The sequence below is a fragment of the Micrococcus sp. 116 genome (assembly GCF_902506395.1).
GTDB lineage: Bacteria > Actinomycetota > Actinomycetes > Actinomycetales > Micrococcaceae > Micrococcus > Micrococcus luteus.
This window is the reverse complement of sequence record NZ_LR732370.1, coordinates 1,827,051-1,882,974: the sequence shown is the minus strand read 5'-3', so window position 1 is coordinate 1,882,974 and position 55,924 is coordinate 1,827,051. Positions and strand designations below refer to the sequence as shown.

The 55,924-nt window shown below is 73.3% G+C and carries 51 protein-coding genes (2 of these 51 only partly in view); 24 read left to right on the top strand and 27 right to left on the bottom strand.

Annotated features, from left to right (window positions below):
- Positions 1 to 1,402, top strand: the 3' portion of a protein-coding gene (locus CITRIK5_RS08715; protein ID WP_098094205.1) for an AMP-binding protein. 179 nt of this gene lie to the left of the window's left edge; 1,402 of the gene's 1,581 nt are visible here — the last part of the coding sequence; the start codon falls outside the window, past its left edge; the stop codon is at positions 1,400 to 1,402.
- Between the two features lies 1 nt (position 1,403).
- Here the strand turns inward: CITRIK5_RS08715 and CITRIK5_RS08710 are convergent, their stop codons facing one another.
- Positions 1,404 to 4,994, bottom strand: a complete 3,591-nt coding sequence (locus CITRIK5_RS08710; RefSeq protein ID WP_159833546.1) for a bifunctional RecB family nuclease/DEAD/DEAH box helicase — start codon at positions 4,992 to 4,994, stop codon at positions 1,404 to 1,406.
- A 212-nt stretch (positions 4,995 to 5,206) separates the two neighbouring features.
- Here CITRIK5_RS08710 and CITRIK5_RS08705 point away from each other — a divergent pair, with 212 nt between their 5' ends.
- From CITRIK5_RS08705 to CITRIK5_RS08695, 3 genes are all read left to right on the top strand, one after another.
- Positions 5,207 to 5,623, top strand: coding sequence for a PaaI family thioesterase (locus CITRIK5_RS08705; protein ID WP_020624995.1), 417 nt, complete (start codon positions 5,207 to 5,209; stop codon positions 5,621 to 5,623).
- Positions 5,624 to 5,694: 71 nt separating this feature from the next.
- Positions 5,695 to 7,044 (top strand): phenylacetate--CoA ligase family protein, encoded by a 1,350-nt coding sequence (locus CITRIK5_RS08700; RefSeq protein WP_095353730.1) that lies wholly within the window; start codon positions 5,695 to 5,697, stop codon positions 7,042 to 7,044.
- Positions 7,045 to 7,136: 92 nt separating this feature from the next.
- Entirely contained in the window at positions 7,137 to 7,757 is a 621-nt protein-coding gene (locus CITRIK5_RS08695; RefSeq protein ID WP_159833544.1) for a TetR/AcrR family transcriptional regulator, read from the top strand.
- Between the two features lie 13 nt (positions 7,758 to 7,770).
- Here the strand turns inward: CITRIK5_RS08695 and CITRIK5_RS08690 are convergent, their stop codons facing one another.
- The 3 genes from CITRIK5_RS08690 to paaZ all read right to left on the bottom strand — a co-directional run bounded on the left by CITRIK5_RS08690 (position 7,771) and on the right by paaZ (position 12,028).
- The gene (locus CITRIK5_RS08690) at positions 7,771 to 8,721 is read right to left on the bottom strand and encodes a hypothetical protein (RefSeq protein WP_095353732.1); all 951 of its coding nucleotides are present in this window, start codon (positions 8,719 to 8,721) and stop codon (positions 7,771 to 7,773) included.
- 115 nt (positions 8,722 to 8,836) lie between these two features.
- Positions 8,837 to 9,769 carry a 3-hydroxyacyl-CoA dehydrogenase gene (locus CITRIK5_RS08685; RefSeq protein WP_061866831.1) on the bottom strand — a complete coding sequence of 311 codons (933 nt, stop codon included), beginning with the start codon at positions 9,767 to 9,769 and terminating at the stop codon, positions 8,837 to 8,839.
- A 138-nt stretch (positions 9,770 to 9,907) separates the two neighbouring features.
- Positions 9,908 to 12,028: a phenylacetic acid degradation bifunctional protein PaaZ gene (paaZ, locus tag CITRIK5_RS08680; protein WP_095353733.1), complete on the bottom strand. Its 2,121-nt coding sequence runs from the start codon at positions 12,026 to 12,028 to the stop codon at positions 9,908 to 9,910.
- Between the two features lie 201 nt (positions 12,029 to 12,229).
- Between paaZ and CITRIK5_RS08675 the strand changes: the two genes are divergently transcribed.
- Entirely contained in the window at positions 12,230 to 13,222 is a 993-nt protein-coding gene (locus CITRIK5_RS08675) for a DUF559 domain-containing protein (protein ID WP_095353734.1), read from the top strand.
- A 183-nt stretch (positions 13,223 to 13,405) separates the two neighbouring features.
- Positions 13,406 to 13,843 (top strand): aspartate 1-decarboxylase, encoded by a 438-nt coding sequence (gene panD / locus CITRIK5_RS08670; RefSeq protein ID WP_119217749.1) that lies wholly within the window; start codon positions 13,406 to 13,408, stop codon positions 13,841 to 13,843.
- A gap of 21 nt (positions 13,844 to 13,864) precedes the next feature.
- Here panD and CITRIK5_RS08665 read toward each other — a convergent pair whose 3' ends face one another.
- From CITRIK5_RS08665 to paaA, 12 genes are all read right to left on the bottom strand, one after another.
- Positions 13,865 to 14,359, bottom strand: coding sequence for an SRPBCC family protein (locus CITRIK5_RS08665; RefSeq protein ID WP_119217750.1), 495 nt, complete (start codon positions 14,357 to 14,359; stop codon positions 13,865 to 13,867).
- Positions 14,359 to 14,742 carry an MmcQ/YjbR family DNA-binding protein gene (locus CITRIK5_RS08660; protein WP_119217751.1) on the bottom strand — a complete coding sequence of 128 codons (384 nt, stop codon included), beginning with the start codon at positions 14,740 to 14,742 and terminating at the stop codon, positions 14,359 to 14,361. The genes CITRIK5_RS08665 and CITRIK5_RS08660 overlap by 1 nt, the downstream gene beginning before the upstream one ends.
- Positions 14,743 to 14,862: 120 nt before the next feature.
- Entirely contained in the window at positions 14,863 to 15,750 is an 888-nt protein-coding gene (locus tag CITRIK5_RS08655) for a 3-hydroxyacyl-CoA dehydrogenase family protein (protein WP_123244484.1), read from the bottom strand.
- An 8-nt stretch (positions 15,751 to 15,758) separates the two neighbouring features.
- Positions 15,759 to 16,544, bottom strand: coding sequence for an enoyl-CoA hydratase/isomerase family protein (locus CITRIK5_RS08650; protein ID WP_060973844.1), 786 nt, complete (start codon positions 16,542 to 16,544; stop codon positions 15,759 to 15,761).
- A gap of 4 nt (positions 16,545 to 16,548) precedes the next feature.
- Positions 16,549 to 17,766, bottom strand: coding sequence for a thiolase family protein (locus tag CITRIK5_RS08645; RefSeq protein WP_060973845.1), 1,218 nt, complete (start codon positions 17,764 to 17,766; stop codon positions 16,549 to 16,551).
- Positions 17,767 to 17,944: 178 nt separating this feature from the next.
- Entirely contained in the window at positions 17,945 to 19,303 is a 1,359-nt protein-coding gene (locus tag CITRIK5_RS08640; protein ID WP_061866837.1) for an MFS transporter, read from the bottom strand.
- 231 nt (positions 19,304 to 19,534) lie between these two features.
- Positions 19,535 to 20,320, bottom strand: coding sequence for an enoyl-CoA hydratase/isomerase family protein (locus CITRIK5_RS08635; protein WP_159833542.1), 786 nt, complete (start codon positions 20,318 to 20,320; stop codon positions 19,535 to 19,537).
- 31 nt (positions 20,321 to 20,351) lie between these two features.
- Positions 20,352 to 21,521 carry a 1,2-phenylacetyl-CoA epoxidase subunit PaaE gene (gene paaE / locus CITRIK5_RS08630; protein ID WP_061866839.1) on the bottom strand — a complete coding sequence of 390 codons (1,170 nt, stop codon included), beginning with the start codon at positions 21,519 to 21,521 and terminating at the stop codon, positions 20,352 to 20,354.
- Positions 21,521 to 22,030, bottom strand: coding sequence for a 1,2-phenylacetyl-CoA epoxidase subunit PaaD (paaD, locus tag CITRIK5_RS08625; protein WP_061866840.1), 510 nt, complete (start codon positions 22,028 to 22,030; stop codon positions 21,521 to 21,523). The genes paaE and paaD overlap by 1 nt, the downstream gene beginning before the upstream one ends.
- The gene (gene paaC / locus CITRIK5_RS08620; RefSeq protein ID WP_095347245.1) at positions 22,027 to 22,860 is read right to left on the bottom strand and encodes a 1,2-phenylacetyl-CoA epoxidase subunit PaaC; all 834 of its coding nucleotides are present in this window, start codon (positions 22,858 to 22,860) and stop codon (positions 22,027 to 22,029) included. Before paaC ends, paaD begins: the two co-directional genes overlap by 4 nt.
- Positions 22,857 to 23,159, bottom strand: coding sequence for a 1,2-phenylacetyl-CoA epoxidase subunit PaaB (gene paaB, locus CITRIK5_RS08615; protein WP_020624884.1), 303 nt, complete (start codon positions 23,157 to 23,159; stop codon positions 22,857 to 22,859). The genes paaC and paaB overlap by 4 nt, the downstream gene beginning before the upstream one ends.
- 3 nt (positions 23,160 to 23,162) lie before the next feature.
- Complete coding sequence (gene paaA / locus CITRIK5_RS08610; protein WP_144859535.1) at positions 23,163 to 24,170, bottom strand: 1,2-phenylacetyl-CoA epoxidase subunit PaaA; 1,008 nt, start codon at positions 24,168 to 24,170, stop codon at positions 23,163 to 23,165.
- Between the two features lie 259 nt (positions 24,171 to 24,429).
- Between paaA and CITRIK5_RS08605 the strand changes: the two genes are divergently transcribed.
- Positions 24,430 to 24,867 (top strand): hypothetical protein, encoded by a 438-nt coding sequence (locus CITRIK5_RS08605; RefSeq protein WP_159833540.1) that lies wholly within the window; start codon positions 24,430 to 24,432, stop codon positions 24,865 to 24,867.
- Complete coding sequence (locus tag CITRIK5_RS08600; protein WP_159833538.1) at positions 24,864 to 26,396, top strand: hypothetical protein; 1,533 nt, start codon at positions 24,864 to 24,866, stop codon at positions 26,394 to 26,396. The genes CITRIK5_RS08605 and CITRIK5_RS08600 overlap by 4 nt, the downstream gene beginning before the upstream one ends.
- 35 nt (positions 26,397 to 26,431) lie before the next feature.
- On the opposite strand, the gene CITRIK5_RS08595 is transcribed toward CITRIK5_RS08600, so the two are convergent.
- Positions 26,432 to 28,345 (bottom strand): FAD-binding monooxygenase, encoded by a 1,914-nt coding sequence (locus CITRIK5_RS08595; protein WP_159833536.1) that lies wholly within the window; start codon positions 28,343 to 28,345, stop codon positions 26,432 to 26,434.
- Between the two features lie 198 nt (positions 28,346 to 28,543).
- On the opposite strand from CITRIK5_RS08595, the gene CITRIK5_RS08590 reads away from it, so the two are divergent.
- The 10 genes from CITRIK5_RS08590 (at position 28,544) to CITRIK5_RS08550 (ending at position 37,127) form a co-directional block, all read left to right on the top strand.
- Positions 28,544 to 29,272 (top strand): IclR family transcriptional regulator, encoded by a 729-nt coding sequence (locus tag CITRIK5_RS08590; RefSeq protein ID WP_049146523.1) that lies wholly within the window; start codon positions 28,544 to 28,546, stop codon positions 29,270 to 29,272.
- A 57-nt stretch (positions 29,273 to 29,329) separates the two neighbouring features.
- Positions 29,330 to 30,460, top strand: coding sequence for a histidinol-phosphate transaminase (locus CITRIK5_RS08585; RefSeq protein WP_201294451.1), 1,131 nt, complete (start codon positions 29,330 to 29,332; stop codon positions 30,458 to 30,460).
- Positions 30,461 to 30,482: 22 nt separating this feature from the next.
- Positions 30,483 to 31,271, top strand: a complete 789-nt coding sequence (locus CITRIK5_RS08580) for an IclR family transcriptional regulator (RefSeq protein WP_119217762.1) — start codon at positions 30,483 to 30,485, stop codon at positions 31,269 to 31,271.
- A gap of 123 nt (positions 31,272 to 31,394) precedes the next feature.
- On the top strand, positions 31,395 to 32,603 hold the full coding sequence (locus tag CITRIK5_RS08575) for a 4-hydroxybenzoate 3-monooxygenase (protein ID WP_036316631.1): 1,209 nt from the start codon (positions 31,395 to 31,397) through the stop codon (positions 32,601 to 32,603).
- 45 nt (positions 32,604 to 32,648) lie between these two features.
- Entirely contained in the window at positions 32,649 to 33,458 is an 810-nt protein-coding gene (gene pcaH / locus CITRIK5_RS08570; RefSeq protein WP_196489408.1) for a protocatechuate 3,4-dioxygenase subunit beta, read from the top strand.
- Entirely contained in the window at positions 33,458 to 34,105 is a 648-nt protein-coding gene (pcaG, locus tag CITRIK5_RS08565) for a protocatechuate 3,4-dioxygenase subunit alpha (protein ID WP_020625037.1), read from the top strand. Before pcaH ends, pcaG begins: the two co-directional genes overlap by 1 nt.
- Before the next feature lie 104 nt (positions 34,106 to 34,209).
- A complete protein-coding gene (locus CITRIK5_RS12225) occupies positions 34,210 to 34,464 on the top strand; it encodes a hypothetical protein (protein ID WP_236557168.1) in 255 nt (84 codons plus the stop codon).
- Between the two features lie 50 nt (positions 34,465 to 34,514).
- Positions 34,515 to 35,636: a lyase family protein gene (locus CITRIK5_RS08560; protein ID WP_236557167.1), complete on the top strand. Its 1,122-nt coding sequence runs from the start codon at positions 34,515 to 34,517 to the stop codon at positions 35,634 to 35,636.
- 66 nt (positions 35,637 to 35,702) lie between these two features.
- On the top strand, positions 35,703 to 36,521 hold the full coding sequence (locus tag CITRIK5_RS08555; protein WP_159833534.1) for an alpha/beta fold hydrolase: 819 nt from the start codon (positions 35,703 to 35,705) through the stop codon (positions 36,519 to 36,521).
- 180 nt (positions 36,522 to 36,701) lie between these two features.
- A complete protein-coding gene (locus CITRIK5_RS08550; RefSeq protein WP_044658774.1) occupies positions 36,702 to 37,127 on the top strand; it encodes a carboxymuconolactone decarboxylase family protein in 426 nt (141 codons plus the stop codon).
- 68 nt (positions 37,128 to 37,195) lie between these two features.
- Here the strand turns inward: CITRIK5_RS08550 and CITRIK5_RS08545 are convergent, their stop codons facing one another.
- On the bottom strand, positions 37,196 to 37,822 hold the full coding sequence (locus CITRIK5_RS08545; RefSeq protein ID WP_129867092.1) for a DUF4352 domain-containing protein: 627 nt from the start codon (positions 37,820 to 37,822) through the stop codon (positions 37,196 to 37,198).
- 449 nt (positions 37,823 to 38,271) lie between these two features.
- On the opposite strand from CITRIK5_RS08545, the gene CITRIK5_RS08540 reads away from it, so the two are divergent.
- Positions 38,272 to 39,624, top strand: coding sequence for an NAD(P)-binding domain-containing protein (locus tag CITRIK5_RS08540; RefSeq protein ID WP_020624472.1), 1,353 nt, complete (start codon positions 38,272 to 38,274; stop codon positions 39,622 to 39,624).
- A 159-nt stretch (positions 39,625 to 39,783) separates the two neighbouring features.
- Here CITRIK5_RS08540 and CITRIK5_RS08535 read toward each other — a convergent pair whose 3' ends face one another.
- Positions 39,784 to 40,656 (bottom strand): IclR family transcriptional regulator C-terminal domain-containing protein, encoded by an 873-nt coding sequence (locus tag CITRIK5_RS08535; RefSeq protein ID WP_135101543.1) that lies wholly within the window; start codon positions 40,654 to 40,656, stop codon positions 39,784 to 39,786.
- Between the two features lie 95 nt (positions 40,657 to 40,751).
- Between CITRIK5_RS08535 and CITRIK5_RS08530 the strand changes: the two genes are divergently transcribed.
- From CITRIK5_RS08530 to CITRIK5_RS08520, 3 genes are read left to right on the top strand one after another with little or no spacing between them, the layout of a single operon-like run.
- Complete coding sequence (locus CITRIK5_RS08530) at positions 40,752 to 42,029, top strand: thiolase family protein (protein ID WP_020624470.1); 1,278 nt, start codon at positions 40,752 to 40,754, stop codon at positions 42,027 to 42,029.
- Between the two features lie 47 nt (positions 42,030 to 42,076).
- The gene (locus CITRIK5_RS08525) at positions 42,077 to 42,841 is read left to right on the top strand and encodes a 3-oxoacid CoA-transferase subunit A (protein ID WP_020624469.1); all 765 of its coding nucleotides are present in this window, start codon (positions 42,077 to 42,079) and stop codon (positions 42,839 to 42,841) included.
- A gap of 8 nt (positions 42,842 to 42,849) precedes the next feature.
- Complete coding sequence (locus tag CITRIK5_RS08520) at positions 42,850 to 43,515, top strand: 3-oxoacid CoA-transferase subunit B (RefSeq protein ID WP_020624468.1); 666 nt, start codon at positions 42,850 to 42,852, stop codon at positions 43,513 to 43,515.
- 187 nt (positions 43,516 to 43,702) lie between these two features.
- Here CITRIK5_RS08520 and CITRIK5_RS08515 read toward each other — a convergent pair whose 3' ends face one another.
- Positions 43,703 to 45,766, bottom strand: a complete 2,064-nt coding sequence (locus CITRIK5_RS08515; protein ID WP_041102608.1) for a LysM peptidoglycan-binding domain-containing protein — start codon at positions 45,764 to 45,766, stop codon at positions 43,703 to 43,705.
- 321 nt (positions 45,767 to 46,087) lie between these two features.
- Here CITRIK5_RS08515 and CITRIK5_RS08510 point away from each other — a divergent pair, with 321 nt between their 5' ends.
- Together CITRIK5_RS08510 and CITRIK5_RS08505 are read left to right on the top strand one after the other, a co-directional pair.
- A complete protein-coding gene (locus CITRIK5_RS08510; RefSeq protein ID WP_002857882.1) occupies positions 46,088 to 46,417 on the top strand; it encodes a bifunctional 3-phenylpropionate/cinnamic acid dioxygenase ferredoxin subunit in 330 nt (109 codons plus the stop codon).
- Complete coding sequence (locus tag CITRIK5_RS08505; protein WP_129867094.1) at positions 46,414 to 47,703, top strand: NAD(P)/FAD-dependent oxidoreductase; 1,290 nt, start codon at positions 46,414 to 46,416, stop codon at positions 47,701 to 47,703. Before CITRIK5_RS08510 ends, CITRIK5_RS08505 begins: the two co-directional genes overlap by 4 nt.
- A 60-nt stretch (positions 47,704 to 47,763) precedes the next feature.
- Here the strand turns inward: CITRIK5_RS08505 and CITRIK5_RS08500 are convergent, their stop codons facing one another.
- From CITRIK5_RS08500 to CITRIK5_RS08470, 7 genes are all read right to left on the bottom strand, one after another.
- Positions 47,764 to 49,260 (bottom strand): YdiU family protein, encoded by a 1,497-nt coding sequence (locus CITRIK5_RS08500; protein WP_129867095.1) that lies wholly within the window; start codon positions 49,258 to 49,260, stop codon positions 47,764 to 47,766.
- A gap of 172 nt (positions 49,261 to 49,432) precedes the next feature.
- Positions 49,433 to 50,383: a hypothetical protein gene (locus tag CITRIK5_RS08495; protein ID WP_144825171.1), complete on the bottom strand. Its 951-nt coding sequence runs from the start codon at positions 50,381 to 50,383 to the stop codon at positions 49,433 to 49,435.
- 209 nt (positions 50,384 to 50,592) lie between these two features.
- Positions 50,593 to 51,453, bottom strand: a complete 861-nt coding sequence (locus tag CITRIK5_RS08490; protein ID WP_144825172.1) for an HpcH/HpaI aldolase/citrate lyase family protein — start codon at positions 51,451 to 51,453, stop codon at positions 50,593 to 50,595.
- A 128-nt stretch (positions 51,454 to 51,581) separates the two neighbouring features.
- Positions 51,582 to 52,367: a 2-keto-4-pentenoate hydratase gene (locus CITRIK5_RS08485; RefSeq protein WP_119217764.1), complete on the bottom strand. Its 786-nt coding sequence runs from the start codon at positions 52,365 to 52,367 to the stop codon at positions 51,582 to 51,584.
- Between the two features lie 394 nt (positions 52,368 to 52,761).
- On the bottom strand, positions 52,762 to 53,928 hold the full coding sequence (gene hpaD / locus CITRIK5_RS08480; RefSeq protein WP_113914330.1) for a 3,4-dihydroxyphenylacetate 2,3-dioxygenase: 1,167 nt from the start codon (positions 53,926 to 53,928) through the stop codon (positions 52,762 to 52,764).
- A gap of 262 nt (positions 53,929 to 54,190) precedes the next feature.
- The gene (hpaE, locus tag CITRIK5_RS08475) at positions 54,191 to 55,735 is read right to left on the bottom strand and encodes a 5-carboxymethyl-2-hydroxymuconate semialdehyde dehydrogenase (protein ID WP_044658784.1); all 1,545 of its coding nucleotides are present in this window, start codon (positions 55,733 to 55,735) and stop codon (positions 54,191 to 54,193) included.
- Positions 55,736 to 55,809: 74 nt separating this feature from the next.
- On the bottom strand, positions 55,810 to 55,924 hold the 3' end of the coding sequence (locus CITRIK5_RS08470; protein WP_041102616.1) for a GntR family transcriptional regulator. It continues 587 nt past the right edge of the window; 115 of the gene's 702 nt are visible here — the last part of the coding sequence; the start codon falls outside the window, past its right edge — the gene reads right to left on this strand; its stop codon occupies positions 55,810 to 55,812.

Below are 55,924 nucleotides of genomic sequence, written 5' to 3'. Positions count from 1 at the left end.
CTTCGGCGAGCTGGCCGACCGCTCCCGCCGCCTCGCCACCGGCCTCGCCGCCCGCGGCGTCACGCGCGGCGACCGGGTCCCCGTGATGATGTCCAAACGGGAGGAGCTCGTCATCACGCTGCTGGCCCTGTGGCGGCTCGGCGCCGTGCACGTGCCGCTGTTCACCGCGTTCGCCGCGGGCGCCGCGCGGATGCGCATCGAGGGCGCGGCGGCGCGGCTCGTCGTCGCCGAGCCCCGCCAGGCCGAGAAGCTCACGGACATCCCGGGCATCGAGATCATCCGCACCGGCCCGGAGTGGGACGCGCTCGCGGACTCCGCGCCGCTGGCCGAGGACGTCGCCGTCGGCGGGGACGGGCCGATCGCCCTGCTGTTCACCTCCGGCACCACCGGCCGCCCCAAGGGGGTGCCTGTGCCGCTGCGCGCGGCCGCCGCGTTCGCCGTCTACCTCACGTGCGCGGTGGACCTGCGCCCCGAGGACCTGTTCTGGAACGCGGCCGACCACGGCTGGGCGTACGGGCTGTACTACGGGATCGTCGGCACGCTGGTGCTCGGGGCGACCTCGGTGCAGTACCGCGGCGCCTTCTCCCCGGCGACCATGGTCGAGGTGATCCGCTCGCAGGGCATCACGAACCTCGCCGGCGCCCCCACGATGTTCCGCGCGCTGGCCAAGGCCGGGGAGGTCACCGAGGACGCCCCGCTGCGGCTGCGGCGCGTGTCCACGGCGGGGGAGCCGCTGCCGCCGTCCGTGCTCGAGTGGGGCCGGACGGCCCTCGGCACGGAGATCCGCGACCACTACGGCCAGACCGAGCTGGGCATGGTCATCTGCACCCTCGCGCACCCCGAGCTGGCCGCGCCGCCCCGCCCGGGTTCGATGGGTGTGCCCCTGCCGGGGATCGCCGCGGAGATCCGGGACGGGCAGATCGCGATCGACGCGGCCTCGCCCCTGTTCTGGTTCCCCGGCTACCTCGGGGAGCCGGAGAAGACCGCGGAGCGTTTCACCCCGGACGGGCGCTGGTACCTGACCGGGGACACCGCCCGGCAGGACGACGACGGCTGGTTCTTCTTCTCCTCCCGGGACGACGACGTGATCCTCGCCGCCGGCTACCGGATCGGCCCGTTCGACGTGGAGTCCGTGCTCATCGACCACCCGCGGGTGCAGGAGGTCGCCGTCGTCGGCCTGCCGGACCCGGAGGGGGTGCGGGGCGAGGAGGTCGTGGCGTTCGTGGTGCCCGCCGGGGCCGTCGCGGACCCGGACGCCCTGGCGGCCGAGCTGCAGGCGAAGGTCCGCGACGAGTACTCCAAGCACGCCTACCCGCGCCGGGTGCACTTCGTGGACCGGCTGCCCAAGACCCCCTCCGGCAAGCTGCAGCGGTTCCTGCTGCGCCAGGGCGCCGCCGGCTGAGTCAGCGGTGCACGAGCCGCAGGAACGCGCCGATCATCGGCAGGTCCTCGGGGCGGGTGGGCAGCGCGTCCGCGAGGGCGGGGGAGTGGACGAGGTAGGCGGCCCACTGTCCGCGCGAGATCGACACGTTGAGCCGGTTACGGTTCAGGAGGAAGTCCAGCCCGCGCGGCACCTCCTGCGGTGAGGACGCCGCCATCGTCAGGATCGCGACGGCGGCCTCCCGGCCCTGGAACTTGTCCACGGTGCCGACGGTGGTGCCCTCGAGACCGGCGGCGTCGAGCGCCTCCCGGACCGTGGCGACCTGCGCGTTGTACGGGGCCACCACGATCACGTCGGACGGCTCGAGCGGCCGGCCGGGGTCGTCCGGGCCGGTGGACCAGGTGCGGCCGAGCAGTGACTGGATGATCTCGACGACGGCCGCGGCCTCCTCCGGCGAGGACACCGCGTTGCCCGTGTGGGAGACCGGCCACGGGTGCAGCCCGGGCTCCACGCCGTCGAGGCGGCGGGCGTCCGTGACGTCCTCCTTCGCGCCGAGCTCGCCGGCGTAGGAGAGCGTGGAGACGGCCTCCGTCAGCGCGGAGTGCATACGCCAGGAGGTGTCCAGGAAGAAGCCGCGGTCTGCGCGCAGCACCGGCTCGTCGGCGGCCAGCCAGCTCAGCGCGGCCTCGCCAATCGGCTGGGGGTGGGTCCCCTTGGTGACCTGCGGCAGCTGCTGGGGGTCGCCGAGCAGGAGCACAGTGCGGGCCATGGCCGCCGCGGCGAGGGTGTGCGCCAGGGAGAATTGCCCGGCCTCGTCGATCACCAGGAGGTCGAACTCCTGCACGTCCTCGTGCGCGAAGGTCCAGGCGGTGCCGCCGACGACGTGGCCGGGGAGGCCGATGTACGGCTTGGCGTCCGACACCGTGGCCCAGGGGCGCTCGGGCGCGTCCTTGCCGCGCTTCTCCGCCTTGAGCACCTGTTTCTTCGGCACCCCGATGGACACGAGCTTGCCCAGGAAGTTCTCCACCACGGCGTGGGACTGGGCCGTGACGCCCACGCTCCACCCGCGTTCGAGCAGGGCCTTCACGGCGTGGCTCCCCACGTGGGTCTTGCCCGTCCCGGGAGGGCCCTGGACGGCGACGTAGGAGCCCCGCGCGGACTCGAGCGCCTCCACGAGCGCCTCCCAGCCCTGGCGGGCGGGAGCGGGCGCGGAGTCGCCCTCGCGCAGCTCGGTGGAGATGGCCGCCAGGGGGCGGCCGGCGGTCGCCGGGGGGCGGCGCGCCAGGATGTCGAAGGCGGCCGTGGACGGGGCGGCGGCGTCGCCTCCCGATCCCGGCAGACCGCCGGCCTGCACCGCGGTCCGGGCGCGCTCGCGCAGGCGCTCCTTGAGCTTGTCCGTGTTCACCACCGTGTGGGCGAACGCCGCCATGGGCAGCTCCGAATGCTGCTCCACGTCCTGCGTGGGGATCTTCTCCCGCAGCAGCACCACGGAGCTGCCGTCCGGGCGGTCCTCGACGTCCTCCACGACGGCCTTGGCACCGACCCAGCGCACCGCGTTGGGTTGGAGGAGGTCGCGGCGGTCCGCCGGGACGTCCTCGTACACCGTGATGGCCTCGGCTCCGGGCTGCAGCGAGCTCCCCGGCTCCAGGGTGCCGGTCATCCGCAGCACCCGCTGGAAGGTCCGAGCGCCCTTGGGTCGGTGCCAGTCCTCGGCCACGTCCACGCGGTCCGCCACGACGTTGGCGCGGGCGTCCTGCCACTCATCCGGCGGGGAGATGCCGCGGTCGAAGAAGGCCCACCACACGGGTTTGTCCTCGCGCTGGTAGAAGCCCAGCCCGGCGGCGAGCAGGGCCACGCCGCGCTGCTCGTCGTCCAGGACGGCGTCCGCGTCGTCCGCGGTGGGCAGGAGGCCCAGGAGGTCCGCCTCCAGGCGCGCGTCCTCGCCCTCCAAGGCGGGGGCGGGCTCGACGAGGTGCTCATCGTCGTCGGGCCGGGGTGCCGTGGCGCCGTGCTCGGCGGTGCGCCCCACCTGCTCCAGCAGCCAGTCCCGCAGCCGCGCCGTGGAGACGCAGTCGTACCGGTTGTAGTCCTCGATGTCGGCGCGGATCGCCCGCGCGACCTCGGTGTCTCCGGCCTCCAGCGCGGCGACGTACCGGTGGTACTCGGTGACGCTGTCCGCCGCCGTCGTGACGCCGTCCTCCGCCCGGTGCTCCACCCCCATGTACAGCGGCTCGAGCCTCTTGATCGAGTAGCTCGGCACGCCCGCCCGCAGGCTCGCGCGGACGGTGGAGTACAGGTCCACGAACAGGCCGGCGCGCAGCCAGTCGTCCAGCTCCCGCTCGCCCACCCCGTGGCGCACCGTGAGGCGCTTGAGCGCGGTGACCTCGTAGGGCGCGTAGTGGTAGACCCGCATGCCGGGGTGCGCCGCGCGACGGGCCTCCACGAAGCGCACGAACTCCTCCAGCGCCGCCCGCTCGGCGGCACGGGTGTCCGCCCACAGGCCCGTGAACCGGAAGTCGGCCGAGGCGGTGCGCGCGGTGTCCCCGCCCGGCGCCTCGACCCAGCCCCACAGATACTCGAGGCCCTCCATGCTCCCGTCCGCGGAGACCCACAGCGGGTCCCCCTCGAAGTCGAAGAAGACGTCTCCGGCGTCCGGCACGGGCAGCCCCGCCACGGCCCGCGGGTCCACGATCCGATGCGGCGGCAGCCCGTCCGCCCCGGCCGGCTCCAGCTGGATCGCCGCCTGTTCCCGCAGTGCCTCCCACGTGCGGCGGGCCATGCCCTCCGGCGGTGCGACGGACGCCGCGAGCTGCTCGATGGTCATGATGCCGGCCTCGCGCAGCCGGGTGCGCTGCAATCGCGTGGCCCCCGCCGTGAGCAGCACGTCCCGGTGCTCGGCGACGGCCTCCTCGCACGCCTCGCATGCGCCGCAGACGCTCAGGCGGTCGTCACCCCAGCGGGCGGGCTCCCCGGCGGCCACATGATCCTGCAGCAGCGCCTCCAGCCGGGCGCGCTGGTGCCGGTACACCGGGATCACCTCGTCCAGGTCCGCGACGTGCCGGGAACCGTCCCCGAGCCACAGGCTGCCCTGCCGCGCCCGCGGCACGCCCATGCCGTCCAGCAGGTCCGCGTACGCGGCGATCTGCAGCAGCGCCGTCACCCGCGCATGCCGGGCCAGCTTCGTGTCCACCACCTCGTACGCACCCTCGGGGTGCTCCTCGTCCGTGCGGAGCACGAGGAAGTCGGCCAGGCCGCGGAACGCGCCGTCGTGCAGCATCCCCTGGAACACGACGGCGGGACGCGCGGCCAACGCCGCCGCGGTGCGCTCGCGGGCGGCCCGCACACCCTCGGGCGTGTATCGCTCCGGGCGGGCGAGCCGGACCACCTGGTCTGCGCCGTGCTCCGCCTCGAGTCGCGCGAGCACGCGGGACTCGTGCTCGTCCCCGAGGCGGGAGACCCGCTCGAGGAACGCATCCGCCACGCCGATCCGCGGGGCGCGCCCGAGCGCGGGGTCCACCGTCCCCCGCAGCCACCCGTAGGTGCACGTCGCGGCGGCGGTGATGTCCGAGGGGCTGAGCATGAAGGAGGCGCGGTCCGGCGCGAAGGTCACCATGCCGTCACCCTAGACAGCAGCTGCGGACACGATGGGCAGGGCCCGCCCACAGGGTCCCGGCGCGCCTCGCCCCGGCGGCGGCAGGGCGGCGGCGCGCGTCACACACCGGGCCGGACTTGACGTGGGTCACATCCAGGGAGTTACCTAATGATCGTTCAGTAATTCTCTGCGCCGCCGCGCCGGCGCGCCCCTGCCGGCAGGGAGGCCCGCCCATGACCGAGACCGCCCACCACCCCATGCTCGCGGAGGACCGCGTGGCACGGTGGCTCGGCGTCACCCTGGAGGCCGCCGAGAAGGACCACGCGCGCATCCGGATGACGCTCACCGAGGACCAGCACAACGGCTTCGGCCTGGCCCACGGCGGCGCCGTCTTCGCGTTCGCGGACACATGCTTCGCGCTGACCTGCAACGACCCCGCCTCGGACGGCTCCACCCTCACCGTGGCCTCCGGCGTGGACGTCAACTTCCTCGCGGCCACGCGCGCCGGGCAGACCCTCGTCGCGGAGGGGCGCCTGGTCGCCGCCGCGGGCCGCTCGGCCGTCTACGACATCACCGTCACCACCGACGACGGCACCCCGGTGGCCGCCTTCCGCGGCCGCTCCCGCACCATCCCCGCCCCCGGACGCTGACCGACGGGCGCACCCGCCGGTGCGCCGCCGTCGTCGACCGCCGCCCGACCCCGCATCCCCAGGAGAACGCCATGCTCGAGGCCTCGATCCCCAACCCGTACACGCCGGCACCCCTGCCCGCCCCCGCCGACCGCGGGGCCCCGGACCCCGAGGAGACGATGAGCCGGGACCAGATCGAGGCGCTTCAGTTCGAACGCCTCCGCTGGACCCTGCACCACGCCTACGAGAACGTGCCCGCGTACCGCGAGCACTTCGACACGCACGGCGTCCACCCCTCGGACTACAGGGAGCTCGGGGACCTCGCCAAGTTCCCGTACACGGACAAGGAGTTCCTGCGGAAGAACTACCCGTTCGGCGCGTTCGCCGCCACGGGCCCCGAGCTGCGTCGCATCCACGCCTCCTCCGGCACCACCGGCCAGCCCACCGTGGTCGGCTACACCGATGACGACCTGGCCACGTGGGCCACCCTCGTCGCCCGCTGCTTCCGCGCCGGCGGCATCCGCCCCGGTGACCGCGTGCACAACGCGTACGGCTACGGCCTGTTCACCGGCGGCCTCGGCGCCCACTACGGCGCCGAGCGCATCGGCGCGGCCGTGATCCCGATGTCCGGCGGGCAGACGGAGAAGCAGGTGCAGCTGATCACCGACTTCCAACCGCGCGCCATCCTCTCCACACCCACCTACCTGCTGACCATCGCGGACGGCTTCAAGAAGCTCGGGCTGGACCCCCGCGAGTCCTCCCTCGAGGTCGCGATCCTCGGCGCGGAGCCGTGGACCGAGGAGATGCGCCGCGAGATCGAGCAGACCTTCGACCTCGACGCCCTGGACATCTACGGCCTCTCCGAGGTCATGGGCCCGGGCGTGGCCGGCGAGTCCGCGGCCACCAAGGACGGCTCCCACATCTGGGAGGACCACTTCCGCCCCGAGATCATCGACCCGCTCACGGACGAGGTCCTCGAGACCGGCCGCCACGGCGAGCTCGTCTTCACCTCGCTCACCAAGCAGGCGCTGCCGATCATCCGGTACCGCACCCACGACCTCACCCGCCTGCTGCCGGGCACCACACACCCGGGCCACCGCCGCATGGGCCGCATCACCGGCCGCTCGGACGACATGATCATCCTGCGCGGCGTGAACCTGTTCCCGTCGCAGATCGAGGAGCTGGTCCTCAAGGAGCCGGCCCTGTCGCCGCACTTCACCCTCGAGATCACCCGTCCGGACCGCATGGACCAGATGGCCGTGAACATCGAGCGCCGCGATCATGCGACCCTCGAGGAGGCCCAGGCCTGCGCCGCGCACCTGCGCATGGAGATCAAGACGAAGATCGGCTCCTCGTGCATGATCAACGTGGTGGAGCCGGAGTCCCTGGCCCGCTCCTCCGGCAAGCTCAAGCGGATCTACGACCTGCGCGACCAGGCCTGATCCCGTCCCCGCGGCCGATCCCGACGCCGGGGTGCCCGGTAGAGTGGACCGGTGCGCCGTCGTCGGCGTCCGCCCGCCCCCGAAGGAGCCCCGTGCCAGACAGGCCCCAGAGCAGCCCCACCCCGCGCCGCGGCCGGCCCGGCTATGACCGGCAGACGCTGCTGGCCGAGTGCGTCGAGCTCTTCAACCGGCACGGCTACGAGGCGACGTCCATGGGCATGCTCGCCACCCACCTGGGCATCTCCAAGTCCGCGATCTACCACCACGTGGAGTCCAAGGAGGCGATCCTCGACCACGCGGTGACGGAGGCGCTCGACGCCCTCGAGGCGTGCCTGGACGATGTGGTGGCCAGCGGGGTCGACGCCGGCGCGCAGGTCGAGGCGGCCATCCGCGGCACGCTCGGGGTGCTGGCGGAGAAGCAGCCCGAGGTGACCCTGCTGCTGCGCCTGCGCGGGAACTCGGCGGTCGAGGTGGCCGCCGTCGAGCGTCGTCGTGAGATCACCCGGCGCTTCGGGGACCTGCTCGAGGCCGCCCAGGCCGCGGGTGCGGTGCGCTCCGACGTGACCCCGCGCAACCTCGCCCGCCTCGCGCTCGGCATGATCAACTCGATCGTCGACTGGTACCGGCCGGATCGCGGCGTCCCCGGCCAGCAGGGACCGGGCCAGATGATCGACGCCGTCACGGGCGTGGTGCTCGGGGGCCTGCGGGGCTGAGGGGCCGCTGTCCTCAGCCCTCGCCGTCGAGCGCGGCGAGCACGTCGGCCACGATCGAGGCCGCACGGTCCTCGGCGTCCGGGGGCACCCCGCCGTCCGCGTCGGCCTGGGCCACGGCCACGGTGCGGGCGCCGTCCTGCACGGCCGTGAGGTGGGAGTAGACGGACCCCCCGGGGGCCGGGAGCGCCGTGTAGGCGGTGCCGCCCTCGTGTTCGGTCCGCGTCACGCTCTCCACGCCGAGCCCGGCCAGGTCCACCCCGGTGCAGGCCTGCGCCGCCGCTCGGGCGTCCTCCAGGGCGGCGCGGGCGGCCTCCTCCGTGGGGTACACGGTGACGCGCACGCCGAGCGGAGTGACCTCGGCGTCGGGGGACGCCGTGAAGGAGGGCACCGGCGTCGAGGTGGGCCCGCCGCCGGTCGTGGCGGCCGTCTCCGGCTGGGCCGTGAGCCCCAGGTCCGCCGCCCCGGCCTCGGCGTCCCGCTCCAGGTCGGAGCGGGCGGCGTCCAGGCAGGCCTGCTGTTCCGCGCTGCGGGTGGGAGCCGGGCTCGCGCCGGCGTCGACCGTCTGCTCCAGGCCGGCGGCCCGCTGACGCAGCTCCGTCTGCCGCTCCAACGGCGAGGCGGCGCTCAGCCCCACCTCGGACCCCGGCCCCGCGGCCCGCTGCACGGCGGCCTGCACCGCCAGGGTCCGCTGCCCGTTCAGCGCGGGGGGCATCTCGAGGGACAGGCTGCCCGAGGCGGAGGTGCCGCCCGTGCTCGCCGTGGAGCTGCTGGCGGCGGGCGACGTGGGGGCCGTGGAGCTGCTGGCCGCGGGCGACGTGGACGCTGGCGAGGCCGCCGTCGTCGTGGACGACGCCGACGAGGGGGCGGGGGAGGAGGGCTCCGCGCCGCCGCCGCCCGCGCACCCGGCGAGGGCGAGCGCGCCCACGGCGAGGGCGCCGAGCAGGGGGAGTCGGGGGGTCGTCATGGCCCGACTCTACGTGCGCTGTGACGGATGCCACAAGGAAGCGGCGGGGGCATGCGTCGGGGCCGCCCGATGCGGGGTGCGCACCGGACGGCCCCTGATCCGTCAGTCGAGGAGGTCAGCCGAGCGGGGTGTCCTTGTCGCCCAGGTTCCAGTCCTCCACCGGGCCGAGGTTCTCCCCGTCCGGCCCGTAGCGGTAGAAGCCCTGGCCGTCGGCCACGCCGCTGTGGCCCTCGGCGATGCTCTTCTCGAGCAGCTCAGCGAAGCCGAGCTGCCAGTCGACGCCCGTGTTGCGGGAGACGTTGGCGGCCACGTGGAAGCCCACGATGTCATAGGTCTGGAACGGGCCGCGCTCGTTGCCGGTGGCCACGCGCCACGTGCGGTCGATGTCCGCCGGGTTGCCCACTCCGTGCATGTACAGCTTGGAGCCGGCCTGCAGCCACGGGATGAGCAGGGAGTTGAGGAAGTAGCCCGGGATCTCCTTGCGCACGTGCACGGGGACCATGCCGGTCTCCTCGGCGAACTGCAGGGCTCCCGCGACGGCCTCCGGCGAGGTCGCGGCGGTGCCCATGACCTCGGCGGTGTTCTGCGCCCAGATGCGGTTGGCGTAGTGCAGGGCCAGGAAGCGCTCCGGATGGCCGCTGGCGTCGGCGAAGTCCGAGGGCAGCAGGGAGGAGGTGTTCGTGGCGAACAGGGTCGTGGCGGGGGCGAGCTCGCCCACCTGGGCCCACACCTTGCGCTTGAGCTCCAGGTTCTCCGGTACGGCCTCGACCACGATGTCCGCATCCGCCAGGGCCTCGCCGAGGTCCGAGGTCGGCGTGATGCGGGCGATGGCCTCGTCGAAGCGCTGCGGGTCGTAGCCCTCCCCGAGGTCTGCTTCGTAGCCCTGGCGGATCCACGCCCAGCGGCGCTCGATCCCCTCGAGGGCGGCGGGGACGGCGTCGTAGGCCATCACCTTCTTGCCGTGGTACGCCGCCTGCATGATGATCTGCGAACCCAGCACACCGGTGCCCAGCACGGTGACCTGCTCGAAACGGGTGAACTCGGACATGTGTGTCGACCTTCTTCTCTCGCGGTCCGAATGGGACGTACAGGTGAACGTCCCGGGCACGCTCCTTGTTCCCGGGGACGACGACGGGCCGCCCGGCGCGCAGCGGGCGCACGGGACGGCCCGTCGAAGCAGGGGGGCTCAGCCCTGGGAGGTCTCGGACGGGGCCATCGGCCAGGTCTTGGCCACGAGCGTCAGCACGTCGTACTGGGCGCAGAGCTCGTCCTTCTGGTTGTGGATCCGGCAGTCCCAGGCCACCTCGCCGTACTCGTCGCTCACGCGCGGGGTGATGCGCTTGGCCGTCAGGGTCACGCGGATGGCGTCGTCGTAGGTCACCGGCGTGATGAAGCGCAGGTTCTCCAGGCCGTAGTTGGCCAGCACCGGGCCCGGATCCGGGGCCACGAACAGCCCCGCGGCCCACGAGACCAGCAGGTAGCCGTGGGCCACCCGGCGCGGGAAGAACGGGTTGGCCATGGCGGCCTCCTCGTCCGTGTGGGCGTAGAACCTGTCCCCGGTCTCCTCCGCGAAGGCGGTGATGTCCTCCAGGGTGACGGTGCGCAGGCCGGAGGCGAACTGGTCGCCCACCGTCAGCTCGGCCAGGGACTTGTAGAACGGGTGCACGGCCGTGCCGGCCTCCACGTCCTCGCGCGTCACCGTGTGGGCCGCGGCGCCCTGATGCCACACGCCGGTGATGGCCGTGAGCATGTCCGGGGAGCCCTGGATCGCCGTGCGCTGCATGTAGTGCTTCACGGCGCGGACCCCGCCGAGCTCCTCGCCGCCGCCGGCGCGGCCGGGGCCGCCGTGGATCAGCACCGGCACGGGGGCGCCGTGACCGGTGGTGGTCGTGGCGGTCTGGCGGTTCAGGACGTGCACGCGGCCGTGGTGGGCGCCGATCCCGGCGGCGAACGCGCGGGCGGTCTCACCGTCGTTCGTGGCGACCGTGGCCACGAGCGAACCCGACCCCAGGGCGGCCAGGGCCACGGCGTCGGCCACGTCCGTGTAGCCGATCACCGAGGTGACCGGGCCGAACGCCTCGACGCTGTGCACCTCGGGGGTGCGCGCGTCCTCGAAGGTGAGCACCGTGGGGGCGAAGAACGCGCCGGACTCGGCGTCGGCGTCGCCGGTCGAGCCCTCGGGGCCGCCGAGGCGGACCTGACCGCCGGCGTCGACCAGGCGCTGCACCGCGCCGCGGACCTCGCCCTGCTGCTCCTTCGAGGCCAGGGCGCCCATGGTGGTGCCCTCGACGCGCGGGTCGCCCAGGACGACCTTCGCGGCCAGGCGCTCGGTGAGGGCGGCGGTCACGGCCTCGACGCGGTCCTGCGGGACGATCACCCGGCGGATGGCCGTGCACTTCTGGCCGGCCTTGACCGTCATCTCCTGGAAGACGGCCTTCACGAACGCCTCGAACTCGGGGGACTCCGGGTCCGCGTCCGGGCCGAGGATGGCGGCGTTGAGGGAGTCGGTCTCCGCGGTGAAGCGGACGCCGCCCTCCTGCACGTTCGGGTGCTTCTTCAGCGTGGCCGCGGTGGCGGCGGAGCCGGTGAACGCGACGTGGTCGCGGTAGTCCAGGTGGTCCAGCAGGTCGCGGGCGGAGCCGGAGATCAGCTGGATCGAGCCCTCGGGCAGCACGCCGGACTCGAGCATCAGCTCGACGCACTTCTGCGTGACGTAGCCGGTGGGGGTGGCCGGCTTGACCACGGTCGGCACGCCGGCGACGAAGGCCGGGGCGAACTTCTCCAGCATGCCCCACACAGGGAAGTTGAACGCGTTGATCTGCACGGCCACGCCCGGGATGCGCTGGTAGATGTGCTCGCCGATGAAGGAGCCGTCGCGGGAGAGGGGCTCCACGTCGCCGTCGATGATCACGGTGGAGTTCGGTAGCTCGCGGCGGCCCTTGCCGGAGAACGTGAAGAGGGTGCCGATGCCGCCGTCGACGTCGAAGGCGTGGTCGCGCTGCGTGGCGCCGGTGGCGAAGGAGACGTCGTAGAGCTCCTGGACGCGGGAGTTCAGAAAGAGCGCGAGCTCCTTGAGCTTGAGGGCGCGCTCGTGGATGGTCAGCGCGCCCAGGGCCTGCTGGCCGACGGTGCGGGCGTGCTCGATGGCGGCGGCCGTGTCGAGGCCGTCGGTGGAGACGCCGGTCAGGCGCGCGCCGGTGTTCGCGTCCGTCACATCGGTGACCTTGGACGGGTGCGACGGCGTCCACCAGCTGCCGGCGACGTAGCTGGGGAGGATCTCCGGGAGGGAGGGGGCGGTGACGGTCACGGGGTCTCCTGGTGTCGGGGGTGACGCCGTCGTCGTGGGGAGGGGTGGGGTGGGGTCTGGCGGCGACCCGTGGCGCCAAAGCCCGCAGACACGCCGCTATGGCCAGGACGTGGCGGCGTGTCTGCGGGCCTCGGCGGGGCGTCGTCCACAGATCCCGGCGGACGACGACGGCGGCCCGCCCGGATCGGGCACGCTCGGCCCATGCCCCGCTCGCCCGCGCCCCTGCCTCCGATGCGCTGCGGACTGGACGGCCTCCTCCGCGCTCCGACCGTGTTCTCGACCCCGGCCGCGCGCGAGGCGGGCGTGAGTGCGGCCCGGCTGCGGCGCGGGGACGTGGTCTCCCTCGGCTGGGGGCTCTGGGGCCTGCGCGGCGTCGCACCGGACCCCATGGATCATGTGCGGGCACTGCAGGATCTGCACCCCGAGGGCGTGTTCAGCCACGTCACGGCCGCCCGGGTGCTCGGCCTGTGGTTGACCGGGCCGCTCGCCGCCGACCGGTCCGTGCACATCGCGACCCCGCGCGGCCACGGCACCGCGTCGAGCCGGGCCGGGATCCGCTCACACCGCCTCCGCGCCGACGCACCGGTGCGGATCGTGGACGGGGTGCGTGTGACCGCACCGGGGTGGACCTTCGTGGACCTCGCCGCGCACGCCGGGCCGCTCGAGCATCTCGTCGCGCTGGGGGACAGCATGGTTCGGACCGCCCCGACGGAGGCCCGCCGCCGTCGGCTGCCTCCCGGGGTGACGGACGTGGCCGAGCTGCGCGCCGCCGTCGAGGAACGCGGTCGGGTGCGCGGGATCCGTGCGGCCCGGGAGGCGCTGGAGCTCGTGCGTCCCGGGGCCGACTCGCCGCAGGAGAGCCGGCTGCGGGTGCGGCTCGTCCTGGACGGCGTCCCCGAGCCCGCGGTGAACCCGTGCATCCGCCTCGCCACGGGACAGCGGCTCCGCGTCGATCTGGTGTGGGCGGAGGCCAAGGTGGCCGTCGAGTACGACGGCGATCAGCACCGCACGGATCGCCGGCAGTGGCGTGAGGACCGCGAGCGGGACGCGGCCCTGCGCGCGGAGGGGTGGGAGGTGATCCGGGTGACCGCCGACGTGTTCCTGCCGGGGCACTGGGAGCTCTTCGTGCGGCAGCTGCGGGGCCTGGTGGCCGCGCGGACGATGCCGGGCCGAGTGCCGCCGTCGTGGATCTGACCTGTCGAGGCCCGCAGACGCGCCGCTACGGCCTGGCGGTAACGGCGTGTCTGCGGGCCTCGGCGAGAGGGGCGGGAGCCTCGGGCCGGCGTCGGCCCCTGCCCCTCGTCTCCGGACCGGCGTAGAATCGAGCACCGGTCCTCTCGGACCCGACCCACCCCCTCATCCGGAGAGTTCTGCCGCATGCTGCGCACCATGTTCCACGCCAAGATCCACCGGGCCACCGTGACCCAGGCGGACCTGCACTACGTGGGCTCCGTGACCGTGGACCAGGACCTGCTGGACGCCGCGGACATCCTCCCCGGCGAGCTCGTGTCCATCGTGGACGTCACCAACGGCGCGCGACTGGAGACCTACACCATCGCGGGCGAACGGGGCTCCGGCGTGCTCGGCATCAACGGCGCCGCCGCCCACCTGGTGCATCCGGGGGACATCGTCATCCTCATCGCCTACGGGCAGATGGACGACGACGAGGCTCGCAACTTCCAGCCCAAGGTCGTCCACGTGGACGCGGACAACAGGATCGTGGAGCTCGGCGTCGACCCCGCCGACGGCCTCCTCGACGGCCTCTCCCGCCCGCCGCTGTCCCGCGAGTGGGACGAGGCCCAGGCCGAGCTCTGAGCCGGCCGGGGCGCCGGGCCGTCATGGACGAGACGTTCGAGCGGGATCAGCGGTCGGCACGGCCTTCGCCCCGAGCGCCCGACGCGCGGAGCGCATCGCGGCCGCGTGGCTGAGGCCCATCGCGGCGCGGGCGCCCGGCACGCGGGACACAGCGCGCATCCACGGCGAGGTCAGCACCACCTCCTGCTCCCACGCCACGACGCAGCGCGGCGCGTGTCCGGCCGGGGCGCCGTCGTCGTGGACGGTGACCCGCACGGTGCCCGTCAGGTCCCCGCTCAGGCGCGCGACCAGAAGGCCGCGGGCACGGTCGTCGATGAGACGCTCCATCGTCAGACGCACCGGCACGAACCCCCGCAGCCGGACGGCGGCGCGGTCGGGGCCCAGGCGACGGGCGCGCGGGACGGCCGGCCACCAGCGTGGGTAGCCGGCCGGGTCGGCGAGCAGGGCCAGCACGGACCGGGCGTCCGCGGGGACGGCCCAGCGGTGGGTGAAGCGGAAGGGGCGGTCGACCGACATCAGGCCCGGCCGAAGGTCTCGGGGTCCACGGGGCGCCGGGTGCGGGGGAGCCTCGCCACGACCAGCAGGTACGACTCCGTGACGAGGTCCCGGACGAGCTGCTCGTCGAGGTCCGGGTGCGTGGCCAGGCTGAGCCAGTGCCGCTTGTCCGTGTGATAGCCGGGCGTGATCGCCGCGGGCAGGGCCGCGCGCAGCTGGGCGCCGTCCTCCGGGCGGGCCTTGACGTTCACGAGGCGGCGCCCGTCGTGGTCGATGAACACCACGAACAGCTTCCCCTGCACCTTCACGACCTCGGTGTCCGGGCCGAAGGGGTGCGACGCGGCGCTGCCCGGCAGCTCGAGGGCGCGGTCGCGGGCGATGCGCAGCAGCGTGGGCTCGTCCATGCCCGCCACGTTAGCCGCGCCCGCCCCGCCCCGCACTTTCGAACGTGATATCGGGGGAATGGGCGCTTTCGAACGGGAGATAGGCCCTATCTCCCGTTCGAAAGCGCCTGCCCCGGGGGCTCAGCGGTAGTCGAAGAAGCCCTTGCCGGACTTCCGGCCGAGCTCGCCGCGGGCCACCATGTCTCGCATGAGCTGCGGCGGGGCGAAGCGCTCACCCAGCTGGGACTCGAGGTACTCCGCGATGCCCAGGCGCACGTCCAGGCCCACGATGTCGGTCAGGGCCAGCGGGCCGACCGGGAACTTGTATCCGAGCACCATGGCGGCGTCGATGTCCTCGGGGGAGGCCACGCCCTCCTCGACCATGCGGATGGCCTCGAGCGCGATCGCCACGCCCAGGCGCGACGAGGCGAAGCCCGGGGCGTCCTTGACGACGACGGGGGTCTTGCCGAGCCCGCGGACCCACTCGGTGGACAGGGCCTGGAGCTCCGCACCGGTCTGCTCGCCGATCACGACCTCCACGAGCTTCGAGGCGGGCACCGGGTTGAAGTAGTGCAGGCCGCAGAAGCGCTCGGGACGCTGCAGGTGCGAGGCGATCTCGTCGATGGACAGGGAGGAGGTGTTGCTGGCCAGCCAGGCGTCCTCGCGCAGGTGGGCCTCGACGTCGGTGAGCGCCTCGATCTTCACCTGCATGTCCTCGAACACGGCCTCGACCACGAGGTCGCAGCGGGCGAAGTCGGCGCGGTCCACGGTGACGGTCAGGCGCTGCGCCCACTCGTCCAGGTCGCCGTCGATCTTGCCGCGGTCCAGGGAGGCGGCCAGGTCGGCCTCGATGCGCTCCCTGGCGGCCTCGGCCGACCGCGGGTCGCGCTCGACGACGACCACCTCGGACGAGCCGGAGACGAGGAACGCGTGGGCGATGCCGCCACCCATCCGGCCGCCGCCGAGGACGCCGACGACGGCGGGCACGGAGGACGGCGCGGCATCAGGGGTGTGCTGCTGATCGGTCATGTCAGTCCTCACTTCTTCTTGCGGTCGAGGAACGCCTGCATGCGCTCGAACTTGGCCTCGGACTCGAACAGGATGGCCTGCGCGATCTCGTCCACGTGGGGGTGGGCCTCGCGGGGGAGGTGGAAGACGCGCTTGGACAGCCGCACCGCCAGCGGGTCCTGCTGCGCGATGCGGTCGGCGAGGGCGTCGGCGGCGTCGAGGAGGGCCTCCGGCTCGTGCAGCTCGGTGACGAGCTTGAGCTCGAGGGCCTCCTGCGCGTCCAGGATCCGTCCGGCGAGCAGCAGCTCGAGGGCCACCGGCTCGCCCACCAGCTCCTTGAGCCGCCACTGGGCGCCCGCAGCGGCGGTGATCCCCAGACTCGTCTCGGGCTGGCCCATCTTCAGCGCCGGGGTGGCGATGCGGAAGTCGGCCGCGTAGGCCAGTTCCGCGCCGCCGCCGAGGGCGAAGCCGTCGATCGCTGCGATCACGGGCATGGGCAGCCGGTGGATGCGGTCGAAGACCTGCGAGTTCACGCCGCGCAGGGCGTCGTCGCGGCGGCGCTCGCGCAGCTGTCCGATGTCCGCGCCGGAGGCGAAGATGCCGGAGAACGTCCCCGGCTCGCACTTCGACTCCACCTGCGTGCCCGAGATGATCAGGATCTTCGGCTCGCGTTCGAGGTGGGCGCAGAGCTCGTGGAACTCGTCGACCATGGTCTGGTCGATCGCGTTGCGCACGCCCGGGCGGTCCATGCGCGCGTGGACGCGGTCCTCGCGCTCCTCGACGTGCAGCGCCGAGAAGTGGCTGAAGTCGGTCATCTGCTCAGACCCTCTCGACGAGCATCGCGGAGCCCTGGCCCACGCCCACGCACATCGTGGCCAGGCCCCTGTCCGCGCCCTCGCGCTCCATCCGACCGAGCAGCGTGACCACGAGACGCGACCCCGAGGAGCCCAGCGGATGGCCCAGGGCGATCGCGCCGCCGTCGGCGTTGACGGTCTCCGGGTCCAGGCCGAGGCGCCGCATCGAGGCCAGGGACTGGGTGGCGAAGGCCTCGTTGAGCTCGACGGCGCCCAGGTCCGCCACGGACCAGCCGGAGCGCGCGAGGGCCTTCTCGGTGGCCGGGACGGGGCCCAGGCCCATGATCTCGGGGGCCAGGCCCGCCGAGGTGAACTCCACGACGCGGGCGCGCGGGGTCAGGCCGTACTTCTGCGCGGCCCGCTCGGAGACGACGAGGATCGCCGAGGCGCCGTCGTTGAGGGAGGAGGAGTTGCCGGCGGTGACCACGCCGTCCTTCTTGATGATCGGGCGCAGGCCGGCGAGCACCTCGGGGGTGGAGCCGGGACGGGGGCCCTCGTCCGTGTCCACGATCGTCTCGGCGCCCTTGCGGCCCGTGACGACGACGGGCACGATCTCGTCCGCGAAGCGGCCGGCCTCGATGGCGGCCAGCGCACGCTCGTGCGAGCGGGCGGCGAAGGCGTCGGCGTTCTCGCGGGTGATGCCGTCCACCTCGCCGACCTCCTCGGCGGTCTCCGGCATGGAGAAGGTGAACTTCTCCCCGAACTCGCCGTCCGCGAAGCGCGGGTTCACGAAGCGCCAGCCGATCGCGGTGTCGAAGGCCGCGCCGGGCTTGGCGAACGCCGTCGTCGGCTTCTCCATCACCCAGGGGGCGCGGGACATCGACTCCACGCCTCCGGCCACGACGACGTCGGCCATCCCGGAGCGCACCATCGCGGTGGCGATGCCGATCGCGGACATGCCCGAGGCGCAGAGGCGGTTCACGGTGATGCCCGGGACGGTGTCCGGGAAGCCGGCCAGCAGCCAGGCCATGCGGGCGACGTTGCGGTTCTCCTCGCCGGCGCCGTTGGCGTTGCCGAGGATGACGTCGTCCACGACCGACGGGTCGATGCCGGCGTCCTCGATCACGGCCTTGATGGTCAGGGCGGCGAGGTCGTCGGGGCGGACGGAGGAGAGGGCGCCGCCGTACTTGCCGACGGGCGTGCGGCGACCGCCGACGAGCAGGGCCTGGGACTGTGCGGACATGGAGACTCCTTGAGTGACCGACGACGAGGCGGGCGCGGCGAATTACCGACCGTGCGTTCAGGTTCAGTATCCCGGGCCGGACCGGGCCGCGCACCGCACGACGACGGCGCGCCCTTCCGGAGGAGGACGCGCCGTCGTCGTGGGGTGGGGACGGGCGAAGCCCGTCAGGCGGCCCGGATCAGGCCGGGACCACCGGGTGGGAGCGGGTGGCGACGACCTGCTCGTCGTGCAGCTCGCGGTCCTGGATGCCCTTGGGGACGAACAGGACGGCGATGAGCGAGATCGCGGAGATCACGATGATGTACCAGGCCACGTTCTCCCAGCCGGTCTTCACGAGCTGGTCGGCGAGCAGCGGGGCGAAGGCGCCGCCGATGATGGTGCCGAGCGCGTAGCCGATGGAGACGCCGGAGAAGCGGACGCGGGCCGGGAACATCTCGGCGTACATCGCCGACTGCGGACCGTAGGACGGACCCAGGCCGAGGGTCAGGACGAACAGGCCCAGCGAGAACAGCGGCAGAGACGCGGTGTTCAGCAGCCCGAACAGCGGGAAGGCCCAGACGATCAGGAACCCGTAGCCGAGGACGAAGGTCAGCTTGCGGCCGATCTTGTCCGAGACCCAGCCGCCGAGCAGGGTGAAGATGAACCAGCCGACGCCGCCGACGAGGCTCGCGATGAGCACCTCGGAGGAGGTCATGCCCAGGCCCTTCGGACCGCCGTACTTCGAGAACCACGCGATGAGCAGGTAGCCGACGCCATTGTTCGCGGCGAAGATCACGGCGGCGAGGATGACCTCCTTGGTGTGGTGCCGGAAGAGCTCGCCCAGCGGGGCGGACTCGTCCACCTTGAGCTGCTGCATCTCCTTGAAGACCGGGGACTCCTCGACGGCCTTGCGGATCAGGTAGCCGACGACGATGAGCACCACGGAGATCAGGAACGGGATGCGCCAGCCCCAGGTGAGGAACTGCTCCTCGGACATGGTGGAGCGCACGATGAACAGCACACCGGTGGCCAGGATCATGCCCAGCGGCACGCCGATCTGCGGGGCGGAGCCGAACAGGCCGCGCTTGCCGTGGGGGGCGTGCTCCACGGACAGTAGCGCCGCGCCGCCCCACTCGCCGCCGGCGGACAGGCCCTGCAGCAGGCGCAGCACGACGAGCAGGATCGGGGCCCACACACCGATCTGGGCGTAGGTGGGCAGCAGGCCGATGAGGGTGGTGGCCAGGCCCATGCCGATCAGCGTGAGGGAAAGGACGAACTTGCGGCCGAAGCGGTCGCCGAGGTGGCCGGCGACGATCGCGCCGAGCGGGCGGATGAGGAAGGAGATGCCGAGGGTGGCCCACGCGGCGATCTGGGAGCCGCTCTCGCCCATCGGCTGGAAGAAGAGGGCGGCGAAGACGAGTGCGGTGGCCTGGGCGAAGATGAAGAAGTCGTACCACTCGATGGTGGTGCCGACGACGGTGCCGGCGATGACCTTGCGCTCCTCGCGGCGATCGCGCGCGGGGGCGGTCGCCGCGGGGGATGCGACGGTGTGGCTCATGGGTGCTCCTGGGATGCGGTGCGGCGGCCGACCGTGAGACGGCGGCGGGACGGTGTGGCACCCGACCGATCGGTCGGGAAGTGACACCCGTCACCGCATACGATCCCATGTGACTTACGCCACGATCCAGGCTGATGACGGGAATGTGACGCGGCGTAGCCGGGACGACGACGGCGCCGCGCCCCTCGTGCGAAGGGTGCGGCGCCGTCGTCGGTGGCGGGGTGCGGCGGCTCAGCCGCGGCCGGTGAACTCCGGCTTCCGCTTCTCCTGGAAGGCATGGAAGCCCTCGGCGTAGTCGGCGGTGCCGCAGAGCTCGCCCTGGGCGATGTTCTCCGCGTCGAGGGACTCCCACAGGCCCACGCGCCGGTCGCGGACCTGGGCCACGAGCTCCTTCGACGCGCGGAACGCGAGGGTCGCGCCGGAGGCCACCTGGGCGACCTTCGCACGGGTGAACTCGAGCAGCTCGTCCGCGGGCAGGGCCCGGGAGAACAGCCCGGCCTGGACGGCCTCGACGCCCGAGAGGAGCTCGGCCGTGTAGATCAGGTCCAGGGTGCGGTGCGCGCCCAGGCGCTCGGTGAACAGCCAGTGGCCGCCGGCGTCCAGGGTGGCCCCGAGGTTCGCGAACGGCGAGCCGATCTTCGCGTCCTCGGCCACGTACACCACGTCCGTGGCGATCGCGAGGCCCAGGCCCACACCCAGGCAGGCGCCCTGCACCGCCGCGAAGGTGGGGACCGGGATCGCGGACATGGCCCGCAGCACCGGGGTGACCTTGTCCCGCAGGTAGGCGGTGGCGTCGTCCTCGGCCGGGACCACGGCGGAGATGTCGCGGCCCGCGCAGAAGCCGCGGCCCTCGCCGCGCAGCAGCACGGCCCGGACCTCGCCGGACTCGACGCCGGCGGCGGCCCGCTCGTAGGCGGCCTGGAGTTCGGCCAGCGCGGCCTCGTCCAGGGCGTTCATCCTCTGGGGGGCGTCCAGCACGATCTCGGCGACGCCGTTCTCGACGGTGATCTCGATCATCGGGGGCTCCTTCGGTCTCGTGGGCGGGCGCTCAGGCGTCGAAGTCCAGCGTGATCGAGTCGGAGGTCGGGCGGGTCTGGCACGTGAGCACGTAGCCCTTCTCCACCTCGTCCTTCTCGAGCGCATAGTTCTCGTCCATCTCGTACGCGCCGTCGACGACCTTGGCGCGGCAGGTGCCGCACACGCCGCCGGCGCACGCGAAGGGCACGTCCGAGCGGACGCGCAGCGCCGCGTTGAGGACGGTCTCGTGGGCGGACTTGGGGGACTCGACCTTGGCGGTGAGGCCGTCGAGGTTGAACTCGATGGTCACGTTGTCGCCCTTCGGGTCCACCTCGACGACACGTCCGGAGTGGCCCTGCGGGTTCTCCGGACGGCCGGTGGTGAACAGCTCGAAGCGCACGTCGTCCTCGGACACGCCGCGGGCGGCGAGCGTCTCACGCGTGAGCTGCACGAGCTCGAACGGGCCGCAGAGGAACCACTCGTCGGTGCCCTCCACGTCGATCACGCGGTCCAGGAGGGTGGTGAGCTTGTCCTCGTCGATGCGGCCGGAGAGCAGCGGGGACACGCGCTGCTCGCGGGAGAGCACGTGGTGCACCGTGAACCGGGCCGGGTACTTGTCCTTGAGGTCGCCGATCTCCTCGGCGAACATCACGTCCATGGCGGAGCGGTTCGCGTAGACCAGGTCGAAGCGCGAGGTCTCGGAGGCCGCGAGCACGGCCTTGGCGATCGCCATGATCGGGGTGATGCCCGAGCCGGCCGCGAACGCCACCAGGTGCGTGTCCTTCTTCTCCGCGACCTTCTCCGCCGCCACCTTCTGGGCGTCGTTGAGAGAGGTGACGTGCGTGCGGGACGTGAACGCGCCCTGCGGGTTCATCACGTCGATCTTCTCGCCGACCTCGAGGCTCTCGTTGGCCCACGTGGAGAACTTGCCGCCGATGTCCTTCTTCACGGCCACGCGGATCTCGCCGCGCTTCGGGACGGCGCAGATCGAGTAGGAGCGGCGCACCTCGGCGCCGTCGAGCTCCTTGCGCAGGGCCACGTACTGGCCCGGCACGTAGTCGTAGTCGTCGGCGAGCTCCTCGGGCACCGCGAAGGTGATCTCCACGGAGTCGTCGGTCAGGCGGCGCAGCTCGGACACCTCGAGGGTGTTGAACGTGGCGCGGCGCTTGCCGGTGGTGGGGACGTCGGTGGTCTCGGTCATCAGTGCACCTTGAAGTAGTCGAAGGGCTCGAGGCACTCCCGGCAGGTGTAGAGGGCCTTGCAGGAGGTGGAGCCGAAGCGGGTGATCTCGCGGGTGTTCAGGGAGTGGCAGCGCGGGCACTTCACGGCCATGCCGATCCTGACCGGGCCGTCCGTGGTGCGCGCGACGGGCGGGGCGATGCCGTACTCGTTGAGCTTGGCCTTGCCCTCGTCCGTCATCCAGTCCGTGGTCCACGCCGGCTGGAGCACCAGGCGCACCTCGGCGTCGGGGAACCCGGCGCGCTCGAGCGCGCGGCTGACGTCCGTGGTGATGGTGTCCATGGCGGGACAGCCGGAATAGGTGGGCGTGATGACGACGACGGCCCTCTCGCCATCGGCCCGTGCCTCCCGGAGGATCCCGAGGTCCGCGATGGACAGCACGGGGATCTCCGGGTCGTGCACGGTGGAGGCCGCATCCCAGACCCGCGCGTCGGCGGGATCGGCGGGGCGCAGCTCGCTGGCGGTGGTCACCAGGTCGCTCCCGGGTGACGGCGCGCCAGGGACTGCATCTCCGCGAGGATGTACCCGCGGTACTCGCTCATGGCACCGGAACGGTCGCCGCCGCGGGCGGTGCCCGTCGTCGGGACGGTCAGGCCGGCCTCCTCGATGGCCGCGCGGATGCGGGTCATCGTGGGCTCCTCGAGCGAGGACGGCAGCACGGCGACGCCCTGCTCGGCGAGGGCGCGGACGACGTCGTCGTCGTGGAAGAGCTCGGCCACGTAGGGCCACAGCTCGTCCAGGCCGCGCTGCATGCGGCGCTTCGACTCCTCGGTGCCCAGGCCCAGGCGCTGCAGCCACAGGGCGGCGTGGTCCTGGTGGTACAGGACCTCCTTGAGGGCCTTGTCCGCGATGGCGGCGAGCGTGGAGTCCGTGGACTCGCGCAGGCGGGTGTACAGCTCGTACGAGTAGAAGGAGTAGTACAGCTGGCGGGCGATCGTCTTGGCGAAGTCGCCGTTCTCGGCCTCCACGAGGCGGACGGAGCGGAACTCCTCCTCGTCGCGGAAGTACGCGAGCTCGTCCTCGGTCTTGCCCCACGCGGTGCCGGCGTAGGAGAGGAGGAAGCGGGCGTGGCCCACGAGGTCCAGGGCGATGTTGCCCAGGGCGATGTCCTCCTCGAGCTCCGGGGCGCGGGAGATCCACCAGGACAGGCGCTGGCCGAGCATCAGGGCGTCGTCGCCGAGGGCGAGGGCGTAGCGGGCGACGTCGTCGCTCGCCTTCTGCTCGCCCGCCGCGATCTCCTCGGCGGTGATGGCCACGCCCGCGGAGTGCCTCGTGGCGGAGTCGTTGGTCGCGAAGCTCACAGGTGCGGCACCCCCTCGGACTGCTGGTAGTAGGTGGCGTGACGGTAGGACTTGCCCTGCGCGGACTCGAAGAAGCCGCCCTTGGAGTCCGGGTCTGAGGCCGCGATGGCCTCGGCCGGGACGACCCACACGGAGGTGCCCTCGTTGCGGCGGGTGTACAGGTCACGCGCGTTGCGCAGCGCCAGGGTGGCGTCCGGGGCGTGCAGCGAGCCGGCGTGCACGTGGGAGAGGCCGCGGTTGGCGCGGACGAAGACCTCCCACAGGGGCCAGGCGTGGGAGGCGGCGGTGGTCTCGCTCATGGGTCAGGCTCCGATCAGGTGGGTCTCGGCCGGCGCGTTCTGCTCGGCCTGGCGGCGGGCGTAGGCGGCGGCGGCCTCGCGGACCCAGGCGCCCTCCTCGTGGGCCTGGATGCGGCGGGCCATGCGCTGGGTGTTCATGGGGCCGTTGCCCTTGATCACGGACATGAACTCGTCCCAGTCCAGCTCGCCGAAGTCGTAGTGGCCGCGCTCCTCGTTCCACTTCAGGTCCGGGTCCGGCAGGGTGAGGCCGAGGGCCTCGGCCTGCGGGACGATCATGTCCACGAAGCGCTGGCGAAGGTCGTCGTTGGAGAAGCGCTTGACCTTCCACGCCATGGACTGGCGGGAGTTGGGGGAGTCCTCGTCCGGCGGGCCGAACATCTGCAGGGCCGGGCCGTAGAAGCGGTCCACGGCGTCCTGGGCCATCTGCTTCTGCTCCGGGGTGCCGTGCGAGAGCTCGTAGAGGATCTCCCAGCCCTGGCGCTGGTGGAACGACTCCTCCTTGCAGATGCGCACCATCGCGCGGCCGTACGGGCCGTAGGAGGCGCGGCACAGCGGCACCTGGTTGCAGATCGCGGCGCCGTCGACGAGCCAGCCGATCGCGCCCATGTCCGCCCAGGTGCGGGCCGGGTAGTTGAAGATCGAGGAGTACTTCGCGCGGCCGGAGAGCAGCTGCGCGTTCAGCTCGTCCCGCGGGGTGCCGAGGGTCTCGGCGGCGGAGTACAGGTACAGGCCGTGGCCGGCCTCGTCCTGGACCTTGGCCATGAGGATCGCCTTGCGCTTCAGGGAGGGGGCTCGGGTGATCCAGTTGGCCTCCGGCTGCATGCCGATGATCTCGGAGTGCGCGTGCTGGGAGACCTGGCGGGTCAGGGACCTGCGGTACGCCTCGGGCATCCAGTCGCGGGGCTCGATGCGTGAGTCCTCCGCGATCAGGCGATCGAAGTTCTCCTGGCCGGCCGCATCCTCGGGGGACGGGACGGAGGCCAGGTGCTGGGGGGAGCTGGTCTGCGTCATGGGGATCACCTCACGCTGAGTGCGGGCTGGTTCCGTGGTCAGGGCGCACCGGGGCGCATCGAATTACTGACCGCTCGTTCAGAATAGGCCAGGGTGTGACCTCGGTCAACACGCCGAAGCCGGCGCGACCCGGGTGCGACGCGGCCGCCGGGACGGTGCGAGAGGGTTGGCTCCTGCACAGGCGTCCCGACGGCGTCCCCCATCCCCGGATCGCCCCTCGCCGCAGTCGCGGGGCCCGGGCCCTCCCTACGGTGGCCGCATGTCACCCCTCATCGGACCTCAGCAGATCGCCACGGCCCTGCGGGCCGTCGGACTCGACGACGACGCCGCCCGCCTGGTCGCGTGGGCCGACCCCGCCCGGCGCGAGCGGGAGGCCGCCGAGCAGGCCCTCGCCGACCTCGCCGTGGCCCAGACGCAGCTGCGCACGGCGCTGGGCGGGCTGGTCAGCGCCGCCACGGACGTGCGCTCGGCGCTGCACACGGCATGGCGCGGCGAGGCCGCCGGCGCCTATGGGGAGGCCGTGCGGCGGGCGGCGACCCTGGCGGCGGGGCTCGAACGGGAGGCCGGGGAGTGGCTCGCCCTGCGGGCCACCGCCGAGCGGGAGGCGGAGGACGCACGCCGAGACGCCGAGGCCCGGGAGTGGGCGGCCGAGGAGACGGCGCTGGCCGTCCTGCGCTCGTTGGCGGTGGCGGCGTGACCGGCGGGCGGGGTGCCGGCCCGGGGGCGGTGGCCTTCAGCACGCACGGCGGACCGGGCTCGATCTACGCGGAGGCCGAGGAGATGCGCGTCGTGGCCGGGCGGCACGAGCACGCCGCCGACGAGGCGGCCGGAGCCTCGTGGCAGGTCGACGCGGCCGCCTTCGGGCTGGGCCGGTCGGCCACGTGGCTCGCCTCCGCCGCCCTGCTGCAGGACCGACTGGCGGAGGCGGTCGGTCGGGTGCGGAACCTGTCGGAGCAGTGCGCCGAGCTGCACCGTGACCTGCTCTCCGCGGCGGCCCGCTACGAGGAGGCCGAGCGCGCGGCGGCCGGCATCATGGCCGCCGAGGACGCCTCCCTGGGGGAACTGCCGGCGCTGCTCTGGCGGGACGGCCATGACGGCCTCACCACCCGCGAGGCGGAGCGGCTCGTGCAGGACGTCGTCCAGGCGGTGCCCGAGGCCATCGTGGCCGCCATGCTCGCGGCCGCCGGGTTCCCCTTGCTCGCGGCCCTGGCACGGATCGACGTGAAGATGCTGACGAGGGCGCAGAAGCGCGTGCTGAAGCGGCCCGTCTCCTCCGCCGCGAAGAAGGGGACGGATGCCGCGTCGGACCTCACCGAGGCGCTGCGGGTCTCCCCGGACGAGGCATGGACCGTGACGGCGGACGCCCTGACCCTCGCCGGCGCGGCGCCCCGGGGCGCGGTGACCCCGCACGGGGCGCCGCAGGACCGGCCGACGGCGCCCGCCCTGCTGGACGGCTCGGCCACGGGGCTGGCCTCGCTCATCCCGCGCGCGGAGGGGGACGGAGACCTCACGGTCACGGAGGTGGTGCGAGAGAACGGGAGTCGGGCCTGGGTGGTGGGCCTGCCGGGCACCCGCGGCGGCCTGATCCCGGATCCCGAGTCGACCGACCCGTGGGACGCCGGCGGACTGTTGGACGCCCTCGGCTCCGAGTCCGAGGTCACGGCCCCGGCGGTGCGGGCGGCGCTCGAGGCGGCCGGCGTCCCGCACGGCGCACCGCTCGTCCTGGCCGGCTACTCCCAGGGCGGGGTGCACGCCGTCAACCTGGCCGGTCGTGAGGACTTCACGTCCGTGTATCCGGTGGCCGGCGTCATGACGATCGCGGCGCCGTCGGGCAACGCGGTGGAGACCGGGCGGACCGCGGTGCTGGAGTTCTCCTCGGACGGGGACCTGGCCGTCGCCGCGGACGGGGCGCCCACCCCCGTCTCGTCGCGCCGGGCCGAGGTGGTCTTCCACCCGGCCGGCCACGGATGGGATGCGCCCGGGGGTGGCTTCCGAACCGCCTCTCCGCTGGCGGTCGAGGACGACCTGGGCGTCGCCCACGACTTCGACGCCCAGGTGGACCTGATCCGGCAGTTCGAGGCCGCCGAGCCCGCGTCCCGGGCGGAGGTCGCCGGGCTCTCCGCCGCGTTGGCCGGGCTGACCGCCGGCACCGTGGCCTCGAGCCGGGCGGTGCGCCTGCGCCGCACGCCGCCCGAGCGGGGCCACCTGCCCCCGGGATCCCGGTGAGCGCGCCGGCGGCGGGGTGCCCGTCGCCCGCTCGCTCAGTTCGCGTCGAGCAGCACGCCGGCGAAGAACGCGTTCAGGCGGTCGACCTCGTCCAGGCCGAAGACGCCGGAGACGTACTGGTCCGGGCGGACCACGACGACGGCGCCGTCACGGCTGATGCCGCGGGCCTCGAAGATGTCCTCGCCGTGCGTGGGCCGGCACGTGGCGAAGATGTTGTTCAGGTCGTGCAGGCCGAGGGAGCCGGTGGTCGGCCGGAAGATCGACGGCACGTCCGGGTGGGCGAACTCGGTCTGCTTCTGCTGGTACACGACCTTGATGTCGAAGCGGGCGTCCTCCGGCCCGTCCGACGGGGTGTGGCGGTTGCGGAAGGACCGCGGGTCCTCCTCGATCGCCTTCGCCCACGCCGCGACCTTCGAATCCTCGGCGCGCGGGGAGGCGGCGTCGGCGAACACGTAGACGCGCCAACGGCCGTCCGCGCGGTGCAGGTGGCCCAGGTGCTTGACGTTGGTGTCGCACGAGCGCTCCACCAGCGCCGACTTGAAGCGCTTGCCGATGGGGTAGCCCTGCGCCAGCGCCTGACCGGTGGCGTCCGTGGTGAGGAGGGAGGGCCGGTACTGCGTCATGAAGCCGGCCGGGAACTCGGCGGTCTTCGTGTAGAACTCGGCCACCTCGTTCGGGTCGCCCAGCTCGGAGGTGGGCTTGGCCATGAGCGTCGACCACTCCTTGTCGAAGTCGATCAGGTTCTTGGCGATCTCCTTGCGCTCCTCCGAGTAGGTCGGCACGAGCTCGGCCGGGGCCATCCCGGAGAGCACCTGGCCCAGCTTCCAGCCGAGGTTCCAGCCGTCCTGCATGGACACGTTCATGCCCTGGCCGGCCTTCGCGGAGTGGGTGTGGCAGGCGTCGCCGAGCAGGAACACGTTGGGGTGGGCCACGCGCTCGCGGTTGTCGAAGCCCGAGGTGAGGCGGTGGCCCACCTCGTACACCGAATGCCAGGCGACCTCCTTCACGTCCAGCGTGTAGGGGCGCAGGATCTGCTGGGCCCGGCGGATGATCTCCTCGAGCGGGGTCTGGCGCACCTGGTGGTTGTCGTCCGCCGGGACCTCGCCGAGGTCCACGTACATGCGGAACAGGTGGCCGCCCTCGCGGGGGATCAGGAGGATCGAGCCGCTGGACGAGTGGATCGCGCACTTGGTGCGGATGTCCGGGAAGTCCGTGTCGGCCAGCGCGTCCATGACGCCCCACGCGTGGTTCGCGGCGTCGCCGGTCAGGGTGTGGCCGATCGCCTTGCGGACGCGGGAGCCCGCGCCGTCCGCGCCCACCACGTACTTGGCGCGCACCTGGCGGGTTGGTCCCGAGGCGGGGTCCTCGAGGGCGTTGCCCTGGGCGTCCACGGTGCGGCGCAGGGTCACGAGCACGGGGTGCTCGCCGTCGTTCGTGTCCTCGAGGGTCTCGAACGCCCAGCCGTAGTCCGGCCGCGCGCGGGTGGGGGAGTTCTTCATGTACTCGGCGAACCAGTCCAGGATGCGGGCCTGGTTCACGATCAGGTGCGGGAACTCGGAGACGCCCTCCGGGTCGTCCTCGGCCAGCGAGGTGCGCACGATCGTGTCCGCGTCATCCTCGGCCGGGTTCCAGAACGCCATGGAGGTCAGGTCGAAGGCCTCGTCGATGATCTCGCTCGCGAAGCCGAAGGCCTGGAAGGTCTCCACGGAGCGTGCCTGGATGCCGTCCGCCTGGCCGATCTCGAGGCGGTGGGGGCGGCGCTCGATGATGCGGGTGTGGACGTCCGGGAACATCGCGAGCTGGGCGGCGGCGATCATGCCGGCCGGGCCCGAGCCGACGATCAGCACGTCCATCTCGTCCGGCAGCTCGGCGGGGCGGTCCAGGCCGATGCCGGCCGCCACCTGGACGCGCGGGTTCGTGGAGACGTAGCCGTGGTGGTGGAAGAGCATGAGGGTCCTTTCGCTGCGGGGGATGTCGCTGCGCGGCGCGCGTGCCACCCGACGGCGTGTTCTCTCAGAGAACACGGTGTTCCCCCTGGGAACACATGTGTGCCAGACTGTACGCGGACGTGACCGGGTTCACAACCGGCGCGCGGGTCGAACACGCCCCGGGCGCGTCACGTCCGGCACGCGAGGCGAGGAGCACGGATGGCGGAGCACGACGGCGGCCCGGTCCGGGAGGGCGCGCCCTCCCAGACGCTCTCCCGCGCGCTCACCCTGCTCGAGACCGTCGTGGAGGCGCCCGAGCCGCCCACCATCGCCGACCTCGCCGACGGCCTGGGCGTCCATCGCTCGGTCGCCTACCGTGTGCTGCGCACCTTCGAGACCCACGGCCTGCTGCGCCGCGACGGCCTCGGCCGCGTCCACGCCGCCCCCGGCCTGGCCGTCCTCGCCCGCCGGGTGGAGCAGGATCTACGCGCGGCGGCCATGCCGCACCTGACCGCCGTCTCCACGGACCTGGGCATGACCGCGTTCCTGGTGGTGTGGGACGGCGCGCACTGCCTCACCCTGGCCACGGCCGAGCCGCCGAGCGGCAACCTCGTCACGCAGCGGCCGGGGACCCGGCACCCCCTCGGGATCGGGGCGCCGGGGATGGCGATCGCCGTCGCCCTGACCGGACAGGAGTGGGCGCGGCTGCCCGGCGAGGCCCCGCCCGAGCGGCCCGAGCTCGACGACGTGCGGGAGCGCGGCTGGGCCGTCAGCTCCGACGAGGTCATCACCGGCGTCTCCTCGGTGGCCGTGCCGCTGCGGGTCCCGGGCCAGCTGCCCGCCGCCCTCGCCGTGGTCTACGCGACGCGGCCGGAGGACCCCGCGCGCCTCGGAGACCGGCTCGGTGAGGCGGCCCGGGCCGTCGCCGTCGCCTTCGGCGCAGCCTGAACCCCGGGGCCCGTGGGGCGGATCACAGCGTCCGCGGCCCGCATTACCCTGGTGGCCATGACTGATGACGCACCGCAGACGCCCGCCGTGGTCGCCCCCCACAAGAAGGTCGGCATGCTGCCGCCGTACGCCGCCGGCAAGCCGCCGGTCGCCGTCCCGGGCCTGCACCCCTACAAGCTCTCCTCGAACGAGAACCCCTACGCGCCCGTGTCCGGCGTGATCGACCGGGTGCGTCAGGTCGTGACCGGCCCGGAGGGCGCGCCCAGCACCCTCTGCCGCTACCCGGACACCCTCTCCACCGGCCTGCGCCAGGCCCTGGCCGCGCACCTGGACGTCCCGGCGGACGACGTCGTGACCGGCGCCGGCTCCCTCGGCGCCCTGGCCCAGGTCATCACCGCCTTCGCCGGCCACGGCGAGGCCGGGGAGGGCGACGAGGTGATCTTCGCGTGGCGCTCCTTCGAGGCCTACCCGATCGTGGTGCGCACCGCCGGCGCCGTGGACGTGCAGGTGCCGCTCACCGCGGACCACCGCCACGACCTGCCGGCCATGCTGGAGGCGATCACAGAGCGGACCCGCGTGATCCTGCTCTGCACCCCCAACAACCCGACCGGCCCCGTGCTCACGACCGCCGAGGTCGAGGACTTCCTGGCGCGCGTGCCCGCGCACATCCTCGTGGTCATCGACGAGGCCTACGTGGAGTTCGTCCGCGACGAGGACGCGGTCAAGGGCCTGGAGATGTACCGCAAGCACGCGAACGTCGTCGTGCTGCGCACCTTCTCGAAGGCGCACGGCCTGGCCAACCTGCGCGTGGGCTACTCGGTCTCGCAGCCGGAGATCACGAAGGCCCTGCGCACCGTGGCCACCCCGTTCGCGGTGTCCACGGTGGCCGAGGAGGCCGCGATCGCCTCGCTCGAGCACCTGGACGAGGTCCTCGAGCGCGTGCAGGTCGTCGTCGACGAGCGCGAGCGCGTCGCCGCCGCTCTGGCCGGGGCCGGCTGGGACCTGCCCTCTTCGCAGGCCAACTTCGTGTGGCTGCCGCTCGGTGAGCGCACGCAGGCGTTCGCCGAGGCCGCCCAGGCCCAGGCCCTGTCCGTGCGAGCGTTCGCGGGCGAGGGCGTGCGCGTGAGCATCGGCGAGCAGGAGGCCAACGACCGCTTCCTCGAGGTCGCGCGCGACTTCCTGACGTGAGCGGGTCGGCGCGAGCGGCACGTTGGACCGGCTGATCCGGGTCCGCTTCGCGTTCGACGCGGAGCGTCCGGTGTTGACCGTGGCGGCCCTGGCCCGGCGCACCGAGCTGCCCCTGGCCACCGCCTATCGGTGGGTGGACCGGCTGGTGCGCGCCGAGCTGCTGCAGAAGGACGAGGACGGCGTGGTCCGGCCCGGCCTGCGGCTGTGGGAGATGGCCTCCCGGAGCGCGCCGAGCATGTCCCTGGCCCGGACGGCCATGCCGTTCCTCGTGGACGTGCAGTCGGTCCTGCGGCAGCACACGCAGCTCGCGGTCCTCGACGACGACGGCGTCCTCGTGCTCGCCCGGCTCTCCTCCCAGGGGGCCGTGGTGAACCAGGCGGACGTCGCGGGTCGGCTGCCGCCGTTCACCACCGCCCTGGGACTCGTGCTGCTCACCCACGCCCCGGTCGAGACGGCGGAGCGGTTCATCGCCCGGCACCGGGACCGGCTCGGCGCCGTCGTGGATCACCATCCCCTCGAGTCGGGGCGTGCGGTGCCCGCGGGCGTGCGGGCGCGGGTGGCCACGCCCAGCGAGCCGCGGCTGCGAGCGCTTCTGGCGGATGTGCGGCGGGAGGGGTACGCGGCCGTGGACGGCGCGTTGGACGAGGAGTCCCGGGGGGTCGCCGTGCCGGTCCGCGGGGCCGACGGCGTGGCGGCGGCCGCGCTCGGGGTCGTCGTCCCCCGCGAGGCGCCGTACACCCCGGGGGTGCCGCCCCTGCTGATGACGGCCGCCCGGGGGATCGCCCGCGGACTCGGCGGCCATTCTCACTGAGTGAGAACGGCCGGGCGCGGGCCGTGTCCTGCGCCACAGGATGGTCGGGACCTCCGCCGCCGGCCCCGGCCGCGCGGCCCGACCCGCCCGGCCCGACCGGTGACGTCCCCCGGAAAGGACGCCATGACCCAGCCCCCCGTGACCCGCACCCGCGTCGGCATCGTCGGCGGCGGGCCCGCCGGCCTGATGCTCTCCCACCTGCTCGCGCGGCAGGGGATCGACAACGTCGTCCTCGAGTCCCGTGACCCCGAGACCATCGCGCACACCCACCGCGCGGGCATCCTCGAGCAGCCCAGCGTGGAGATGCTGACGGACATGGGCGTCGACGGCCGGGTGAGGACGGTGGGCGACGAGCACCGCGGCATCATCCTGCGCTTCGACGGCGAGTCGCATGCCCTGGACTTCCCGGAGCTCGTGGGTGCCACGGTCACCCTGTACGCGCAGAACGAGGTCTTCGTCGACCTCGCCGCGGCGCGGCGGCGCGACGGCGGCGACGTCCGCTTCGAGACCGAGGTGCTCGAGGTGCTCGACGTCGACTCGGACACCCCCGGCGTCCGGTTCCGCTCCGTGGCCGCTGGCGAGGAGGGGCCGGTCGAGGAACTGCGCTGCGACATCCTCGTGGGCGCGGACGGCTCGCGTTCCACCGTCCGCAAGGCCCTCCAGCGCGACACCGAGGGCGAGGACCACTTCCACGCGTACCCCTTCGCCTGGTTCGGCATCCTCGCCGAGGCGCCCAAGTCCTCGCCTGAGCTGATCTACGCCCGCTCCGAGCATGGCTTCGGCCTGATCTCGCAGCGCTCGGAGACCGTGCAGCGCATGTACTTCCAGTGCGACCCCTCGACCCGCGTGGAGGACTGGTCCGACGACCGGATCTGGGACCGGCTGCAGCGCATCGTGGCCGGCCCGGACGGCTTCACCCTCAAGACCGGCCCCATCATCGACAAGACGGTGCTCGGCTTCCGCTCCTATGTGCGCACACCGCTGAGTCACCGCAACGTCTTCCTCGCCGGCGACGCCGGACACACCGTCCCGCCCACCGGGGCGAAGGGCCTGAACCTCGCCTTCGCGGACGTGCGCGTCCTGGCCGAGGCGCTCGAGTCGTGGGCCGCCACGGGCTCGCGCGACCTGCTCGACGCCTACTCGGAGACGGCGCTGACCCGCGTGTGGAAGGACCAGAACTTCTCCTACTGGATGACCACCATGCTCCACGCCCGCCCGGACGCCTCGGAGTTCGAGGACATGCGCGTGCGCGGTGAGCTCCGCAACGTGGTCCAGTCCCGTTACGGACGGCAGTTCCTCGCCGAGCAGTACACCGGCTGGCCCTCCGCCTGAGCCCGACCGATCCCCGACCCCGCAGAGAAAGGAGCCGACGTGAGCATCGCCGCCCAGGCCAAGGACGACGACACGTTCGACAGCGCCCACGTGCTCGATCCAGCCGCCACCCGCGACTCACAGGGGCAGATCAGTGAAGAGATCGCGGCCGTCCATGCCCAGGCCCAGGGCGAGACCCAGCCGCGGCTCGACTTCCCGCCCTATCGCTCGTCGGTGTTCCGCCACCCCACCAAGTCGCTCGTGCACGCCGACCCCGAGACCGTGGAGCTGTGGTCCCCGGCCTTCGGCCACCGCGACGTGCACCCGCTCGAGGCGGACCTGACCGTCGGCCAGAACGGCGAGCCGATCGGCGAGCGCATCAAGGTGCGCGGCCGCGTGCTCGACGACGACGGCCGCCCCGTGCGCCACCAGCTGGTGGAGATCTGGCAGGCCAACGCGGCCGGCCGCTACGTGCACAAGCGGGACCAGCACCCCGCGCCGCTGGACCCGAACTTCACGGGCATCGGCCGCACACTGACCGGCGCGGACGGGACCTACGAGTTCACCACCATCAAGCCGGCCCCGTACCCGTGGAAGAACCACCGCAACGCGTGGCGCCCGGCGCACATCCACTTCTCCCTGTTCGGCACGGACTTCACGCAGCGCATGATCACCCAGATGTACTTCCCGGGCGATCCGCTGTTCCCGCTGGACCCGATCTACCAGGGCATCACGGACCAGGCCGCCCGCGACCGGCTCGTGGCCACCTACGACCACTCGGTGACCAGCCACGAGTGGAACACCGGCTACTGGTGGGACATCGTGCTCACGGGCAGCCACCGCACCTGGATGGAAGACGAGGAGGGCGATCACTGATGCGGATCGACGAGACCACCGAGCGCACCGCCGACGGGAGGCTGGTCCCCACCCCGGGCCAGACCATCGGCCCGTTCTTCGGCTACGCGAACGGCTACGAGCAGGTCCACCTGCCGTGGCGCGACGGCCACCAGCTGGTCCCCGCGGGCCGCGCGGACGCGATGCGCCTGTTCGGCACCGTCTACGACGGCAACGGCGATCCGATCCCGGACGCCATGATCGAGATCTGGCAGGCCGACGCCGAGGGCGTCATCTCGCAGGAGGACGGCTCCCTCGTCCAGGACGGCTTCACCTTCACCGGCTGGGGCCGCTGCGCCGTGGACAACGCGGGCCGCTACACCTTCTCCACCGTGGAGCCCGGCGTGGTGAACGAGGACCGCGCCCGGTTCATCCACGTCGTCGTGTTCGCCCGCGGCCTGCTGAACAAGCTGCACACCCGCGTGTACCTGCCCGAGGACGCCGAGGCGATCGTGCAGGACGCGTTCCTGACCTCCCTCGACGAGGACCGCCGTCGCACCCTGATCGGCACCCGGAACGACGACGGCTCGCTCGAGTTCGACATCTGGATCCAGGGCCCCGGGGAGCACGCACCGAAGGAGACCGTGTTCCTGCAGTTCCCCGGCATCGAGTACCCCGAGCTCGACTGACGCCGGCCTCGGCCGCAGGCCCGGCCCCTCCCACACGCGGGACGGGTCGGGCCTGACGCCGCCTCCGGAGCCCGATCCCACCCCTCCGACCCCAGGAGCCCGCCATGACCTCAGCCGCCGTCGCCGACGTCGGCCTCCTGGATCCGGCCTGGGCCGGCAGTCGGGCGGAGGCCGCCACCGCGGACCGCACCTTCCTGGGGCACCTGCTCGACGTCGAGGCGGCATGGGTGCGCGTGCTCGCCCGGCACGGGCTCGCCACGGAGGCGGAGGCGGCGGCCGCCGCGGCGGCGGGCGACCCGGACGCCTACGACCTCGCCGCGCTCGCCCGCGGGGCCCAGGGCGGCGGCACCCCCCCCTGATCCCGGCGCTGAAGGCGCTGCGCGCGCAGCTGCCGGCCGGCTCCCGCGCCGTGCACCTGGGCGCCACGAGCCAGGACGTCGTGGACTCCGCGCTGATGGTCATGGTGGGCCGGGTGGGCGCGATCCTGGCCGAGGACCTCGCCGCCGCGCAGGACGCGCTTGCGGAGCTGGCCCGCGCCCACCGCTCGACGCCGATGGTCGCCCGATCCCTCGCCCAGCACTCCCTGCCCTCCACCTTCGGGCTGCGCGCCGCGAACTGGCTCGACGGCCTCGGCCAGGCCGCGGATCGGCTCGCCGCCGCCGTCGCGGACCTGCCCGTCCAGTGGGGCGGCGCCGCCGGCACCCTGGCCTCCCTGTCCGGGCACGTCGACCGCGCGCACCGCGCGGGGACCCTCGGCCCCGAGGTCACCGCGTTCACCCTGGTCGAGGACCTCGCCGCCGAGCTGGGCCTCGCCGCCCCCGCCGGGCCCTGGGACACGAACCGCATGGCCGTCACGGGCGTGGCCGCGGCCCTGGCCGACGTCGTGGCCGCGTGCGGGAAGATCGCCAACGACGTGCTGACATCGGCGCGGATCGAGAACGGCGAGCTCGGTGAGCCGCTTGCGGCCGGCCGCGGCGGCTCCTCCGCGATGCCGCACAAGCAGAACCCCGTGCTCTCCGTGCTGATCCGCTCCGCCGCGCTGTCCGCCCCCGGGCTCGCGGCGCGGGTGTACACGGCGGCCGGCGCCGCGGACGACGAGCGCCCGGACGGGGCCTGGCACGCCGAGTGGCCCGCGCTGCGCCGCCTGCTGCGGGTGGCCGGCGGGACCGCGGCCCTGACCCGCGAGCTCGTCTCCGGCCTGCGCGTCCACGAGGACCGCATGCGGCGCAACCTGGAGCTCACCGGCCCGCTGCTCGTCTCCGAGCGGATCATGGCCGAGCTGGCTCCGGAGCTGGACGAGGCCTCCGGCGAGCCGGGCTCCGGGAAGCGGCTGATCCAGGACGTCGTGGACCGCTCCCTGGCGTGCGAGGGGAACTTCCGCGCCCTGCTGCGCGCGGCGGTCCCGGAGTCCGTTCCGGACGCCCGCCTCGACGACCTCCTCGACCCCGCCGCCTACACGGGGGAGGCCGAGGCCCTCGTGGACCGCCTCCTCGCCGCCCGCCGGGGCACGACGACGCCGCCCCGCACCTGAGACCATCTCCGTCAGAACCGGCCGCGCCCCTCGGGGTGCGGCGCCGCCGCAGAGGAAGGACCGCCCATGAGCACCCCCCGTGTCACCACCACCCTCCTGAAGCCCGCCCAGGACCCCGCCCGCGTGCTCGTGGTCGGCGCCGGCCTCGGCACCGGCGTCCAGGCCCTGTGGAGCCTCGCCGCGCAGCAGCTCCCTGAGGACACCGTGGTGGTCGGCTACGACCTGCCCGGCCACGGCGCCTCCGAGCCCCACGCCGAGCCGTTCTCGATGGCGGAGCTGGCGGACGCCGTCGTCGCCGCCGTGCAGGCGCTGCAGGAGGACGGCACCGTTCCCGCGGACCTGCCCGTGCACTTCGCGGGCGTCTCCCTCAACGGGTGCGTGGCGCTGCAGCTGGCCCTGGACCACGCGGACACCGTCTCCGGTGTGGCCGTGATCTGCTCCGCCGCGAAGATCGGCGAGGCGGGGTCCTGGCGCGAGCGCGCCGAGCTCGTGGAGCGTGCCGGCACCCCGACCCTCGTCGAGGGCTCGGCGCAGCGCTGGTTCGCCGACGGGTTCATCGCGGCCCACCCGGAGCGGACGACGGGCCTGCTGCACACCCTGCAGGAGGCGGACCGCCATTCCTACGCGCGCCTGTGCGAGGCGCTGGCCGACTTCGACGTGCGCGGGCGCCTCGGGGAGATCGCCGTCCCCGTCCTCACGATCCACGGCGTGGCGGACCAGGTCACCCCGCCCTCGGCGGGCGAGGAGATCGCCGCCGCGGTGCCGGGCACCGTGACCCACGTGTTCGACGAGACCGCCCATCAGGCCCCCCTCGAGCAGCCCGAGCGCACCGCCGCGGCCCTGGCCGCCTTCCCGGCGCGCTCGGGCTGCTCGAGGGGGGCCTGATGGGCGGTCTCGTCGAACACGTGGGTCACGGTGCCCGGCACCGCGGCGGCGATCTCCTCGCCCGCCGAGGGCGGGGTGACCTGGTCCGCCACGCCGTGGATCGTGAGGACGGGGACGGCGATCTCCCCNCTCCCGCCCTGCCCCGCACGACGACGCCCCCACCACGAGGAGAGACTGCGCATGAGCGCCGAGCAGCCCATCGGGCACGACATGGACCGCACCTCCCAGGAGGTGCTCGACGCGGGCAGGGCCGTGCGCCGCGAGGTCCTGGGCGACGCCCACGTGGACCGCGCCGAGGCGAGGAAGGACGCCACCACCGAGGACTTCCAGAACCTGATCACCCGCTACGCATGGGGGACGATCTGGACGCGGCCCGGTCTGGACCGGCGGATGCGCTCAGCCGTGACCATCTCCGCCATGGTGGCCGGCGGCTACTGGGACGAGTGCGCCATGCACCCGCGCGCCGCCCTGCGCAACGGCCTGACCCGGGAGGAGATCCAGGAGATCCTCCTGCAGACCGCGGTCTACGCCTCCGTGCCGGCGGCGAACATCGCGTTCAAGCTCGCCCAGGAGGACGCCGACCTCGCCGAGGGCAGGCCGCTCTGAGCGCAACGTTCACAGCGCGCACGAGGCCCCATGCCCGGGAAGGACATGGGGCCTCGTCTGCGCGCTGATCAGTCGAGCTCGACGACCACCGGCTGATCGAGGGAGAGGCCGCCCCCGGAGACCTTGACCTGGGTGATCTCGGTCCCTGCCGGAACGTCGAACCACAGGTAGCCGCTGGCCACGTTGCCCGGGTTGGTCGGCTCGATGTTCATGCCGTTCTCGGTGCCGTAGATCGATGCGTCCGTGCTGTAGCTGTACTCGGCCCCGTCTGCGCTGACGAGCTTCACGCTGTCGGCGAAGAACGTCCGCTCCTCCTTGGCGTTGTTCTTCGCGCTGATCTGCACGGGCACGAACTCGCCCTGGGCCTCCGTGGAGAAGCCGGACGGGCCGACGCTCGCGACGGGCGTATCGACCGACTCAACGGTCGTGGCCCAGTCGCCCACGGTGAACTCCTGGCCGAGGCCGACCTTGGCTGCCTCGTCGCTGGAGCTGGTCTCGCCCTGGGAGGCGGCCTCTCCGCCCCCCTCCGAGGTGCTGTTCGAACCGCCGCCCATCATGGAGGCGAGGACGGCGATCACGATCAGGGCGAGCAGGCCGATCAGGGCGTACTTGAGACACCCCCCTTTCTTCTTCGCGGGGGGCTGCACGACATTGCCGTTGGCGTCGTAATACACAGGATTGCTCTTGCGGGCCACGATGCTCCTTCGGGAGGGCGCAGTGATGTCACATGCCGTTGTGGCCAACGGCTGCCATGCACGGCGCGTGAATTGAGTAATGAATGATGGGAGTATCGCATGCCGTAGAGGAAGCTGGGAGTACTCCCCGGAGCATCGCGTTCCAGCTGGCCCAGGAGGTCTTCGCCCGGCACGATGCCGACCTTGCCGACGCCGGGTCCGGCGTCGTGCTGGGCATGTGGGACCCGGCCGGCCTCCTCTACGGCCTCGGACTCATGGCCGTGGCGGCCGTGACCCTTGTCCGCCGCGCCCCGTTCGGCGGGTCGATCATGGTGCGGGTGGCCCGCTGCACTTGTGACCCTTCTGGCGGCCGTTCCACCCCGGAGAAGGGTCAGAACCGCAGTCGATTCGCGGGGGCCGGTGCTACGGTCGGGCCGAGCCGCCCCACCCCCACTCTCGGAAGGACACCCATGCGTGAGCGCGTCGCCCTGATCGGAGCCGGCCCGTCCGGCATGGCCCTGCTGAGGAGCCTCGCCCTGGCCGAGGACGCGGGGGCGGCGGTCCCGGAGGTCGTGGCGTTCGAGCGCCAGGACGACTGGGGCGGCCAGTGGAACCTGGACTGGCGCACCGGCGCGGACCGCCACGGCGAGCCCGTGCACTCCGCCATGTACCGGGACCTGTGGATCAACGGGCCCAAGGAGTGCATGGAGTACCCGGACTACCCGTTCGATGCGCATTTCGGCCGCGCCGTGTCCTCGTACCTCCCGCGGGAGGCCATGCGGGACTACATCGTGGGCCGGGTGGCCGAGGTGGCCGGGCGCATCCGCCCGCAGATCCGGTTCGCCACGGCCGTCCGCTGGGTGCAGCCGCTCGACGACGGCGGGTTCGGGGTGACCTCGGAGGACCTGGTCACGCGCGAGGCCGTCACCGAGCGGTTCGACCGCGTCGTGGTGGCCACCGGGCACTTCCACACCCCGCACCTGCCGTCCTGGCCCGGCGTGGAGACCTTCCCCGGGCAGGTCCAGCACGCCCACGACTACCGAAGCCCGGAGCCGTACACGGGCCGTCGCGTGCTCGTGGTGGGCTCCTCCTACTCCGGGCAGGACCTGGCCCTGCAGCTGCACCGCGCCGGCGCCGCCCACGTGACCACCGCCTACCGTGCCCGCCCGCAGGACATCGCGTGGCCGGCCGGCATGGACGAGGCCCCCGAGGTGCAGGGGTTCGACGGTGCGGAGGTCACCTTCGCGGACGGCTCCACCGCCGAGTACGACGCCGTGCTGCTGTGCACCGGCTACCGCCACCACTACCCCTTCCTGCCGGGCGAGCTGGCGCTGGCCGGCCCGAACCTGCTGGCCCCGTTCGGGCTGTGGAAGGGCGTGGTCTGGCACGCCGACCCGCGCGTGCTCTACCTGGGTGCCACCCAGCAGCTGTTCACCCTGACGCTCCTGGACGCGCAGGCCTTCTTCGCCCGCGACGTGCTGCTCGGCCGCGTCCCGGTGCCCGGCGATGAGGAGCGTCGGGCCGACATGGACGCCTGGTTCGAGCGGATGACGCGGATCGACGGGCCGCCGGCCGCGCTGGCCTACCAGGGCGCGTACATCCAGGACCTGTCCTCCCACACGGACTGCCCGGAGGTGGACGTCGAGGCGGTGGCCCGCACCTTCCTCGAGATGCGCGACGCCCGGATCGAGGACGTCCGGACGTTCCGCGACCGGCGGCACCGCTCGACCGTGACCGGCACGCTGGCCGCGGCGCACCCGGTGCCGTGGATGGACCGCCCGGACGACTCCCTCGAGGAGTACCTCCGCCGCTTCCCGGCCTGACCCCCCACCCTGCCCTTCCCGTTCCGAATCCACTGCACTTCCGACCCTTCTGGCGGCCGTTCCGGGCCTCAGAAGGGTCAGAACCGCAGTCGATTCGCGGGGGCGGGTGCTGGTGCTGGTGCGGATGCGGGTGCGGGGAGTGCTGAAGGGGGTGGGCGCTCAGCGCTGGAGCGCGGCCAGGGCGGCCTCGGCGTCGTCCGCGGCGGCGCGCAGCACCGGCAGGGCCTGCACGACGGCGGCCGCCACCTCCGGCGTGCGCGGCGCCGGCACGCGGGCCCCGGTCCGCAGGGCCGCCCGGCGCGCGCCCGGGTCGCGATGGTCCGGCCCGAGGGACAGCGCCGTGTTGATCGCCACGGCCACTCGCCCCTCGGCGTCGCGCACGGGCACGGCGACGCTGCTCAGATGGGCGTCCAGCTCCGCGGTCACCACGGCGTGGCCCTGCTCCCGCACGCGCGCCAGCTCGGCCATCAGCGCGTCCACGTCCGTGAGGGTGTGCTCCGTGGCGGGGGTGCGCGGGGCGCCTGCGAGCAGGGCACAGGCCTCGTCCTCGGGCAGGTCGGCCAGCAGCACGCGGCCCATGGACGTGGTGAACGCGGGCAGGCGCGTGCCGACGTCGAGGTTCACCCGCAGGATCCGCTCGGTGTGCACACGCGCGATGTACATCAGGTGCGCCCCGTGGAGCACGCCCGCGGAGCAGGACTGGTGCAGGCGCTGCGAGGCCTGGGTGAGGATCGGCCGGAGGATCTCGGAGACGGACCGGCCGGACCAGTAGCCGTGGCCGAGCTCCAGCACGCGCGGGGTCAGCGCGAACCGCCGCCCGTCCTGCACGGCGTAGCCGAGCTCCGTGAGCGTCAGCAGCATGCGCCGCGCCGTGGCCCGGGTGACCCCCGCGGCGGTCGCGGCCTCGCTCACCAAGAGCGTGGGGGTGTCCGGGGTGAACGCGCGCAGCACCGCCAGACCGGACGCCAGGGCGCGCACCACGTCCCCGCCCGACGCGGGACGTGCGCCGGGGGCGTCGACGTCGTCGGTCATGTCCGCCAGCGTAGTCCGCTATGCGCACAGCGCACGCCCGTGCGCGTCACGCACACACCCTTCCCCGCCCGCCGAGGCGGTCCTACGGTGAGGCCATGAGCCTCACCGATGCCTACGTGTTCGACGCCGTCCGCACCCCCTTCGGCAAGGTCGGCGGCGCGCTGTCGGGGGTGCGCCCCGACGACATGGCCGCCCACGTGGTCCGCACCCTCGTGGACCGCGCCCCGGGCCTGGAGGGCCTGCGCGCCGCGTCCGCCCAGGCCGTGGCCGACGCCGCCGCCGGCCGCCCGATCGAGGCCGGCACGGACGCCGCCGCCCCGCAGCGGATCGACGAGGTCGTCTTCGGCAACGCCAACGGCGCGGGCGAGGAGAACCGCAACGTGGCCCGCATGGCCACCCTCCTGGCCGGCCTGCCGCTGTCCATCCCCGGCACCACCGTGAACCGCCTCTGCGGCTCATCCCTGGACGCGGCGATCATCGCCTCCCGCCAGATCAACACCGGCGAGGCGGACGTGGTCCTCGTGGGCGGCGTGGAGTCGATGTCCCGTGCCCCGTGGGTGCTGCCCAAGACCACCCGCCCGTTCCCCATGCACGACCTGGCGGCGGCGAACACCACGCTCGGCTGGCGCCTGATCAATGACGCGATGCCGCCGGAGTGGACCGTCTCGCTCGGCGAGGCCACGGAGCTGCTGCGCGAGCGCTTCGGCATCTCCCGCGAGCGCCAGGACGAGTTCGCCGCGCGCTCGCACCGCCTTACCGCGCGGGCGTGGGACGAGGGGCGGTATGACTCTCTCGTGGCCGCCGTGCCCGGCACGGACCTGGAGCGGGACGAGACCGTCCGCCCGGACTCCACCCCCGAGACCCTCGCCGGCCTGCGCACCGTGTTCCGCCGGGAGAACGGCACCGTCACGGCGGGCAACGCCTCGCCCATGAACGACGGCGCCTCGGCCGCCCTCCTGGGCTCGTCGACGGGCGCCGATGTGCTCGGCCTGGAGCCCCTGGCCCGCATCGCCGGCCGCGCCACCGCCGCCAACGAGCCCGACTTCTTCGGCTACGCGCCGGTGGAGGCGGTGAACCGGGCCCTGTCCCGCGCCGGGATCGGCTGGAAGGACGTGGCCGCCGTCGAGCTCAACGAGGCCTTCGCCGCCCAGTCCCTGGCCTGCACGGACGCCTGGGGCGTGGACCCGGAGATCGTGAACGCCTGGGGCGGCGCGATCGCGATCGGCCACCCCCTCGGGGCCTCCGGCACCCGCGTGCTCGGCACGCTGGCCCGCCGCCTCGAGGCCTCCGGTGAGCGGTGGGGCGTGGCCGCGCTGTGCATCGGCGTGGGCCAGGGCATCGCCGTCGTCCTCGAGAACGTGGCCGCGCGCTGACGCGTCCGGCCGAGCACCCACCCGACCCCCTCATCCAAGGAGTCCCCATGCTGGAGTTCGTGGACACGGCCGCGCAGGCCGTCTCCCGCATCACCGACGGCGCCACGGTGCTGATCGGCGGGTTCGGCAACGCCGGCCAGCCGATGGAGCTGATCGACGCGCTGCTCGAGTCCGGGGCCACCGGCCTCACGGTGGTCAACAACAACGCGGGCCAGGCGGACGCGGGCCTGGCGCTGCTGATCAAGGAGCGGCGGGTCGCCAAGATCATCTGCTCGTTCCCGCGCCAGTCCGACTCGTGGCATTTCGACGAGGCCTACCGTGCCGGGGAGATCGAGCTGGAGCTCGTCCCGCAGGGCAACCTGGCCGAGCGCCTGCGCGCCGGCGGCGCCGGCATCGGCGGCTTCTTCACGCCCACCGGCTACGGCACGCAGCTGGCCGAGGGCAAGGAGGTCCGCGAGATCGACGGCACGCACTACGTGCTGGAGGCCCCGATCCGCGGCGATGTCGCGCTCATCAAGGCGTACGCGGCGGACCGCCACGGCAACCTCGTGTACCGCAAGACCGCCCGCAACTTCGGACCCGTCATGGCCGCGGCCGCCGCCACCACGATCGTCCAGGTGGACGAGGTCCGCGAGGAGCCGATCGACCCGGAGCACGTGGTGACCCCCGGCATCTACACGGACACCGTGGTGCGGATCGACACCGAGTCCGGGGAGAAGGAGCGCGCCGAGCGGGCTGCCCTGGCGGAGGGCCGGCCGAAGCCGTGCGCGGCCACGACGACCGCGGCCGAGCCGGCCGCCGAGGGGAAGTGAGGAGAGCGATGAGCATCACCCAGACCGACACCCCGCTGACCCAGGACGAACTGGCCCGTACGATCGCGGCGGACATCGCCCCCGGCTCCTTCGTGAACCTGGGCATCGGCCAGCCCACCACGGTGTCCAACTACCTGGAGGCGGAGAAGAACGTCACCCTGCACACCGAGAACGGCATGCTGGGCTTCGGCCCGCAGGCCGAGGGCGAGCAGATCGATGAAGACCTCATCAACGCCGGCAAGATCCCCGTCACCGAGCTGCCCGGGGCCGCGTACTTCCACCACGCCGACTCGTTCGCCATGATGCGCGGCGGCCACCTGGACGTGTGCGTCCTCGGCGCCTACCAGGTCTCCGCGACCGGCGACCTCGCCAACTGGTCCACGGGCAAGCCCGGGGCGATCCCCGCCGTCGGGGGTGCGATGGACCTGGCGATCGGCGCCAAGGACACCTACGTGATGATGGATCTCTTCACCAAGAAGGGCGATCCGAAGCTGCTGGCCGAGTGCACGTTCCCCCTCACCGGCGTCGGCTGCGTCTCCCGCATCTACGCGGATCGGGGCGTCTTCCTGCTGGACGCCTCCGGGGTCGTGCGGGTCCGCGAGCTGCACGGCATCACGTGGGAGGAGCTGGAGGCGGCGCACCCCGGCGTGCGGTTCGAGAAGCTCGAGGACTGAGCCGCCGCGCCGCAGTCACCGGCCCCACGGGCTCCCGGAGGCCTGCGCCGTCGTCGACTTCTCGTGGGGAGGAACGCCGGTTGACTTATCCCGGGTGCGGCGGCCTGCGACCGGTGATAACTCAACCGACGACGGCGGCCCGCACCTTCGCGCGCAGGTGCGGGCCGACGTCGTCCCGGCGGGGTGCTCAGGCGGTGCGCAGCACCATGCCCGGGTGGAGCAGGGTCGAGACCGTCATGCCGTTGAGGCGCTGCAGGCGCTCCATGGAGACGCCCGTGCGCTGGGCGATGAGCCACCAGCCGTCGTTCGCCTGGACCACGTAGGTGGCGGGCGAGGGCGCCGGGGCGGAGGCGGTCTGGCCGGTCCGCAGCACCATCCCCGGGTGCAGCACGGTGGTCGCGGTCATGCCGTTGAGGCGCTGGAGGGTCTCCATCGTCACGCCGGTGCGGTGGGCGATGATCCACCAGCCGTCGCCCTCGCGGACCGTGTACGTGCCCGGGGCCGGCGCGGGGGCGGGCGTGGGAGCCGGCGCCGTGGCGGCCGTGATGAGCACCATGCCGGGGTGCAGGACGGTGGACGCCGTCATGCCGTTGAGCCGCTGGAGCTCCGCGGCGCTGACGCCGGTCCGTCGGGCGATGACCCACCAGCCGTCGTTCGGCTGCACCGTGTAGGTGCCGGTGGTGATCGGGGTGGGCTCCGGGGCGGTCGGGTCGGCGACGGTGCGCAGCACCATGCCCGGGTGGAGCACGGTCGACTCGGTCATGCCGTTGAGCTCCTGGAGGGTGGCCGCGGGCACGCCGGTGCGGCGGGCGATGGTCCACCAGCCGTCGTTCGGCTGCACCGTGTACGTGCCGGCGGTCGACGGCTCGGTCGTCGGGGCCGGCGTCGGAGCCGGGGTGGCCGGTGCCGGCGGCTGGCCGGCCGCCGTCGCGATGGCCTCGGCGCGGTCCCGCAGGTCGTCGAAGCGGGCCATCAGGTGCTGCCCCGGGCACGCGGTCGCGGACGTGGCCCGGTGCGGGAAGATCGTGTCCACGGTGACGGGCGTGCCCGCGGCGTACTTCGTGCTGCCGCCCGAGGTCAGGGTGACTCGGCCCCGCGCGTCGATGCCGTCGCGGTACAGGTAGTAGGCGGTGGCGCGGGCCATCGCGTCCACCACCTCCTCGGACGGGGCGACCACGTCGTAGTTGCCCATCGTGGAGATGCCCATCGTGCCCCGGTTGAACCCGCCCGCGTGCGTGCCCAGCGGGTTCGAGTCCAGGGCGCCGCGGCGGCCCTCGTAGATGTTGCCGAAGCGGTCCGTGATCAGGTGGTACGGGAAGTCGCCCCAGCCGAGGGTCCTCGTGTAGTACGCGTAGATGCCGCGCATCTGCTCCACGGCCTGGGCGCGCGAGTAGTCGTTCGTGCCGGCCGTGTGGTGGATGGTCAGCGCGCGCACCTGGTCGAACTGCGGGGAGGACTCGGCCCAGGACTCGTCCGCGCCCCACTGCGCGCGGGTGATCACGTCCGGGAGGATCTTCGCGCGCGCATCCGAGGCCGTGGCCACGGTGCGGGCCTCGGCGGGTGCGGCGCCCCCGACGACGGCGCTCGACTTCACGCCCCGCGGCAGGCCGGCCGTCTCCGCGGCCTGCTCGGCGGTCACCGCCGGGTGCGCGCTCGCGACGGTCTCGTCCGTGGCGGCCGTGCCCGGGTCGATGAGGGACAGCTCGAGGCCGGCCGGGGCTGCGCCGTCGGCGGTGGTCACGCGCAGCTGGGCGCCGTCCGCGCCGAACGCGACGAACGGGTCCGTGCCGGTGCGCGCGGGGGCGGCGTCCTCAGGCAGGACGGGCCGATCCAGGACCTGCCACGGGCCCCAGGCCCCGTCCTGACGCACGCGGATCTCCACGCGCTCGACGGCGTCGTCCGCCGCGGTGTCCCACACGGCGGCGGCCACCGTGAACGGGCGGTCCACCACGGGCTCGCCGAGCACGACGCCGGCCGGAGCCTCCTCGGCCGGGACGAGGTTCTCGCCCTCCTGCGGGACGGTCGCGACGCCGGCGCCCTCGACGGGAGCGGCCGACGCGGGGGTCGCGGCCGCGCCGACGGTCGTGGCGCGGGCGGCGTCGTCGAGCGGGCGCACGTCGGGGGCGCCCTCCGTGGTCGCGGACGGCGGCTGCGGGAGCAGGCCGCCGACGAGGACGGAGAGCGCGGCGACCGCGACGGCGGGCGCGAGCGGGCGGGGGGACGCGGCGGAACGCGGCGGGAGAATCTTCATGCGGATGCCTTCGGAAGGTGGAGTGCCCGAGGAACGACAGGCGTGGGCCGTGTCGCTTTCCCGGGTCGGTGACGTGGTGAGGGCGGGATGAGGGCCGGAGAGCCGTCGTGATCGTAGCGTGATCGACCATTCCCGGGAACATTTTTCGAAGGCTTGTCGGGTGATTTCACGCCCCCGTGATGTCCGGTTCACCCATTCACAGGTGGGCGCGGTGTGGCACCGGGGCGGAGCACAGCGGAGGGGTGTCGGGTCCGCGCCGGGGGATACGGTGACGGGAGACCACCACGGGCCGCCCGGCCCGGGAACCAGAGGAGGCAGACCATGGCGGAGCCGATCCACATCGGCGCGGCGGCGGACGTCCCGGAGGGCGAGGCGATCGTCGTCCCGGCGGCGACGGCGGGGACGAGGGACGACGTCGCGGTGTTCCACACGGACGCGGGCGAGTTCCACGCGATCGACGACACGTGCACCCACGAGGACGCCTCGCTGGCCGAGGGCTGGCTCGAGGACGACCGCGTGGAGTGCCCCCTGCACGCCGCGCAGTTCTGCCTGCGCACCGGCGAGGCGCTCTGCCTGCCCGCCACCAAGGGCGTCGGCGTGCACCGCGTCGAGGAGCGCGAGGGCCAGCTCTACCTCGTCCCCGGCGCATGAGCCACGACGTCGACGCCCCGGCGGGCGTGCCCGGCTCGGTCGTGGTGGTGGGCGGCGGCGTCGCGGGCTTCGCCGTGGTCCGCGAGCTGCGGCGCCGCGGTTTCGCGGGCGGGATCGCCCTCGTGGACCCGCAGGGCGTGCCCTATGACCGGCCGCCCCTGAGCAAGGAGTTCCTGACCGGCGACGCGGACGCGCACCGCCTGCTGCTCGCCCCGCCGGCATGGTTCGCCGAGCACGGGGTGGAGCTGGTGGAGGACGAGGCGGTCCGGGTGGTGCCGGGCGGCGTCCACCCCGACGGCGGCCCCGCGCCCCACCGGGTGGAGACGGCCTCCGGGCGGGTCCTGGACGCGGACGCGGTCGTGCTCGCCACGGGCGGGCGACCCCGGGCCCTCGACGTCGCCGGCGCCGACCACCCGGACCTGATCACCCTGCGCACCCGCGCCGACGCCGAGACCCTGCGCGACCGCCTGACGTTCGGGACCGAGGTGGCGGTCGTGGGCGGCGGTTTCACGGGGGCGGAGGTCGCGGCCGCGGCGCGCCGCTCGCTCGCCGCGGTGACGCTCGTGACCGGGACGGACGCCCCGGCTCGCGCGGCGGTCGGGCCAGCGCTGGCCGCCCGCCTGCACCGGATGCACGCCGAGCACGGGGTCGCGGTCGAGGTCGGGCGGGCGGCCTGGATCGAGCACCGGGACGCCGACGGTGGCGCCGCGCTGCCGGCCGCCCACCGGCTCCACCTCCACGACGGGCGGACCGTGGACGCCGACGTCGTGGTGCTGGCCGGCGGCACCGTGCCGGACACCGCCCTCGCCGAGGACGCCGGTCTGGAGGTGGCCGACGGCGTGCTCACGGACGCGATGGGCCGCACGACCGTGCCCGGGATCCTGGCCGTGGGCGATGCCGCGCGGGCCCGGGGGTCCGCGTGGGCGCCGTCGCGGCACTGGGAGCCGGCGCTGCGTTCCGGTGCGGCCGCCGCGGCGGCGATCCTGGGGGAGCAGGCGGACGCCCCGGGCGCCCCGTGGTTCTGGTCCGACCGGTACGACGCCCACGTGGAGGCCGTGGGGGACATGACGGTGCCGGCCGGCGGGCGGATCGTGGACCGCGAGGTGCGCGGCGTCGTGGTGGCGAGCTTCGCCCTGGCCGCGGACGGGACCCTGCGCGGGGCCGCGTCGATCGACGACCCCATGACCGTCAAGGCCGCCCGGCGCATCATCGACCGGGGGATCGTGGTGGACGCCGCCGCGCTCGCGGACCCGGCCGTGCCGGTCAAGTCGCTGGCGCGGGGGTGAGAGCGCCCGTTTCGTCAACGAAAGTGCCCTGGAGGGCGTCCGTTTCGTCAACGAAAGCGGTCAGGTGCCGCAGTAGGTGACGAACGGGGCCCCGTCCGCCGGACCCGGCTCCGCGTACCGCTCGAACCCGGGGCGCGGAGTGAAGGGATCCGTCACGGCCTCGAGCAGCCGGTGGACGGCGGTGAGGTCCCCGTCCTCCGCGGCCGTCAGGGCCTCGTCGAGCAGGTGGTTCCGCGGGATGTAGACGGGGTTCACCGCGCGCATGCGGGCCGGATCGGGACCCATCGCCCGCCAGTCCGAGAGCCAGGCGGCGAGCCCCGCGGGGTCCGGGGCGCCGGGGACGAGCCGTGCCGCCTCGGTGCGGGCCGCGTCGTCGTCCACGGGCGGCGCCGTGTGCTCGGCCAGCCGCACCCAGAACGAGGTCCAGTCGGCCCGCGCCGCGGCCAGCCACGGGAACAGGCGGTCGGTGAGCGCGGCGACGTCGTCCTCCGCCACCGACGCCGGGAGGCCGAGCTTGTCCCGCAGTCCGCCCCGCCACGCCGCGAGATGGGCGCCGTGGAACCTGCCCAGCGCCTCCTGGGCGAGTGCGACGGCGCGGTCGGGGTCGTCGTCGAGCACGGGCACGAGGGCCTCGCCGAGCCGGGCGAGGTTCCACGCGGCGATGGGCCCCTGGTTGCCGTACGCGTACCGGCCCTGGGTGTCGATCGAGGAGAAGCTCGCGGCCGGGTCGAAGGCGTCGATGAACGCGCAGGGGCCGTAGTCGATGGTCTCGCCGGACAGGGTCATGTTGTCCGTGTTCATCACACCGTGCACGAAGCCGACGAGCATCCAGCGGGAGATGAGCTCGGCCTGCGCGGCGATCACCGCCTCGTAGAGCGCGAGCGCGGGGTGCTCGGCGTCGGTGGCGTGCGGGTGGTGGCGGGCGATGGCCTCGTCGACGATCCGGCGCAGCACCTCCGTGGGGTGCGCCTGCTCGGGGAGGGCCGCGGCGTACTGGGCCGTGCCGACGCGCAGGTGCGACGCGGCCGTCCGGGCCAGCACCGCACCCGGCAGCACGGTCTCGCGGCGGACCGGGTGGCCCGTGCCGACGACGGCCAGCGCCCGCGTGGTCGGCACGCCGAGGGCGTGCATCGCCTCGGAGACCACGTACTCGCGGAGCATGGGGCCGAGCACGGCCTGCCCGTCGGCGTTGCCGCGCGCGAAGGGCGTGCGACCGGAGCCCTTGAGATGCAGGTCGTGGAGCCGACCGTCCGGAGCCGTGAGCTCGCCGAGGAGGAGGGCGCGCCCGTCGCCCAGGCGGGGGGAGTAGTGGCCGAACTGGTGGCCCGCGTACGCCTGCGCGACCGGCCGCGCGTCCGGGCCGGGCTGCTCGCCGGTGAGGAAGGAGACGCCGTCGTCGGTGGCGAGCCACTCGGCGTCGAGGCCGAGCTCCGCCGCGAGGCCGGCATTGAGCAGGACGAGCTGCGGGCCGTCCGTGGCCTGGGCCTGCCAGGGCAGGGCGAGCTCGGGGAAGGTGTCGGCGAAATGCGAGCTCAGGGCGGGAACGGACGTGGTCATGGGGCCACGCTACGTGGGGGAGGACGGGTGTTCACGGACCGGCTCCCACCGGGCCCGTCCTTTCGAGGCGGGAAATCGACCCCATGGGCGTGGACCAGAGCCCTATGACCTGGATTTCGCGCCTCGAAACGGGGGGCCGTGGCGGACTGCGGTGACCGTGGATCTCACCGGGTCACCCACCGAACGCGGCCGCCCGGCGCCGCACCCGGGCGACGACGTCCGCGTAGTCGTCCCGGGCGTCGGCCCACATGACCTTGATCGAGAGCCAGTCGCGGTCGGCGCACCAGCGGTCGCGCAGCACGTCCCGGGCCTGCTGCTCGGCGGTGCGGTGGTGCTCGCCCTCGTATTGCAACGCGAGGCGCCACGGCCGATACCCGAGGTCGACCGTCGGAGCGCGGCGGTCTGACGGGTCCAGCCGGCACTGCACCTCGGGCTCCGGCAGCCCGGCATCGACGAGCGCCAGCCGCAGACGTGTCTCGCGCGGCGAATCCGCCCCCACGCGCATCCTCGCCAGCGCCGCCCGGGCCAGTCCTCGCCCCTGGAAACGTCCCCGTTCGGCCAGCGATCGGACGAGCTCCTCCGGGGTGTAGGCGGGAGCCCCGCGTCCGCCGCCGGGCAGCCACGGCGGGCAGAGCAGCGCGTCACCGGCGGCGACGACGTCCCGCTCGGTGAGCGCCGACCGTGCCGCGCACAGGTCCCACAGCGTGCGGGCCGGCGTCGTCACGAGCACGCCGCCCCGCGTCATCCGCTGTCCCTCCGGCACCTCGATGCGGTGCGGCACCAGACCCGCCTGGACCGGCCGGCCGCCCGAGGTGCCGACGCTGACGTGCACCGCACCGGGGGCCAGCAGCCGTGCGGGCACGGTCAGGCCGTGCAGGCGGGCGGCGGTCTCATGGCTGACGACGACGCCGGGGTGGCGCCGCTGGTACGCGCGGACCTCGTCCATCGTCCACTCACGGACGGAGACCGCCGCAGGGCCGGCCGGCCCGTAGATGCCGTGGCGCAGCCGCCGCAGGTCTGAGGACTGCAGACGGGACCACGTCACACCCGCCCGGCGCGCGTCATCGACCGTGAAGGCGGTGGGGTCGATCGACGGCGGCAGCGGGGCGGGACGACGGGGCATGCGGCGAGCGTGCTCCGTCGGTCGGCATCCCGAGACAGACGAGCGGGGGCCTGGGGACGCGCGAGGGGGCCCGGCGCGGTTGTGCAGGAGGCGGTGACGTCCCCCGGGGCGCCGGCCCCGAGCCATTCGAGGCGGGAAATCCACGTCATGGGCCAGGATCGGACGTCCATGGGGTGGATTTCGCGCCCCGAAGTGAGGGGATGACCAGGTCAGTACGACGCGCGGGGCGCGCCCTCCCCGCCGGCCGCGACGTCGCTCGGCGCCGGGCACCAGCGGTCGGCGAGGGCCTCGGCGGCGCGGGCCAGCAGGGCGACGTCGGCGCCCACGTTGACGTAGTCCGCACCGGCGGCGGCGTAGGCGTCGGCCTGCGCGGGCACGAACGCGTTGACGCCCACGATCTTCCCGGCGGCCTTGACCTTCGCGATGACCTCCTCCACCGCCGCCACCACCTCCGGATGTGACTGCTGGCCGAGCAGGCCCAGGGACGCGGAGAGGTCCGAGGGACCGATGAAGACGCCGTCGATCCCGTCCACCGCCGCGATCTCGTCCGCGTTCCGCACGCCGGCGGCCGTCTCGATCTGCACGATCACGGAGACGTGGTCCGCCGCGCCGGGCAGGTAGCCGGGGATCCGGTTCCAGCGGCCGGAGCGTGCCAGGGCGGAGCCCACGCCGCGCACCCCGCCCTCGGCGGAGCCGTCCGGGTAGCGGGCGGCGGCCACGGCGCGGCGGGCCATCGCGGCGTCGTCGACCATGGGCACCAGCAGCGTCTGGGCGCCCAGGTCCAGGAACTGCTTGATGGCCACGGTGTCCAGCGCCGGCACGCGCACCAGGGTGGGCACGCGGTAGCCGGCGATCGTGCGCAGCTGGGCAAGGACGTCCTGCAGGGTCAGCGGGGCGTGCTCGGCGTCGATGAGCAGGTAGTCGAGGCCCGCGCCGGCGCAGATCTCCGCCGTCGTCGGGTCCCCGGAGGAGAGGAACATGCCGGCGGCGGGGCGGCCCCCACGGGCGGCGACGGCCTCGGGCGTGAAGAGGTCGCGGAACAGCGGCTGCGGGTTGTGGCGGACGGGCATGGGACGTTCCTCCGGGGTTCTCCGCGCCCTCCACCCGACGCGGGTTGAGTTGTCGCGGGTGGAGCGGGGTCGTACTGGTGATAGGTCAACCCGCGTTGCGGGCGGGCGGGGCGACGACGACGGGCGGGTCAGGCGAAGCGGCAGGTGATGGTGCCGAGCGGGCCGTAGTCGGCGTAGACGGTGTCGCCCTCGTACACCCACATCGGGCGGGTGAAGGAGCCGGCGAGCACGATCTCACCGGCTTCGAGCGCGTCTCCGTGCTCGGCGATGCGGTTGGCCAGCCAGTGCACGCCGTTGGCCGGGTGGTTCAGCACGCCCGCGGCCACGCCGGTCTCGATGATCTCCTCGTTGCGGGAGAGGATGCCGGAGACCCACCGCAGGTCGACGTCGTGCACGCCCACGGGGCGGCCGCCGATCACCAGGGAGCCCAGGGCGGCGTTGTCCGAGATGGTGTCCGTGATGGTGCGGCCGGCCATCTCGATGCGCGAGTCCAGCACCTCCAGCGCGGGCACCACGTACTCGGTGGCGCGCAGCACGTCCATCAGGTTCAGGCCGGGCCCGCGCAGCTCGTCCCGCAGCACGAACGCCAGCTCCATCTCGATGCGCGGATGGGTGTACTTCTTCCACTCGTACACGTGGCCGGACTCGAACACCTGGTCGTCGAAGATCACGCCGTAGTCCGGTTCGTCGATCCCGGTCGCGTCCTGCATGGCCTTGGAGGTCAGGCCGATCTTGTGGCCCACCTTGCGGCGGCCCGCCTCGACCTGACGCTCGGCCCAGATGCGCTGGATGGCGTACGAGTCCTCGATCTCCATCTCCGGGTAGCGCGCGGTCAGCCGCGGCACGGGCACGCGGTCGATGCCCGCGCGGTGCAGCTCGTCGGCGATCTTGAGGTGGGTCTCGTGGTCCAGCACAGCGGTCTCCTTCACGACGACGGGCAGGGGCCTGGCCTTGATCGTATACGATTACGCGGCTCTGCCCCCGGCCCCGTCGCCATCCTGTCACCGCCCCGGATCAGTCCGGGGCGCGCGTCCCGATGCCCAGCCCGGGCTTGCGGCGGTGCACCGTGAGCCAGGCCAGCCCCCCGACGCCCGTCTGCGAGGCGGGACACCCCTGCTCCCCACGCTTTGAGGCGGGAAATCGAGCTCAAACTGGCCCTCCCGGCTCGAATGAGGTGGATTTTCCGCCTCGAACGGCGTGGGGCGGGGAGACGCGGAGGATGGTAGGGAGGGCGGACGCCGACGGCGGGCACCTGCGTTGGGTGCCCGCCGTCGTCGTGGTGTCCCGAAGCGGTGCCGGCCGTGCCGGTCAGAGCTGGTTGCCGAGCTTGTACTCGCCCTGCTTCCACTCCGGCATGGACTCCTCGCCCTGCCCCTCGCGGGTGTAGGAGAAGCCGTCGGCGCCGATGGTCACGGCCATCTCCGAGTCGTCGGTGCGGGAGACCAGCGGCTGCAGGTTGCCGTCGAGGTCCAGCACGCGGGAGGCATCGGTGTACCAGGACGGCACGATCGGGGTGCCCCACCAGTCGCGGCGCTGGTTGTCGTGCACGTCCCAGGTGACCACGGGGTTGTCCGGGTCACCGGTGTAGTAGTCCTGGGTGTAGACCTCCACGCGGTGGCCGTCCGGGTCGCGCAGGTAGAGGTAGAACGCGTTGGAGACGCCGTGGCGGCCCGGGCCGCGCTCGATGTGGTCGGACATGCGCAGGGCGCCGAGCTTGTCGCAGATCGCCAGGATGTTGTGCTTCTCGTGCGTGGCGAAGCACACGTGGTGCATCCGGGGGCCGTCGCCGCCGGTCATGGCGGTGTCGTGCACGGTGGGCTTGCGGCGCATCCACGCGGCGTAGACGGTGCCGTTCTCGTCCTGGATGTCCTCGGTGACGCGGAAGCCCAGGTCCTGCATGTAGCGGGCGGCGCGCGGCACATCCGGGGTCACCTGGTTGAAGTGGTCCAGGCGGACCAGGGCGCCCGGGGTGTAGAGGTCGTAGCGCCAGGCCAGGCGCTCCACGTGCTCGACGTCGTGGAAGAACTCGTAGGGGAAGCCCAGCGGGTCCTCGACGCGCACGGAGTCGCCGACGCCCTTGACGAAGCCGTCCTTCCGGCGCTCCACGCGGCAGCCCAGCTCCTCGTAGAAGGCGACCGCCTTGTCCAGGTCCTCGGGGGTGCGCACGCGGTAGGAGAACGCGGCCACGGCGGCGGTCTCGCCCTGGCGCAGCACCAGGTTGTGGTGGATGAACTCCTCCATGGAGCGCAGGTAGACGGTCTCCTCGTCCTCCTCGGTGACCACCAGGCCGAGCACGTCCACGTAGAACTCGCGGGAGGCGGCGAGGTCCGTGACCACGAGCTCCATCGAGGCGCAGCGCAGGATGTCCGGCGCCTCGGACGTCGGGGTGGGGAGGGGGTTCTCCGGGTCGATGGGGACTTCCTTGGTGACGAAGAAGCCGGAGGAGGTCTTCTGGCGGCTCTCGAGGTTGGTCATCGGTGCTCCTTGGTGAGGGGGCGGTGCGCTGTGGCCTGGGACACGGTCACGGGCTCGATCGTATACGATCCGGGCGACCGGCGGGAAGGCGGTCGAGGAACGCGGGTTGAGTTGTCGCGGGTCCGGGGCGCCCGCACCCGCGACAACTCAACCCGCGTCGGTGGGCCGGGGGAGAGACCCGGCCCGGCCCCAGCACGACGACGGCGCCCGCACCGTCGCGGGGACGGTGCGGGCGCCGTCATGGTCGCCGGTCAGCGCGGGGTCAACCGTCGATCTTCGCCGCGGCCTGCTCCTGCTTGCCGAACACCGGGTTGTGGACCTCGCCGAGGTTGATGTGCACGGCCTGCTGATCGGTGTAGAAGTCGATCGAGCGGTAGCCGCCCTCGTGGCCCAGGCCGGAGGCCTTCACCCCGCCGAACGGGGTGCGCAGGTCCCGCACGTTGTTGGAGTTCAGCCACACCATGCCGGCCTCCACGTTCTGCGCGACGTTGTGGGCGCGCTTGAGGTCGTTGGTCCAGATGTAGGCGGCCAGGCCGTACTTGGTGTTGTTGGCCAGCTGCAGGGCCTCCTCCTCCGTGTCGAACGGGGTGATGGCCACCACCGGGCCGAAGATCTCCTCCTGGAAGATCCGGGCGTCCGGGGCCACGTCCGCGAACACGGTGGGCTGCACGAAGTTGCCCTCGGGGAAGCCCTCCGGGCGACCGCCGCCGGCCACCAGGCGGGCCTCGGTCTTGCCGATCTCCACGTAGGACATGACCTTCTCGAAGTGCTCCGGGTGCACGATCGCACCGACCTCGGTGGTCTCGTCGTCCGGCAGGCCGACCTTCACACGGGAGGCCTGGGCGGCGTAGCGCTCCACGAACTCGTCGTAGACGGAACGCTGGACCAGGATGCGGGAGCCGGCGGTGCAGCGCTCGCCGTTCAGGGAGAACACGCCGAAGATGGTCGCGTCGATCGCCGCGTCCAGGTCCGCGTCCTCGAACACCACGGCCGGGGACTTGCCGCCGAGCTCCATGGACAGGCCCTTCAGGTGCGGGGCGGCGTTGGCGAAGATGATCTGGCCGGTGCGGGACTCGCCGGTGAAGGAGATCAGCGGCACGTCCGGGTGCTTCACGAGCGGGTCGCCCGCGTAGCCCTCCTCGCCGAAGCCGTGCACCATGTTGAACACGCCCTTCGGCAGGCCGGCCTCCTCGAAGATCCCGCCCCACAGGGAGGCCGAGAGCGGGGTGAACTCGGCGGGCTTGAGCACCACCGAGTTGCCGGTGGCGATGGCCGGGGCCAGCTTCCAGGACTCCAGCATGAACGGGGTGTTCCACGGGGTGATCAGGCCGGCGACGCCGATCGGCTTGCGGTTCACGTAGTTGATCTGGCGGCCCGGCACCTTGAAGGTGTCGTCGTGCTGGGCCACGATCAGGTCCGCGAAGAAGCGGAAGTTCTCGGCGGCGCGGGCGGCCTGGCCCCTCGCCTGCTTGATCGGCAGGCCGGTGTCGAAGCACTCCATCTCGGCCAGCTGGTTGCCGCGGGTCTCCATGATGTCGGCGATCGCGTGCAGCACGCGGGAGCGCTGGCGCGGCAGGGCCTGGGACCATTCGCCGGACTCGAAGGCCCGCTTCGCGGCGGCGACGGCGCGGTCGATGTCCGCGGCCTTGCCGGAGGCGGCCGTCAGGTACGGCTCGTTGGTCACCGGGTCGAGCACCTCGAAGGTGTCGCCGTCGATCGAGTCGACGAACTCGCCGTCGATGTAGTGGCGCAGGACGTCGGGCAGGCCCTCGGGCTTGCGGGCCTCGATGCTGGTCTTCTCCGTCATGGTGTCTCTTTCGCTGAGTGCTTCGGGGGCGGATGGTCGGGGTCTGGAGCCGACGGCGCCGGTCCGGCCGGCGGTCACGCGGACGGCTCGGCGCTGTGCTCCAGGTAGGCGTGCAGGGTGTTCAGGCGGTGGGCGCGGGCGGCGGCCTCGATCTCCTCGAAGCGCGCCCCGTCCTCGATCAGGCGCAGC

Bases quoted from the DNA above. Each gene is read 5' to 3' on its own strand.
- CITRIK5_RS08535 (WP_135101543.1), bottom strand. From the start codon at position 40,656: ATGACCGACGACGTCGACGCCCCCGGCGCACGTCCCGCGTCGGGCGGG.
- CITRIK5_RS08550 (WP_044658774.1), top strand. From the start codon at position 36,702: ATGAGCGCCGAGCAGCCCATCGGGCACGACATGGACCGCACCTCCCAG.
- CITRIK5_RS08595 (WP_159833536.1), bottom strand. From the start codon at position 28,345: ATGCTCTTCCACCACCACGGCTACGTCTCCACGAACCCGCGCGTCCAG.
- CITRIK5_RS08635 (WP_159833542.1), bottom strand. From the start codon at position 20,320: ATGATCGAGATCACCGTCGAGAACGGCGTCGCCGAGATCGTGCTGGAC.
- CITRIK5_RS08540 (WP_020624472.1), top strand. From the start codon at position 38,272: ATGCGTGAGCGCGTCGCCCTGATCGGAGCCGGCCCGTCCGGCATGGCC.
- panD (WP_119217749.1), top strand. From the start codon at position 13,406: ATGCTGCGCACCATGTTCCACGCCAAGATCCACCGGGCCACCGTGACC.
- CITRIK5_RS08585 (WP_201294451.1), top strand. From the start codon at position 29,330: ATGACTGATGACGCACCGCAGACGCCCGCCGTGGTCGCCCCCCACAAG.
- CITRIK5_RS08525 (WP_020624469.1), top strand. From the start codon at position 42,077: ATGCTGGAGTTCGTGGACACGGCCGCGCAGGCCGTCTCCCGCATCACC.
- CITRIK5_RS08660 (WP_119217751.1), bottom strand. From the start codon at position 14,742: ATGGACGAGCCCACGCTGCTGCGCATCGCCCGCGACCGCGCCCTCGAG.
- CITRIK5_RS08500 (WP_129867095.1), bottom strand. From the start codon at position 49,260: ATGACCACGTCCGTTCCCGCCCTGAGCTCGCATTTCGCCGACACCTTC.
- CITRIK5_RS08530 (WP_020624470.1), top strand. From the start codon at position 40,752: ATGAGCCTCACCGATGCCTACGTGTTCGACGCCGTCCGCACCCCCTTC.
- paaB (WP_020624884.1), bottom strand. From the start codon at position 23,159: ATGAGCGAGACCACCGCCGCCTCCCACGCCTGGCCCCTGTGGGAGGTC.
- CITRIK5_RS12225 (WP_236557168.1), top strand. From the start codon at position 34,210: ATGACCTCAGCCGCCGTCGCCGACGTCGGCCTCCTGGATCCGGCCTGG.
- CITRIK5_RS08690 (WP_095353732.1), bottom strand. From the start codon at position 8,721: ATGACGACCCCCCGACTCCCCCTGCTCGGCGCCCTCGCCGTGGGCGCG.
- CITRIK5_RS08640 (WP_061866837.1), bottom strand. From the start codon at position 19,303: ATGAGCCACACCGTCGCATCCCCCGCGGCGACCGCCCCCGCGCGCGAT.
- CITRIK5_RS08520 (WP_020624468.1), top strand. From the start codon at position 42,850: ATGAGCATCACCCAGACCGACACCCCGCTGACCCAGGACGAACTGGCC.
- hpaD (WP_113914330.1), bottom strand. From the start codon at position 53,928: ATGACCAACCTCGAGAGCCGCCAGAAGACCTCCTCCGGCTTCTTCGTC.
- CITRIK5_RS08650 (WP_060973844.1), bottom strand. From the start codon at position 16,544: ATGACCGACTTCAGCCACTTCTCGGCGCTGCACGTCGAGGAGCGCGAG.
- CITRIK5_RS08515 (WP_041102608.1), bottom strand. From the start codon at position 45,766: ATGAAGATTCTCCCGCCGCGTTCCGCCGCGTCCCCCCGCCCGCTCGCG.
- CITRIK5_RS08495 (WP_144825171.1), bottom strand. From the start codon at position 50,383: ATGCCCCGTCGTCCCGCCCCGCTGCCGCCGTCGATCGACCCCACCGCC.
- CITRIK5_RS08505 (WP_129867094.1), top strand. From the start codon at position 46,414: ATGAGCCACGACGTCGACGCCCCGGCGGGCGTGCCCGGCTCGGTCGTG.
- CITRIK5_RS08705 (WP_020624995.1), top strand. From the start codon at position 5,207: ATGACCGAGACCGCCCACCACCCCATGCTCGCGGAGGACCGCGTGGCA.
- CITRIK5_RS08655 (WP_123244484.1), bottom strand. From the start codon at position 15,750: ATGACCGATCAGCAGCACACCCCTGATGCCGCGCCGTCCTCCGTGCCC.
- CITRIK5_RS08685 (WP_061866831.1), bottom strand. From the start codon at position 9,769: ATGTCCGAGTTCACCCGTTTCGAGCAGGTCACCGTGCTGGGCACCGGT.
- CITRIK5_RS08555 (WP_159833534.1), top strand. From the start codon at position 35,703: ATGAGCACCCCCCGTGTCACCACCACCCTCCTGAAGCCCGCCCAGGAC.
- paaA (WP_144859535.1), bottom strand. From the start codon at position 24,170: ATGACGCAGACCAGCTCCCCCCAGCACCTGGCCTCCGTCCCGTCCCCC.
- CITRIK5_RS08490 (WP_144825172.1), bottom strand. From the start codon at position 51,453: ATGCCCGTCCGCCACAACCCGCAGCCGCTGTTCCGCGACCTCTTCACG.
- CITRIK5_RS08710 (WP_159833546.1), bottom strand. From the start codon at position 4,994: ATGGTGACCTTCGCGCCGGACCGCGCCTCCTTCATGCTCAGCCCCTCG.
- CITRIK5_RS08510 (WP_002857882.1), top strand. From the start codon at position 46,088: ATGGCGGAGCCGATCCACATCGGCGCGGCGGCGGACGTCCCGGAGGGC.
- CITRIK5_RS08665 (WP_119217750.1), bottom strand. From the start codon at position 14,359: ATGTCGGTCGACCGCCCCTTCCGCTTCACCCACCGCTGGGCCGTCCCC.
- CITRIK5_RS08590 (WP_049146523.1), top strand. From the start codon at position 28,544: ATGGCGGAGCACGACGGCGGCCCGGTCCGGGAGGGCGCGCCCTCCCAG.
- CITRIK5_RS08700 (WP_095353730.1), top strand. From the start codon at position 5,695: ATGCTCGAGGCCTCGATCCCCAACCCGTACACGCCGGCACCCCTGCCC.
- CITRIK5_RS08675 (WP_095353734.1), top strand. From the start codon at position 12,230: ATGCCCCGCTCGCCCGCGCCCCTGCCTCCGATGCGCTGCGGACTGGAC.
- paaE (WP_061866839.1), bottom strand. From the start codon at position 21,521: ATGACCGAGACCACCGACGTCCCCACCACCGGCAAGCGCCGCGCCACG.
- CITRIK5_RS08605 (WP_159833540.1), top strand. From the start codon at position 24,430: ATGTCACCCCTCATCGGACCTCAGCAGATCGCCACGGCCCTGCGGGCC.
- CITRIK5_RS08575 (WP_036316631.1), top strand. From the start codon at position 31,395: ATGACCCAGCCCCCCGTGACCCGCACCCGCGTCGGCATCGTCGGCGGC.
- CITRIK5_RS08645 (WP_060973845.1), bottom strand. From the start codon at position 17,766: ATGTCCGCACAGTCCCAGGCCCTGCTCGTCGGCGGTCGCCGCACGCCC.
- hpaE (WP_044658784.1), bottom strand. From the start codon at position 55,735: ATGACGGAGAAGACCAGCATCGAGGCCCGCAAGCCCGAGGGCCTGCCC.
- pcaG (WP_020625037.1), top strand. From the start codon at position 33,458: ATGCGGATCGACGAGACCACCGAGCGCACCGCCGACGGGAGGCTGGTC.